We start from the raw sequence: 55,470 nt of genomic DNA, 5'->3' as shown, positions 1-55,470 counted from the left end.
CAGACTAGTGCAAGCTAGTTAGCAAGCGGCTCCCGGAATCACTCAGGGATCTCGCGAAAACGCCCTGGTCAACGCCAGGAAAAGCAAGGAGCGGCCTCCACCGCCAAGCAGATAGCCGCTCCCTGACCCTCGAAGGGGTACATCCATGATGCCTGCATCTCTCCTGTCCGGTCTTCCGGCTCTGCCCGGCCGTCGTGTGAACGTCTTCGGTGAGCCGGACGAAGAGGAGTTCGTTCGGGTCGCGGTCCCGGTCGTGGCGCACCTGTCGTTCGCCGACATGCTCGGACTGCTGATGGAGTCGGGCGGTCTCGTGTACGAGGAGCTGGACGACGACCAGGCCGTTCGGGACGCGCTGAACTTCGCGATCCTGGCCACCGACGTGGTCATGTTCGAGGAGCACGCGGCCAACGCCCTGGCGGCCCTGCACGGCCGTGGGGACCGGGCCACCGTGAAGTGGGCCCGCGCTCTGGCCGCCGCGATCACCCGCGTGTACGGGGTCGCGGCGTGACGAACACGACGGACGCGCTGTACGCGCAGGTCGCTCCAAGTGCGGCGCCGGTCTTCTCCCTCACGGAGATGGACCGGCGCCCCGCCGGGGAAGACTTCCCCACCATCCCGATCATGGGGCTGGAACTGACGGTCACGGAGGCTGCCGCCGCGCTGTTCGAGACGAGCGCCGACGAACTGGCCGTGCCGGTACCCGACACCGACACCCTCTACGACGCGCTCAATGGCGCCGTGCGCACGCTCGGTCCGGCCGGGATCGCGGGCATCACGCCCACGTTCGAAGACCTGCCTGCCGGGGAGTTCTCCGAGGTAGCCGACTGCCGCCGGTTCGCCTACCGGCTCGCCCTGTCGTTCTGGTACGAGGGGGCCCGCTCCCGCCCGATGACGGCCGGGGAAGTCGGTGTGGCCATCTACCTGTCGAGCCTGGACCGGTACCGCATGGCGCAGTTCCGGGAGCTCCCGCGCCGCAAGCTGCTGGTGGCCCGTGCCATCCACGAGGGTGTGACGGCCGTGCCAACCGAGACCCTGATCCGTCTCGGTGCCGTCATGTCCGGCGAGTTCGGCCGGACCGCCGACCGCGACCGGGACCGGGAGTGGCTGTACAAGCAAGCTCTGCCGGACTATCACCGCCGCCGGTTCGCGTTCGACCTGGTGCGATGGGACCGCAGCCAGCCCGCGCCCCTGATCGTGCGTCCGGACGCTGGGGGCTACCTGGTCGGCCTGACCCCGCCCGCCGCGCCGGATGGCCTGTGGCTGCGGTCGGCCCGGACGGAGTGGTGAGCATGGGCGTTCACCCGATCAACTCCGCCAAGCGGCGCGTGCGCAAGGAACAGCTCGCGCGCCGCCACGGGCAGCACTGCGCCTACTGCCGCCGTCCGTTCCCGGACCTGAGTCTAGCCACCCTCGATCACATCGCGCCCAAGTCGCTGTGGTGGACGTGGTCGGTCACCTCGCTGATGCTGGCGTGCCGCGACTGCAACCGGGCCAAGGCTGACCGGTTCCCGCTCTCGCTCGCGCTGTGCCTGCTGCGGTGGGCCGACCCGACTCAGCCGACCGTCGACCCGGCCGTCTGGCTCCTGCTGGCCCGACTCGCCCACGCCAACCGGTCGACCTTTGAGGCGGTGTGGGCGCCCGACTCGATCGACCGTCGATCGACCCCTGACCTGCGTGACGAGTCGGGTCACGCCCTGCGTCACGGCCCGCTGCGGTCGGCCCGACCGGTCTGCCGTGCGGTCGTGCGCCGTGCGTCGATCCGACCCGACTGCCTGCGCGCACCCCGACCTGTGCGGACGTGCGCGCCCCCGACTGGAGAGGCGGTGTTCGCGTGAACGCTGTGAATGGCAGCGTGAACGGATCGGCCCCGCGCGTGAACGGGTCGACCCGACCCGTGAGCCCGATGAACGGCCCTCTGAACGAGACAAGCAACCCCGTGAACGCCCCGGGCAAGGCCGTGAACACCCGGCGCGGGTCGGCCGCGGGCGTGGGGGACGACGGGAAGCCGCCGCCGGCCGCCGCGCGAATCGTGGCCATGGCGCGTGCGGACTACCGGTTCGTCATGTCCACCGACGGCCGCCCCTACGCGGTCGCTCTCAACGGCCCCAACATCGGGCTCCCGCTACGGGGCAAGGCAGGGCTACGGCAGCGTCTCGCCCGCCAGTTCGCCGACGCCCACCCCGGGGAAGTCGCCTCACAGTCCGCGCTCGCCGACGCCATGACGGTCCTGGAAGGCATCGCCGAAGACGACGACCCAGTGACCGTGAACCTGCGGGTGGGCCGCGATCCGTCCGGCGCGATCGTGGTCGACCTCGGCAGTGCCGACGGCCGCGCGGTCGTGGTCTCCGGGATCGGCTGGCAGGTGGTCGACCGGGCCCCGGTGCTCTTCCGCCGCTCCGGCGCGATGGCCCCCATGCCCGAACCCGTGTTGGACGGTGACGGCCTGGCCAAGCTGCACGCGCTGCTGAACATGGATGAGTCCGCGTTCCATCAGCTCGTTGCCTGGCTCATCGCAGCGTGGATCCCGGATATCCCGCACCCGGCGCTGGTCTGCAAGGGCGAGCAGGGCACGGGCAAGTCCAAGGCCGCGCAAATGTTCATCAACCTGATCGACCCGTCCCCGGCCGCCAAGCGCAGTCAGCCACGGGACGAAAAGGCGTGGTCGCGGCAGGCGTTCAGCTCATGGGCGCTGTGCCTGGACAACATCTCCACCATCCCGCCATGGCTGTCGGACACCCTGTGCAAGGCCGTGACCGGTGACGGCGTGGTCGACCGTGCCCTGTACACCGACGACGACGTGGTGGTGCTCACCTTCAAGCGGGTGCTCGCCATGACCACGATCGACGCCGGGGCGCTCGCGGGGGACCTGGCCGAACGCGTCCTCATGCTCGACTTGCAGCTCATCGACGCGACCCGGCGCCGGTCCGAAGAGGAGTTGGACGCCACGTTCGATCTGGTGCGCCCTGCCGTGCTGGGGGCCCTGTTCGACGTGCTGGCGTGCGCGCTCGCCGTGCTGCCCTCGGTTCGGCTGGAGTCGATGCCGCGCATGGCTGACTTCGCCCGCGTGCTGGCGGCCGTCGATCAGACGCAGGGCTGGAACACCTTGGGCGACTACCTGGCCACGTCGGCGAATGTCGCCATTGACGCGATGGAGGGTGACCCGTTCGCCCTGGCCATCGCCCACCTGGTCGACCAGGTGGGTACCTGGCAGGGCACGGCTGGACAGTTGCTCGAAGTGCTGGCCGTGCCGTTGGTGAGGCCGAAGAACTGGCCCGTGGACGCCACCCGCGCGAGCGGGCGCGTCAAGAGGCTCGCCCCGCTGCTGCGGTCCATCGGGATCACCGTGGACGACACGCAGCGTAGCCGGGACCGGGAGCGACACCGACTCCTCACGCTCTCCCGCGCACCCACCGAAGAGGAGTCAGCGTCCGCACCCGAACAGGCCTCTCTCTGGCGAGAGATCGGCCCACCACGGGAGCGTGATACCTGGCCTGAACAGGGATGACGTAGCCGGAAGACCATCCGGGCCGGGCCGCGCACAAGCGGCCCGGACACGTCGAACCTGCGGACGCTACAGCCGTCCAGCGTCCGCAGTGTCCGCACTAGCGTCCGCAACCCTCACCCCGACTGACCTGCGCCAATCCGCCGTTGCGGACGCTAGGACGCTGCGGACGCTGAAATACACCAACTCTCTAGAACGGCGACCGGCACCACTCCCCCGCACCGCCCCCACGGACACGAGGAGTCATCAACCGCATGGCCACCGAAGAGCCGACCGACCCGCGCGCCCTCCTGCGCGGCGGTCTCCCGGACCGCTACCTGACCCCCGAAGACCTGGTCACCATGTTCAGCCTTCCGAGCGTCGAAACCGTCTACGCCTGGCGCCGCAAACGCATCGGCCCGCCTGGCTTCCGCGTCGGCCGATACCTCCGCTTCAACCCGGCCGCCGTACAGGCATGGGAGACAGACCGGACTGCCCTCGAAGACGCCGCGTGAACTGCTGCTAGACCTAGCACTCGCCCCTGCTAGGTCTAGCAGCCCCACTAGCGGCCTATTCCGCCCCTGGCCTGCGATCTAACGTCTAGCGGCCCGTCCGCCGACACCCCCGAAACCGGCCCGGACGGACGGGGGAGGCAGCACCGGCCCCGCTGGGGAGGCGGGGAGAACTCCCCAACTGCCTCCCCGGCCCGCATCCCCCGCACTGATCAGCGCAAAGACCCGTTCGGGGAGGCGGGGAGGCACCGCCGCAGCCGCCCCGAACACCCCCTCACAGAGCCTCGCGCGGCCCCTGCCTCCACCTCCCCGCCGCGCCCCGGCGGACACGACGCGAGACAGGGAGGCACGGCCCGCCGGCCAAGGGAGGGAGGGAGAACTCCCTGACCCCCTCCCTAACCCAACTCCCTCCACCTGATCAGCGCAGATGGCCTCTCAGGGAGGCAGGGAGGCGCACCCCCGGCACCCCGAAAACCCCCTCAGGAAGGCACCCGAGACCCCCTGTCTCAGCCTCCCTGAACCCCGGCCCAGCCCTGCTACCGGTAGCACCCGCACCCGCTACCGGTAGCAACCCCGCTAGCACCCCAAACCCCAAGTGATCAGGCCTGTAGCGAGTAGCAGGCCTGGCCCAGCACACCCCGAAACCGGCCCGACGGGACCCGACCAGCCCGCGGCGCCCTGCTACCGAGAGAGGAGTCAGCCGCATGGCTGGCTACGTTCAAGACCGTTGGTTCAAGGAAGAGAAGACCCCGGAAGGCAAGACCGTCCGCGTCAAGACCGACCGGCACGGCATCGGTTTGCGCTACCGGGCCCGCTACTTCGGCCCCGACGGCACCGAGAAGTCCGAGAGCTTCCCGGACCGGCAGAAGGGCCGGGCCGACAAGTGGCTAACCCGCATTGAAGCCGACATGGACGCGGGGAACTACGTCGACCCGAAGGCCGGTCAGATCACCTTCGGGGAGTACGCCGAAAAATACCTTGGCGGGCTGACTGGAGACCAAGTCAGCCAAGAGGTCGTGTGCCGACGAATTCGGCTCCATGCGATCCCCTACCTGCGTACGCGTCCGATGGGTTCGTTCAAGCCCGAGCACGTACGTACGTGGCTGAACAAGCTGCAACTGGCCGTACCGAACGGCACGTACCGGCGCGCCATCTACGACTCGGTTTCGGCGTTGTTCAACGCTGCGGTGGACGACAAGGTGCTGAAAGCGAACCCTTGTCACGCGCAGTCGGTCAAGGCACCGGTGCCGGAAGACCGGCTGATCGTGCCGTGGCCCGAAGGGCGCGTTGTGGCCGTTCGCGCGGGACTGCCCCCGCGTTACGCGGCCACTGTGGATGCCGGCGGGGGCTGCGGGCTGCGTCAGGGGGAGGTGTTCGGGCTTGCTGAGGACAACGTCGACTTCGCCACGGGGTGGCTGCATGTCCGCCAACAGATCAAGCGCGTAGGCGGGGCCCTGGTGTTCGCCCCGCCTAAACGCGGCAAGCTCCGGGATGCGCCCCTCAGTCCCGTTGTGGGGGCAGGCTTGCGGGAACACATGGCGCTGTTCCCGCCGGTGCCTGTCACGCTGCCTTGGAAGACACCGGACGGGCCGTCGATGACGTTGAAGTTGGTGTTCACCAGCGGTGTAGGCAAGGCAATTTGGCGGAGCCACTTTGACGACTTCGTATGGAAGCCCGCTCTCGCCCACGCGGGTGTCATCCCTCCCAGGGTGCCGGGCCAACGGCGCTATGCCGCCGCCCCGGATGACGGGATGCACGCGCTACGGCACTTCTACGCCTCGGTGGTCCTGGAGGCCGGGAGTAGCATCAAGGCTCTGAGCGTCTACCTGGGGCATTCCGACCCAGGTTTCACGCTCAAGATCTATACCCATCTCCTGCCAAGCAGCGAGGAGAAGGCGCGCGCGGCTGTGTCGTCGGTGTTCCAGCGCATCCACCCGTCGGAGCTCCCAGAAGCAGCCTGACAGACCGCTACCGGCCCCCAACCGGCCCACGGCCCCAAACCGGCCCCTGTCTTGCGGCTCCGCCGCTGGTCAGGGGCCCTTTATGCTCTCGGGCCGCCAGACACACCCCATCTTGCCTGACGTCCAGCCTCGGGTGTTAACCCGTTTGGTGCGGGGGCTGTGACCTGGGGTTTCGGTGCTGGTCACGGTGGCCTGTCTGTCACTGCCGGTGGTTGTTGAATGACCTCGGGGAGCCTCGGACGGCTCAGGGACGGCCCAGGAGTGATCACTCGACAGAGCGCCTGGCGGTCGGCACGCAGGAAGCCATCTCCGCGATCGGGCGCGTGTTGGTGTGATTCACGCCCCTGCAGCACGGTGATTCGGCCCCACTCCGATCGGGTGCCGCACGCGAGTACCTGGTCCAGGCCATGGCACCGGACGGCCCTGGTGCGAGGCGTCGCCGATCGCGCGGCGTGCCTCAACGGAGGGTGGCCACAGCTTCGTGCCGCCCGGAAGGCAGAAGGTCGACGGCGAGGTGGAAGCACAGCTCGGCGCTCAGCGCGAACAGTGCCATCAGCAGTGAGTAGAGGGTCTTGTCGTTGGCGAGAAAGCTCCCACCGAAAGCGGCGGCACCGATGACCAGGAGCGCCCCGAGCACGGTCCAGAACGCGACCGCGCGCTGACGGAGCAGCACGGCGCGCGTCGCCGCGACGATCGACAGCAGGACGAGCGTGAGGCCGAGCACTGTGTGTACGGCGAGGGCGAGGGTGCCGTGTCCGACCGCCCAGGCGAAGCTCTCGTAGGCCCTGATGCGATCGGCCCCCGCCCGAGAGTCCCGAGGGCGAATCGGAAAGAGGCCGTAGAGGTTGATGACCAGGCCGACCCCCGCCTGCACAAGCACCAGAAAGCCGGTGGCGAGCAGGAGGCGGCGGACGGCACTGGGAGCGGCCATGAGAAGACCATACACAGAGTAATCTCGGAATGCGGAGAGTGACCATGCTGGTGGGGTGCGGTGCCTGCCGTGCCTTCGGCCCGGACGTTCGACCGCGCGGAGGACGACTCGGGGAGCAGCCCCGGCCGTGGGTCGCGTGAACGGTGTCAGGTGGTGCCGTGGCCCGCATCCCATGGGGTGGGGTCAGTTAAGGCCGGTGGAAGGCTTCTGGAGTGTTCGGTGGAGCAGGAGGGTGGTCACTGCCGCCGCGCCCACGACTCCGGCCGCGCGCAGGGCGTGGGAGGAGCGCCAGGAGAGGACCGACCAGCGGGACTGGGCCGACAGGAGGGATCCTGTGCTCAGCCATGAGCCTGCTGAGACCAGGGACAGCGCCGAGCCGATCGAGCCGACCGAGAGGGCGCTGCCGATCGAGCCGACGGACAGGGCCGAGCCGACCGATCCGATGGACAGTACGGATCCCACCGAGCCGATCGACAGGACCGAGTCCTGCGACCACAGGGACAGGACCGAGTCGGACGGGGTGCTGCGGGGCGACTTGGTCATGGAGCCATACTGCCCCGCGGGGCCTTTCGGCGGGGGTCAGTCGCCCGTCGGGTTCTCGCGACGACGGAGGACCACCAGGACCGCACCGCCGATCACCACCAGGCCGATGGCGACGCCCGTGATCACGCCGGTCGCCGAGTCGCCGCCGGTGGCGGCGAGGTTGACGTCGGAGGCGGTGCCGCCGACCGACGCGGGGCTGGGCTCGCTGAGGGTCTGGGTGGTGAGCCCGCTCTCGACGGCCTGGGTCCTGCAGTCGAAGACGCCGGTGAAGCGCCGTTCGAGGCTGTTGGCGCCGGTGATCGTGAAGTCGTAGACCTGGTCCTCCTGGAGCGGGATGGTCACCGTCCGCGAGGTGTTCGCGGGGATGGTGTGCTCGGTGCCCATCAGCTCGAAGGTGAACGGCTGGTCGCCGGTGTTGGCCGCGGTGATGTCCACGCCGCCCGCGGCGCAGTTCTTCTCGGCCGACAGTGCCGGTATCGCGCCCTGCTCGGCCCAGGTCGCGTTCGCCGTCGCGGTGACCGTGGACTCGCTGGAGCCGGCCAGGATCTGCGTCTGGCTGCGGCTCTCGGAGGTGAAGGCGCGGCCGACCGGGACGGTGGTCGACGTCTGGACGGTGAGTTCGGCGGACGCGTCCGTGGCGTCGTCGGGGACCTTGAAGTACAGCTCGCTGCCGTTCCGCGCCGCGGTGACCGGCTTTCCGGTCCTGTCGGTGATCCGTACGCCGGTCAGGGCCGCGTCGGCGGGCGGGATCACGGTGACGGTGCGCGCGTTGGTGTGGACCTTGACCGGGCCCAGCAGGCCGCCCGGACGGCCGGAGACCGCGGGCGGGTCCAGGGTCAGCGAGGCCTGCGGCTCCGACTGGCCGCGGGCGCTCTTCTCCAGGTAGTCGGCGAGCTTCTCGGCCTGCGGGTCGACGGCGTCGACGTCCGCACCGTCGGAGTAGCGCCAGATCGCCACCTGGGTACCGGCCGCCGCGTCCTGCTCGGTGAGGGTGCCGGCGCCGGCCTTGCGGGCGAGCGCGGCGAGATCGTTGACCTGCGGGTAGGAGTTCTGCAGGATCCAGCGGATCCTGCCGGCGTTCTTGTTGGCGCCCAGCGAGGTGCCGCTCCAGGCCGTCTCGTGGTACTTGGCGTCCCGCTGGGTGGGGTTGTGGAGGTCGACGCAGTACGTCTGGAGCATGCCGCCGCCGTCCACCGACATCTCGAACAGGCCCGCGGCCACCTGCTCGTCGCCGCTGTCGCCGTGCACGACGGCCTCGCCGTAGGTCTTCAGGCCGCTTATGGTCGCGGTCGCCCCGCTCTGGCTCTGGCCGGTCCCGTCGTCGGCCGCGGCCCGGCCGGCGCCGGTCAGCGCGGCGGCGGCCACCAGCCCGGACACCAGTGCCGCGGCGGCGAGGCGGGCCACGCCTCTCGCGGACACGGGCGTACCGGAGTGCCTGGCGGACGCGCCGGGCGCCGAGGGACCAGAGAACGCAGCGAGCACAGAATTCCCCTTCGAGCAGGACCCCTTGGAACGCGGGGGGTGGTCCCACCAGCAGAATCAGCGACCCCAAGGGCCACGCCCGGCATCCTATGGATCAGCCGGACCGCCCATTCCCGGTGAGATGGTCGGATGAGCGATCCGATCCGTAATCGTTATCGCGGAGCCCCGAATGGGCGGCGCTTATCGATAAATCCACCTGGCCGTCGTGGCGGGCACTTCGCAGCGCATTCACCGATAAGCCGTCAAGGGGCGCCGAACGGGCCGCAGTTCGGGCAGCCCGTGGCGAACGACGCGGCTCTCGGGGCGACTTCACGTCACCGCGACCGGTTCCGGTTCACGTCACCGCGACCGGTTCCGGTTCACGTCACCGCCACCGGTTCCGGTTCACGTCACCGCCACCGGTTCCGGTTCACGTCACCGCCACCGGTTCCTGCTGCTGTCGCGCGGGGATGTCGGGGGACTCCTCCGGTGTCTCCCAGTTCGGCTCCGGGCGAGGCGGTGCCGGTGCCGCCGTCTCCGGCTTCCCGGCCCGCCGGAAGGCCGCCGTACCGCGGGCGAGGTCGTGGCCGATCGCCACCGCGTCGATGTCGGCGGAGGTCCACTGCTGGCCCTCCCGGGTCTCGGTGCGCACCTTCAACCGTCCCTGCACGACGACCGGGTCGCCGACGGACAGCGAGGCCGCCGCGTTGGTGGCGAGTTGCCGGTTGGCCCACACCGTGAAGAAGTTGGTGTGGCCGTCCGTCCAGGTGCTCTTCTCGCGGTCCCAGTAGCGCGAGGTCACCGCCAGCCGGAACCGCGCCGACGGCCCCGCCGCCAGCTCCCGGTAGACCGGCTGCGTCGCCACGTTGCCGACCGCGCAGACCAACGTCTCGTTCATCACGAACCCCTCCCTCACCCGGCCGCCGGGGCCGGGGCGGATCCGCGTACGGGCCCGTCCCGTACGGCTGTGTCCATCGCGGCGGCCGCCCTCGTGGCGATCGCCGCGGGACCAGACTGCCGCCGCCGGGCCGGACCCGCCGAGCGCTGTGGACCACCGCCGGCCTGTGGAAAAACCCACCACCCGGACGAGTGACCCGCATCCCCGCGACGGGCCTCACCCCGCCCCGCCGGCGTCACGTCACCCCACCCGGCCCCGCCGGCGTCACGTCACCCCACGCCCGCCCCCGTCCGCGTCACCCGGCCGTACTGCTCCCGTACCTCCCGGTAGCGCAGCAGTTCCGCTGCCACCGGGTCCAGTACCCGGGCCCGGCCGCATCCGGCCGCCGCCTCCCGCAGTCGGCGTTCCGCCTCCAGGCCGTACCGCCGGGCCGGTCCCCGGGCCGCCATCCGGCAGCCCCATTCGACCAGCGGCCCGCCGACGATCCCGGCGACCATCAGAAGCACCGGCACGCCCAGGTTGGGCGCCACCACCCCGGCGATCTGCCCGACCAGCCACAGTCCGCCGACCACCTGGAGGAGCGTCATGGCGGCCTGGGCGAGCACCGCCACCGGCCACCAGCCCGGCCGGGGCGGCCGCCCCGGTGGCAGCCCGGCCTGTGCGGCCAGGTCGTCGAGAGCCTCCGACAGGCCCTGCGAGCCGCGTACGGCCGCCTCCCGCACCGCCTGCGCCCAGGGCGCGGGCAGTCCGGCCGAGGCCCGGTCGGAGACCGTGCGCACCGCCTGCTCGACGCGCTGCCGCGCGGTGGCCTCCTCCTCCGGCTGAGCCTGCTGCAGGCGCCCCGTGGGCGGCTCGCCGCGCCCCTGGCGCCAGCGCCACAGCCGCAGCCAGGGGGTGCCGCAGGCCCGGTTGGCATTGCGCAGCCAGGCGCGTTCGGCGGCCTCGCCGGCGGCGGTGGCACCCACCGCGTCGGCCAGCCGCGCGGCGAAGTCGTCGCGCGCCTCCTCGCTGAGACCGGCGCGGCGCCCGGTGGCGTACACGGGCCGCAGCCGGGCCGCGGCGGCGTCCACGTCGGCGGCGACCCGGCGGGCCGCCGCGCCCCGCTCGGAGACGAACTGGCCGAGGCTCTCGCGCAGTTCGCCGACGCCGTCCCCGGTGAGGGCGGACAGCGCGAGCACCGTGGCGCCCGGTTCGCCGTACTCGCCGAGCGCGACGCCGTCCTCGTCGAGCACCCGGCGCAGATCGTCGAGGACCAGGTCGGCGGCCTCGCCGGGGAGCCGGTCGGTCTGGTTCAGGACGATGAACATGACCTCCGCGTGACCGGACAGCGGCCGCAGATAACGCTCGTGGAGCACCGCGTCGGCGTACTTCTCGGGGTCGACGACCCAGATCACCGCGTCCACCAGCTTCAGGATCCGGTCGACGTGTTCGCGGTGCTGGACCACGGCCGAGTCGTGGTCGGGCAGGTCGATCAGGACCAGCCCGCGCAGCTGCGCGTCCGCCTCCGGGTTGTGCACGGGGCGGCGGCGCAGCCGGCCCGGGATGCCGAGCCGGTCGATGAGGGCCGCGCTGCCGTCGCTCCAGCTGCACGCGATGGGCGCGGCGGTGGTGGGGCGCCGTACGCCGGTCTCCGAGATGGCGACTCCGGCGAGCGCGTTGAACAGCTGTGACTTGCCGCTTCCGGTGGCGCCGGCGATGGCGATGACGGTGTGCTGGCCGGAGAGCCGGCGCCGGGCGGCGGCCTCGTCCAGGACCCGGCCGGCCTCGGAGAGGGTCTGGCTGTCGAGGCGGGTGCGGGACAGGCCGACGAGTTCGCGCAGCGCGTCGAGGCGGGAGCGCAGCTGGCCGTCGTAGGCCAGCGGGGCGGGGGGCGGGGCGCCCGGGCCCCGGGCCTCCACGACGGGGGCGGCCGGTTTGGCGGTCTCGGTGACCCGGCGGGCGATGAGGCCGTCGTCCCAGACGTCGTCGTCGGCGGCCGGGTCGTCGTCGCCCGGCTCACGCCGCTCGCCCGGCTCACGCCGCTCGCCCGGCTCACGCCGCTCGCCCGGCTCACGCTGCTCGCCCGGTTCACGCTGCTGGCGCTGCTCGCGCTGCTCCCGTACGCGCGCGTGCGGCACGGTCTCGGTGTCGGCGGCGCCCTCGGCCGGGTGCGCGGGCTCCGCTCCGGTCCCGTCCCGCCGGTCCTCGGACCCGTCCGGCACGGAGTCCTTCGCGGCGGCGTCCTTCGCGGCAGCGCCCTTCGGGGCCGGCCCGGAGTCCTTCCCCGAGCCCTCCACCGAGTCCCTCCCCAGGCCCTTCCTCGGGCCCGTCTCCACGCCGGTCCCCGGGCCCTTCCCCGAGTCCCTCCCCGAATCCCTGACCGACTCCATCACGGTGCCCTTCGCGGTGTCCTTCACAGAGGCCTTCACCGAGGCCTTCACCGGGTCCGGACCGGAGTCGTGGACGAGGTCCGGACCGGACTCCCGTCCAGGGACCCGCCCGGCTTCCCGTCCGGGCTCCCGTGCGGATTCCCGACCCGAGTCCTGGCCCGAATCCCGGCCGGACTCCCGGCCGGACTCCTGACCCGCCTCTCGTCCCAGCACCCGTCCCAGCTGCCGTCCAGGCTCTCCTCCCGGCGCCCGTCCCGGCTCTCCTCCCGGCGCCCGTCCAGGCTGTCGAGCCGCCTCTCCTCCCGGCTCCCGCCCCGCGTCCGGTGCGGGGTCCGTCGCGGTCAGGCCGCTCTCGAAGTCACCGGTGTACTCACCGACGGGGTCACTCGGGCGGTCACCTGTGTAGTCACCGGTGTGATCCATGCGTTCCATGTGATCCGTGTGGTCGTGGTCAGTGACGGCGGTCACCGGTCACCTCTCCTTCTGGAGGACGGACAGGGCGGCGATGAGTTCGGCCTGGGGTTCGGGGTGGACGTCCAGGGCGTCCAACGGGGCGAGCCGGCGTTCACGTTCGGCGTGCATGACGCGGTCCAGGTGCTCCCCGAGCAGCCGTCCCGCCCGGTCACGCAGCCGCAGCGCGCCGTGGGCGCCGATGCGTTCGGCGAGCCGCTCCCCCGCCACCCGGGTGCGGCGCCCGCCGAGCAGCGCGGTGGCCACCAGGGCGGCGACCGACTCGGAGTCCGGTGCGACGCTGCGGTCGAGCTCGCGCACCTCGTCGTCCGCGTACTCCTCCAGCTCGCGCCGCCAGCGCCGGACGGCGATGCCGATGCGGTGCTCGGCGCTCTCCAGGGAGGGGTCGCGGCCGGTGAGCCCGGAGGCGGCGGAGGCGGGTTCGCGGCGCCAGGAGTCGTCGACGCGTTCGTCGGCGGCGGTGACGGCGCACAGCAGCAGCGCGGCGAGGCTCTCCACCAGGGCGTCCAGGAGTTCGCCGGCGGCGCAGTCGACGGGGAAGGCGCGCCAGCGCTTGAGGGCGTCGCCGGCGAGGACGGCGCCGTTCTGCAGCCGACCGCGCACGCGCGCGTGCTCGCTGTCGTAGGCGGTCTCGACGGCGGAGGTCAGCCGCAGGCCCGCGGCGTACTGGGCGGCGGCGGCAGCGGCCAGCTCGGGCAGCCGGGCCTTGAGGGAGTCGAGGACGCCGTGGGCGGTGCGGGCCAGGGTGTGCCGGCGGGCGCCGGGGTCCTGGGCCTGCTGCAGGAGCCAGGCGCGCAGCGGGGCGACGGCGGTGGCCGGGAGCAGCCCGCCGCCCCAGGCGGACTCGGGCAGCTCGGGCACCGTGAACCGGGGTACCTCGCCGAGCCCGGCCTTGGTGAGGAGGGCGCCGTACTGCCGGGAGACCTCGGAGACGACCGTGTGCGGGACCCGGTCGAGGACGGTCACCAGGGTGGCGTCGTACTCCTTGGCGGTGCGCAGCAGATGCCAGGGGACGGCGTCGGCGTAGCGCGCGGCCGTGGTGACCATCACCCAGATGTCGGCGGCGCAGATGAGTTCGGCGGCGAGGACACGGTTGTCCACGACCAGGGAGTCGATGTCGGGGGCGTCGAGGAGGGCGAGTCCGCGCGGGAGACTGTCGATGGTCTCGACGCGCAGCACGCGCCCGGGGTTCTCGCCGGGGAGGAGGGGGTCGTCGCCGGGCTCCTGGTGCGGTACCCACACGCGTGCGAGGTCGGGCAGCACCCGCATACCGCTGAACCAGTGATGGTCCTCCGGATGACAGACCAGGACCGGTGTGCGGGTGGTCGGCCGCAGCACACCCGCCTCACTGACCCGGCGGCCCACCAGAGAGTTGACGAGTGTCGACTTGCCGGCACCGGTCGATCCGCCCACGACGGCCAGAAGCGGCGCTTCGGGCTCTTTGAGCCGGGGCACCAGATAGTCGTCGAGCTGGGCGAGCAGTTCGTCGCGATTGGCACGCGCGCGTGCGGCCCCCGCCAGGGGCAACGGAAAGCGTGCGGCGGCGACACGGTCGCGCAGAGCGGAGAGTGTGTCGAGCAGCTGGGGCCGTACGTCCAAGGTCACCACATGCGAAGAATGCCCAATTTTAGGGGAATTCTGAAGCATATAGACATGTCTGCGCGCCGACAGAACACAACGGGCGGAAGGGACGACTGGGACGGAGGCACAGTCCAGGCATAACGAGTGCACAACACCCGGTGCGTCAGGCGCCAAAAGCGATGCACGATTCGTACCTGCCTGCGATTATCAGGACCGCTTCACCGAACCTCCACATTGAGCCACGGAGGCGAAGCAACCGGGACGAGGACCGGGGAGTTCTATCCTTGTCCCCGGCAACGTCACGGACCGGCCCGACCGGGGCAGTACGTACGAGGCCAGCACAGCCGGCCCCCGTAGCTCAGTGGATAGAGCAGGCGCCTTCTAAGCGCTTGGCCGCAGGTTCGAGTCCTGCCGGGGGCGCCCACTCCACGGCCATCCGTTTACACGGGAAACCACAGGTCAGGCCCGCTTCCGGGGCCATGTGGGCGAAGGTTCGCCGATCACGGGCGCGGGCGCCACAGGCAGCCGATAAAGGGCTTGTTGTCGACGCCGTGGACGGCCGCTCACCGACCACCCCCGGCCGACCGGGGCGTTCAGGACAGCGGGCCCTGTTCGCAGACCCGGCGGGCGACCTCGCGGAGCTTGATGTTGTTCTCCTGCGAGTAGCGGCGCAGCACGTCGAAGGCCTGTTCCTCGGTGAGGTGGTGGCAGCCCATCAGGATGCCCATGGCCTCGCCGATCAGGTGACGGGTGGCGACGGCCTGTTCCAGCTGGGCCTGGGTGCGGGCACTGGAGAAGGCGACCGCCGCGTGGGAGGCCAGCAGCCAGCCGGCCAGTTCACTCGCCTCGGTGAAGGCGCCGGGCCGACGGGAGTAGATGTTCAGCGCGCCGAGTTCCTCGTCCTCGGTGTACAGCAGGAAGCCCATCATGCTGCCCACGCCCAGCCGGTGGGCCCTGGGGGCGAATTCCGGCCAGCTGGGCTGCTCCTGGGTGAAGTCCCGGATGCGGTACACCCGCTCCCCGTTCTCGGCGTGGGCGACGTCGAAGCACGGGCCCTCGCCGAGCCGCTCCTGGAGCCGGTCGCTGTCGATGACCAGCTGCTCCGTGGGGGCGAGCGTCCGCACCTCCTTGCCGTGCAGCACCAGGATGCCGGCCGCGTCGCAGCCCTCCACCAGCTCCGTGGCCGAATCGGTGATCCGGGCCAGGGTGTCGTCGACCGACTCCTGCGCCAGCAGGTCCCGCGCCAACGACGCCAGACGCTGTGCGAACCCAGCCCAGTCCATCCCGTCCGCCGCCTCCCGCCGCCTCTCGGTCCGTCCCGCTCTCAGCATGGCACGCGACGGACGCCGGGCTCGGAGGAGCCGACGGGAGACAAGCAGTGACATCGTTGTCAGAGGTCGCCGGAAGCCACCAGAAGCCATCAGAAGCCGCCGGGAGCCACAGGGAGCCACAGGGAGCTACTGGGAGCTGTCAGAAGCTGCCGGCGGCTACCGGCAGCTCCCGGCGGCCGCTCCTGTGCCGTGGAGCACGAGATGTCCGGCATCTCGCGCTCCACGGCACAGGAGCGCCCAGGAACCTCCTCGGCTGCCACCGGGGAGGCTCAGGTCCGGTCGACCAAGTCGCTCAGAGTCGCGGCCAGTTCGCCCACCGACTGCTCGCGCAGGAGGTGGTGGGCGGGCACCGGGATGTTCAGGGCCGACTCCAGGGTGCGCTGGAGGGTCAGGGCCGTGAGGGAGTCGATGCCCTGGGTGTAGAGGGGGCGGTTGCGGGCGATGCGGTGGGCCGGCGGGATATCCAGGTGCTGGGCCAGATTCCGGCAGAGGAAGGTCTCGAACGCGCGCCGGCGGTCGTCGCCGGGAGTCTCGCGCAGGGCGCCCAGGTCGAGCGCGGTGGTCGGTGTGACTGACACGGTCTCATCGTCCTTTCGTCTGGCGTGGGCGTGGCTGGGAACTGCGCAGTGCACGGGGGTCGGGGCCGGGGCGCGGGCCGGCCCCGTCGGACCACATCAGGTGGAAGCGCCAGCGGCTGAGCCGCCAGCCGTCCGGGGTGCGGACCGCCTCGCCCTCGCTGTGGCCGCCGATGTCGAAGCGGCCCTCCGGGTCCGGACCGTCGTCGTGGTGCACGTGGGACGCGATGAGGTGGACACGGATCCGGGCGGTGTCCCCGTCGACCCGGATGCCGTAGTTGGCGGCCAGGTGGTGGGTGCGGGCGAAGCGGGACTTGCGGTCGTAGTGGAAGGCGGCGGCCTGGTCGCGGCCCTCGACCGTGCCGACCGGGAACTCCAGCCGGCAGTCCGGGGTGAAGACCGCGGCCGGCCAGGCGGGGTCGAAGCCGTGTTCGTCCTGGATGTCGAGGAGGGTGATGTAGCGGTCGATCAGTTCGGCGACGGCGGCGCGGTCCGCGAGTACGGCGAACTCGGCGCGCAGGGCGTCGAGTTCGGCACGCAGTTCGAGGACCGTGCCGGCGCGGTCGAGGGACGGGGACGTCATGGGGTCCGTGGCTCCAATTCGGGTGAGGGGGCCGGTCAGGCCGCGGGGCTGCCCGCGAGGCGCCAGCCGCGGGGGTCTCGGTGTGCCGCGAGGCGTTCCGGGCGGCGCCAGCCGGCCACCGGACGGGACTCCAGCGGGCGCGGGTCGACCGTGGCCAGGGCGGCCGCGCGGGCCAGCAGGACGGTGGTCAGCGCGGCCAGCTCGGCAGGGCTCGCCGCGCCCCTGACGACCCTGATGACCAGGGCGCCGTCCGTGCCGCCCGTGCCGCCCGTGCCGTCTCCGCTGTCCGTGCCGCCTGAACCGCCCGTACCGCCCGTACCGCCTGGACCGCCTGGACCGCCTGGACCGTTCATGCCCGCCGCCGCGCTCACTGCGGCGGGTTGCCGTGCTTGCGGCACGGCAGGTCGGCCTGCTTGCTGCGGAGCATCGCAAGGGCGCGGATCAGGGTGCTACGGGTCTGCCGCGGGTCGATGACGTCGTCGATCAGACCGCGTTCGGCCGCGTAGTAGGGATGCATCAGCTCCGCCTGGTACTCCTTGATCTTCTGCGCGCGGGTGGACTCGGGGTCGTCCGCGGCCGCGATCTCCCGGCGGAAGATGACGTTGGCCGCGCCCTCGGCGCCCATCACGGCGATCTCGTTGGACGGCCAGGCCAGCGCCAGGTCGGTGCCGATGGAGCGGGAGTCCATGACGATGTACGCGCCGCCGTACGCCTTGCGCAGCACCAGGGAGATGCGCGGCACGGTGGCGTTGCAGTACGCGTAGAGCAGCTTCGCGCCGCGCCGGATGATGCCGTTGTGCTCCTGGTCCACGCCCGGCAGGAACCCCGGTACGTCGATCAGGGTGACCAGCGGGATGTTGAAGGCGTCGCAGAACTGCACGAACCGCGCCGCCTTCTCGCTGGCGTCGATGTCCAGGACGCCGGCGAAGGAGGCGGGCTGGCTGGCGACGATGCCGACGACCTCGCCGTCCAGCCGGGACAGCGCGCACACCACGTTGGTCGCCCAGCCGGGCTGGATCTCGAAGTAGTCGCCGTGGTCGACGATCTCCTCGATGACGGACCGGATGTCGTAGACCCGGCCGGGGTCCTCCGGGACCAGCTCCAGCAGGTGGTCGGTGCGCCGGTCGGCGGGGTCCTCGGTCGGCACCCGGGGCGGCAGGTCGCGGTTGTTGGACGGCAGCAGCGACAGCAGGTGCCGGACGTCCTCCATGCAGCTGCGTACGTCGTCGTAGGCGAAGTGGGCCACGCCGGAGGCGGTGGCGTGGACGTCGGCGCCGCCGAGGTCGTTCTGGGTGATCTCCTCGCCCGTCACCGCCTTGACCACGTCCGGTCCGGTGATGAACATCTGGGAGATGTCCCGGACCATGAAGACGAAGTCGGTCAGGGCCGGCGAGTAGGCGGCGCCGCCCGCGCACGGGCCGAGCATCACGCTGATCTGCGGGATCACCCCGGAGGCGCGGGTGTTGCGCTGGAAGATGCCGCCGTAGCCGGCGAGGGCCGAGACGCCCTCCTGGATCCGGGCGCCGGCACCGTCGTTGAGGGACACCAGCGGGGCGCCCGCCGAGACGGCCATGTCCATGATCTTGTGGATCTTCTGGGCATGGGCCTCGCCGAGGGCGCCGCCGAAGATGCGGAAGTCGTGCGCGTAGACGAAGACGGTACGGCCGTGGACCGTGCCCCAGCCGGTGATCACACCGTCGGTGTACGGCCGCTTCTTCTCCAGGCCGAAGCCGGTCGCGCGGTGCCGGCGGAGCATCTCCACCTCGTTGAACGACCCCTCGTCGAGCAGGAGTTCGATACGTTCGTACGCGGTGAGCTTGCCCTTGGCGTGCTGGCGCTCGGTGGCCAGCGGATCGCCGTGCCGGGCGGCCTCCTTCATGAGGCCGAGCTCCTCGATCCGCTCGGCGGCGCTCCACTGACCGCGGTGCTCACGATCGTGCAGGCTCGGACGGTCGGCTTTCTGTTCGAGTGACATTGGTGGGTCACGCTCCCCAGTCGGATACTGCGGTGGTCGTGCCTTCGGCGCCCCGGTGCACGGGCACGCCCACGGTGCCGTCGGCGTCCAGGTCGACCGTCTGTCCCGCGTACAGCGCGAGGGGCGGCACCCAGCGCACGGTGACCTGCTCCGGCGCCCCGCCGCGCACCGCGACGGCCGCGTTGTGCCGGGGCCCCGACGGCAGGTCGAGCAGCGTCCACCCGGCCGGCCTGCGGTAGGGGTCGGCGCCCAGGTAGTCGTGGCCGGGGTCGCGGGACAGACCGGTGCCCAGCGCCTTGAGGTAGGCCTCCTTGCGGGTCCACAGCCGCCCGAAGGCCGCGCGCCGTGCCCCGGCGTCGTCGAGCGCCGCCAGCTCCTGCTGCTCCCCCGGGTGCAGCGCCGGGGTGCACACCTCGACGGTCTCGGCCCGCGGCAGCCGCTCCACGTCGGCGCCGACGACGGCACGGGAGACGGCGACCACGGCCATGCCGTGGCTGTGCGCCAGCGAGAAGTGCAGCGGCGGGTCGGGATGGGCGACGGCGGGGCGGCCGTGCGGCTCGGCGCAGCCCGGGCAGGGCTCCCGCACGAACGGCACGTTCTGCGGGGCCAGCCCCAGGTAGGCCCCGAGCAGCCGGCGCAGGGCGATATGCGCGGAGGCGTACGTCACCCCGTCCGTGGGCCGGACGAAGGACGCGGTCCGCCTGCGCTCCGCCTCGCTCAGCTCGGTCAGGTCGAGCAGCTCGGCCGCGGTCTCCAGCTGCGCCCGGCGGATCAGCCAGACGTCCAGCTGCCCGGTCGCCGGCAGCCTGGGCTCGGCCGCGAGGGTGGCCGCGCCGAACTCCAGGACCGGCATCCGCCCGATCACCTCGGGCTCGGCACGTCGTGCGCGACCAGGTGGTGCTCGCCCTTACCGGCGTGCTTGTGCGGGCTGTCCTCCGGGCCGAGCTGTCCGGCCAGGCACTCGACCAGCTCGGCGGCGCTGTTGGCGCGCAGCAGCCGGTTGAGGTTGACGTCGACGCGCAGCGCGGCCTCCATGCGGCGCTGCAGCTCCAGGCCGTTGATGGACCCGATGCCCAGGCTGTTCATCGGGCGGCCCACGGTGTCGATGCTCTCGGGTGACACCCGCAGCACCCGGGCGAGTTCGCCGCGCACGTACGCGTCGATGATCCGGGTGCGCTCGGCCAGGCCGACGGAGGCGAGGTGCACGAGGCTGGGCGGCACCACCTCGACGATCTGGTCGTGCTCGAACTCGTAGTCCAGGTCGTCCAGTTCGTCCTCCAGGTCGTCGAAGACCCAGGTCTGCGTTGTCTGGTCCATGGTCATTCCCCGTCGTGGAGTGAGGAGGGTGGGGTTCGGATCAGGCCGGTGAGGCCGACGAGCAGGCCCAGGAAACCGAGGACGGCGACCAGGGTCAGCGCGGGCCGGCAGGCGGCGGCCGCGGCGGCCGGTCCGCCCCCGGCCCCGGGCGCCTGGGCGGCGAGCAGGGCGGCGACGAGGGCGACCGTGACGACCGCGGCGAGCTGTACGGCCGTCTGGTACAGGCCGCTGCCGGTGAGCCGGTCGGCGGGCGCGAGGCGGGACATCGCCTGCATGTTCAGCGCGGCGAAGGACAGCACGAAGCCGGCGCCGACCAGCAGGAGCGTGGGAAGCATCCGGCCCGGGTAGTCCAACGGCCATGGGTCCGGGCGTAGTTGGAGCAGGTAGCCCGCGAAGGCGCAGGCGGCGCCGGCCACGATGAGACGAGGGGCGCCGAACCTGGCGACCAGGCGGCCGGAGGCGAGCGCGGTCAGCGCCGGGGGTGCGGCGGCCGGGGTGAGGGCGACGGCGGCGCGGAGGGGGGACCAGCCGGCCAGGGTCTGGGTCTGGTACGTCAGCACGAACAGGAGGCCCAGGTAGGAGCCGTTGAGACAGGCGGCGCCGGCGGCGGAGCGGAGCAGGGCGGGGTTGCCGCGCAGCGAGGGGCCGACGTTGAGCAGGGGGTCGGCCGATCTGCGCTCGATCTGCCAGAACGCCCCCAGCAGCAGTGCGGCTGCGCAGAGCGGCCCGACGGCTCTCGGGTCGCTCCAGCGGTGAGAGGGGAGTTGCGTGATGCCTTGAACGAGGGCCAGCAGGGCGGCCAGGAGGGTAAGGGCGCCCGGGATGTCGTAGCGCTGCAACGTCGTCGTTCGGGTGCGGCTGGGTGGGGGCTGGTCGCGCCCACGCGGCGGTAGCCGCATATCCGATACGGCCCCGCGCCCCTTCGGGCCGCTTGGAATCAGCCTCAGCCCGAAGGCGAACAGCACCAGCACCACCGGCGCCGGAAAGGCGAACGCCCAGCGCCAGGACGTCTCGGTCAGCCAGCCGGAGAGGAGCAGGCCCGCTGTGAAGCCGCCCGCGCCGAACAGGGTGTAGACGGAGACGGCCCGGGACCGGGGGCGGCCCTCCGGGAACGTGCTGGTGATGATCGCGAGGCCGGTGGGGGCGGTGAGGGCCGCGCAGAAGCCCTTGATCAGGCGGGTGGTGAGGAGCAGCCACGGGTCATGGGCGAGGGCGCTGAGTGCGGAGGCGGCGGCGAAGGCGAGGAGGGCCGCCAGGTAGACACGGCGGCGGCCGAGGAGGGTCACCACGCGGGCGCCGAACAGGAGGAGGCCGCCGAAGCCGGCGGCGAAGCCGGTCATCGCCCACTGGGTGACGGTCGGCGCCGCTCCCAGGTCCGTGCCGATGGCGGGCAGCGCCACCACCGCCACGGACACCTCCAGCGCGTCGATGAGCATGTTGCCGGCGAGGACGAGCAGCAGGCCCCACAGCCGGGGGCCGAACCGCTCGTCCGGGCCGGCGGCGACCGGCGACGGAAGGGTCCTGGTCACCGCGTCACCCGAGGAGTGTGCCGCCGCTCGCGTCGACGAAGGAGCCGGTGACCCAGCGGGCGTCGTCGGAGACGAGGAAGGCGATGACGTCGGCGACGTCCTGCGGTTCGCCGACCCGGTTGAAGGTGGACAGCGCCGACATGGCCTCGACGGCCTCGGGGATGCCGAACACCGGGTTGCCGTTGCGGGTGATGCCGGGGGCGACACTGTTCACGGTGATACCGCGCGGGCCGAGCAACTTGGCGTAGTGCAGGGCGAGTTGCTCCACCGCGCCCTTGCTCATGGCGTACGCGATCTCGTCCGGGTTGGCGAACCGGGTCAGCCCCGAGGAGATGTTCACGATCCGGCCGCCGTCGGGCATGTTCACCAGCGCCCGCTGGATGACGAAGAACGGCGCGCGGGCGTTGACCGCGAAGATCCGGTCGAACTGCTCCGGGGTGGTGTCCTCGGCCTTGACCCCGCCCATCACACCGGCGTTGTTGACCAGGATGTTCAGCTCGGTCTCGCCGGTGCGCTCCTTCAGCCCCGCCTCCAGGGCGAGGAACAGCTCGTGGACGTCGCCGGGTGTGCCCAGCTCCGCCTTGACCGCGAACGCCCGGCCGCCGTCCCTCTCGATCCCGGCGACCACCTCGGCGGCGGCCTCCTCGCTGGTGCCGTAGTGCACGGCGACCAGCGCGCCGTCGGCGGCGAGCCGCTCGGCGGTGGCCCGGCCCATGCCCCGGCTGGCGCCGGTGACAAGGGCGGTCTTTCCGGTCAGGTTGCCCATCTTCCTTCTCCTGCCAGTCAGTTGTGGTGATCGGGCGGCGGCACGCGCGGGGGGCGCGAACCAGCGGCCCAGGGCCTCGCGCAGCCCGTCCGCCGAGCCGCCGGCCCAGGCGACGTAACCGTCGGGTCGTACGAGCACGGCCCCGAAGGAGAGCGGGCCGGTGCCCAGGGGCCGTGCGGTGACCGTGTCGACGGAGGCCGACCAGTCGCCGGCCGCCCCGGCCAGCGACTCGTCCGTCACGAGCAGCAACCCACGTGCCGAGTGCAGCAGTTCGGCGGTGGTCGCCCCCGAGTCGAGCCGCAGTTCGGGCAGCCGCGCGCCGACGGGCCCGGCCTCCTGGTCGCCGGACGGCGCGCCGCCGTACCGCACGTCGAGACCGCTGATCATCCCGGCGAGGTGCGCGCGGACCCGCTCGTACGAGGTGAGTTCGCCGACGACCGAGCGCACCGGGTCCACCTCGGGCCCGCCGAGCAGCAGCCGGGCCTGGGCGCGGATGTTGGACAGGACGCGACGCCCGACCGCGTGCCGTTCGTCGTGATAGGTGTCCAGCAGCCCGGCCGGGGCCCGGCCGAGGACGGTGGCCGCGAGCTTCCAGCCCAGGTTGACGGCGTCCTGGAGGCCGAGGTTGAGGGCCTGGCCGCCGATCGGCATCTGCTGGTGGGCCGCGTCGCCGGCGAGCAGCACCCGGCCCGCGCGGTACCGCTCGGCCTGCCGGGAGGCGTCGCCGAAGGAGTTGACCCACAGCGGGGTGCCGTGCCCGATGTCCTCGCCGGTGACGTCCCGCCAGGCGGTCACGATGTCGGCGAACTCCGCCTCGCCCGAGCCGCGCGGCGGGGTGCCGAACCGGTGGACCATCACCCGGGTGACGCCGTCGCCGCGGCGGGCGGCGATGGCGAGCCCGTTCGGCAGCCGCTGGAACCGCCGGTTCGGGATGTCGATGCCGTCGACGTCGGCGCGGATCAGCTCCCGTTCGGCGTCGTTGCCGGGGAAGGGGATGCCGGCGAGCCGTCGTACGACGGAGTGCTCGCCGTCGCAGCCGACGACGTACTGGGCGGTGAACTCCGCTCTGCGGCCCTGGTGTTCAGCCACCACGGTGACGCGATCCGCGTCCTCCCGCAGGGCGACGACCTGGTGGCCGCGCAGTACCCGCGCCCCGAGCCGCCGCGCCCAGGCGCCGAGGAGTTCCTCGGTGCGGGTCTGCGGGACCTTCCACTGCCCGGGGTGGCTGCTGGGCAGGGTGAGGTCCAGCGGGAGGCCGCCGAAGTGGCCGCGGGGTTCGTGGGGCGGCGGCTCGGGGTCGCCGAAGCCGCCGGGCCCGTCGAGCAGGCCGCGCTGCCGCAGCAGTTCCATGGTGCGGGCGTGCAGGGTGGACGCCCGTGACTCCGTCGTCGGGGCGTCCAGCCGTTCCAGTACGGTCACTTCGGCGCCGCCGAGCCGCAGTTCCCCGGCGAGCATCAGCCCGACGGGTCCGGCGCCGACCACCACGACGTGCGTCTCGACAGCGTCGGCACCGGCCATGGGTCAGCGCCTCGCTTCGGCGTACGCCTTGGCGTGGTTCAGGGTGGCGCGGCTGTTGGTGCTGAGCGCGCCCTGGACGTACTCGCGGGCTTCGGCGACCCCCGCGTCCGGACCGAGGATCTTCTCGATGTTCTCGGGGCGCAGCACGACGGTGTGCTGCGAGGAGGCGAAGGTGCCCGCGTCGGTCTCGCGGAACGTCCAGTAGCCGGTGTGCAGGTTCATCAGGGCCGGCAGGGTGGTCTGCTTGTAGGCGATCTTCCGGCCGTCCAGGCAGACCCGGTACGACTTGCTGGTGTGCGTCGAGCCGTCCTTGGCGCGGGTGTCCATCTCCAGGGTCTGCAGCCCCGGGGTGTCCTCGGTGAGGCGGACGGTCGCCACGTGCGGCAGCCGCTCGGACCAGCGGTCGGCCTCGTTGACGAAGTCGTAGAGGTCCTTGGCGGAGCCCTCGACCTCGACGGTGTCCTCGAAGGAGAAGGTCAGCTCCGCGGAGGCGGTGGCGAGTTCGACGTTGGTCTTCAGCGCCGCCAGCTCGGAACGGGAGTTGCGGTCGACGGCCTCGTCGATCCAGGCGAGCCCGGCCGGGTCGTCGTCGACGGCGGTGTAGTCGTGCAGCAGCCGGATCCGGGCGGTGGCGTCGTCGAGCGGCTCGATGATCCAGGTGCCGCCCATGCTCGCGACGGGCGGCGTGGAGACCGTCTGCCGGAAGGTGATCCGCAGACCGTCGGGGTCCAGCACCCGGCGCGAAGTCCAGTTCTTGGCCTCGCCGTTGGCGGTGGCCCAGATCCCGATGAGCTCCTCGTGGCCGGAGCGCTCCAGGTGGTCGACGTAGATGGTCGGCGGGAAGATCCGCGGCCAGTTGGCCACGTCGGCGATCAGCCGGTAGACCTCGGCGGCCGGCGCCGAGACGGTGATCTCGTGCTCGACTTCCTTGGGCTCGGACATGGGTGAACTCCTAGAGGGTGCCGGGGTTTTCAGAAGTTGCCGAGGCCGCCGCAGACGTTGAGGGCCTGGGCGGTGATGGAGGCGGCGGTGTCGGAGGCGAGGTAGCCGACGAGCCCGGCGACCTCTTCGGGGGTGGAGTAACGGCCGAGCGGGATCTTCGCCGTGAACTTGTCGAGGATGACGTCCTCGGAGGTGGCGTAGGCGGCCGCGTAGCCGGCGCGGACGCGCTGGGCCATGGGGGTCTCGACGTATCCCGGGCAGACGGCGTTGACGGTGATGCCGGTGGGGGCCAGCTCGTTGCCCAGGGCCTTGGTGAAGCCGACGACCCCGTGCTTGGAGGCGGAGTACGGCGCCCCCAGCACCACGCCCTGCTTGCCCGCCGTCGAGGCGATGTTGATGATCCGCCCCCGGTTCTTGTCCCGCATGCCGCCGGTGGTGAGGGCGGCGCGGGTGAGGCGGAAGACGCTGTTGAGGTTGGTCTCGACGACGTCGTACCAGAGCTCGTCGTCGATGTCGGCGGTCACCCCGCCGCCGGACCGGCCGGCGTTGTTGACCAGGACGTCGACGGTGCCGTACCGGTCGACGGCCGCCTGGACGAAGTTCGCGATGGACAGCGCGGACCGGACGTCGAGGGTGGTCCCGTCGACCTCCAGTCCCTCCGCGCGCAGTTCCTTGACGGTCCGCTCCACGTTCGCGACGTCGCGGGAGCCGATGAAGACGCGGTGGCCCTGCTGGGCCAGCAGCCGCGCCGAGGCGAGGCCGATTCCGCTGGTGGCCCCGGAGACCAGGGCGACCCTCTGCTGCTGTTCGGACATGTCTGCCGCTCCCTTTCAGGGCGTTCAGGTCTTTCAGGGCATGGGGATGCCGCCGGCGCCCGGAACGAACGGGGGGGCGGGCGCCGGCGGCCGGAGGGGAAGGAAAGAGGTCAGGCCGCGGAGGCGGCGACGTCGCCGAGCTGCGTGTTGACGAGGGCGAGCAGCTCGCGGGGGGTCTTCGCCTCGGTCACGACGGTGTCGTCGAGCGTGATGTCGTACTCCCGCTCGATGCGTCCGCAGGTCTCCAGGATGGCGAGCGACTCGTAGCTGAGCTCCTCGAAGTCGGTGTCGAGGATGTCCCCGTCGAGGTCGACGCTCTCGTCGGCACCGGCGGCCTCCAGCAGGATCCGCTTGAGGTCGTCGAGGGTGAAGGACTGGGTGGCCACGGTGATCTTCCTTTCGGTTCTACGCATCGGTTCCACGAATCGGTTCCACGAACGGGAACACCCGCCCTTCCGGCCCGGCGTGGGAGAGAGTGGTGGGCCGGAAGGGCGGGTGTGTCTAGGGGGGCGGGGTGCCCCGCAAGGGGCGCGGGGAACGGCGCGAGCAACCACGGCGGGCCCGCAGCCGCGCCACGGCGCGTACCCCTACGGCGGCCTACGCCCGCACGACCATCGCCGAGTTGAACCCGGCGTAGCCCCGCGCCAGCACCAGCGCCGTCCGTACCTCGGTCAGCCGCGGCTCCCCCACCACCAGGTCGAGGTCGTAACCCGACTCCGGCGAGACATGCACCGTCGCCGGCACCACCCCGTCCCTGATGGCGAGCAGCGCCGTCGCCACGTCCAGCGGCGCCGCCCCGGAGTACAGCCGCCCGGTCATCGTCTTCGGCGCGGTCACCGGCACCCCGTGCGGCCCGAACACGTCGCTCAACGCGTCCGCCTCCACCCGGTCCAGCTCCGGCACGGCCGCCGCGTCGGCGAACACGACGTCCACGTCGGCCGCGTCCACGCCCGCGTCGGCGAGGGCCAGTTCGATGGCCTTGCGCAGCCCCGGCGGCCGCTCGCTGCCCGGCGCCGGATCGAACGTCGCGCCGTACCCGGCGATCTCCCCGTACACCCGGGCGTCCCGTCGTACGGCCGTCTCCTCGGCCTCCAGGATCAGGATCGCTCCGCCCTCGCCGGCCACGTGCCCGGCCGCGGCCGAATCGAACGGCAGGTACGACCGCTCGGGCTCCTCCGACGTGGACAGCCGGTCGCTGGCCAGTTGCGCCACCCATCCCCACGGGCAGATGGACGCGTCGATCGCCCCGGAGACGATGAGCCGCGTCCCCTTCCGGATCTGCCGGCGTGCGTGGGCCAGCGCCTCAAGCCCGCCCGCCTGGTCCGACACGACGACCCCGCTCGGCCCCTTCATCCCGTTGCGGATGGAGATCTGGCCGCTGTTGACGGCGTAGAACCAGGCGAACGACTGGTATGCCGAGACGAACTGACTGCCCTGGCTCCACAGCTTCTTCAGCTCGCCCTGCCCGAACTCGAAGCCGCCGGAGGAGCTGGCGGTGACCACGCCCATGTCGTACGCGGGCAGGTCGGCCGGGGCGACGTCCGCGTCGGCCAGCGCCCAGTCCGTCGCGACGAGCGCGAGCCGGGTCATGTGGTCGGTCTGGGCGAGCAGCCGGTTCGGCAGGTGCTCCACGGCGTTGAACCCGGGGACCTCCCCGGCCAGTTTCGCCGGGTACCCGGACGGGTCGAACCGGGTGATACGGGCGATCCCGCTCTTGCCGGCGCGGGCCGCCGCCCAGTAGTCGGCGGTGCCGAGGCCGTTGGGCGCGGCGATGCCGAGCCCGGTCACAACCGTGCGCGTGCTCATGCTGCCGCGCTCCTCTCCGGTCGGGCGAGCACCATCGCGCTCTGGAAGCCGCCGAACCCGCTGCCCACGGTGAGCACCGCGTCGGTGCGGTGCTCACGGGCGGTGAGCGGCACGTAGTCCAGGTCGCACTCGGGGTCGGGGGCGTGCAGGTTCGCCGTCGGGGGCACGACGTTGTGCTCCATGGCGAGGACGGACGCGGCGATCTCGATCGAGCCGATCGCGCCGAGCGAGTGCCCGACCATCGACTTGATGGAGGACACCGGGGTCCGGTAGGCGTGGTCGCCGAGGCTCTTCTTGAACGCGGCGGTCTCGTGCCGGTCGTTCTGCTTGGTGCCGGAGCCGTGCGCGTTGATGTAGTCGATGGCCTCGGGGTTGAGCCGGGCCTCGCCCAGCGCGACCGAGATCGCCTCGGCCATCTCGGCGCCGTCCGGACGCAGTCCGGTCATGTGGAAGGCGTTGCAGCGGGAGGCGTACCCGGCGATCTCGGCGTAGATGTGCGCCCCCCGGCTCCGCGCCGCCTCCAGCTCCTCCAGGACGAAGACGGCCGACCCCTCGCCCAGCACGAACCCGTTGCGGGTGCCGTCGAAGGGGCGGGAGGCGTGCTCGGGGTCGTCGTTACGCGGGGTGGTGGCCTTGATGGCGTCGAAGCAGGCGAGGGTGATCGGGGAGATCGGGGCGTCGGTGGCGCCGGCGATCATCGCGCAGGCGGAGCCCTCCCGGATCAGCTCGACGGCGTGCCCGACGGAGTCAAGACCCGAGGTGCAGCCGGTGGACACGACGGTGGCCGCGCCCTCGGCACCCACCGACCAGGCCACCTCGGCGGCGAAGGAGCTGGGCACCAGGTAGTTGTAGAGGTGCGGGACGGCGTAGGTGTGGTCGACCAGGTCGAGCCGGCCGCCGTCGCTGACCACCCGGTACTCCTGGTCGAGGCCCATGGTCGCGCCGACCGCGCTGCCGATGGTGACCCCGATCCGGTGCGGGTCGGCGCCGGACAGGTCGAGCCCGCTGTCGGCGAGCGCCTCGCGGGCGCTGACGACCGCCAGCTGGGCCGCGCGGTCCATCCGGCGTATCTCCTGAGGGCTGAGGCCGTGGTCCTCCGGGTCGAAGTCGACCTCGGCGGCGACCCGGGACCGGAAGGAGGAGGGGTCGAAGAAGGTGATGCCGCGGGTCGCGGTACGGCCCTCGCTGAGCAGGTTCCAGAAGTTCTTCGTGCCGACACCACCGGGGGCGATGACCCCGACCCCGGTGATGACCACTCGCCTGGCGTTCACGCCCGGCCCTCCCAGTCGTAGAAGCGCGTGGCGACCGCGTCGGCGGGAGACCGCCAGGTTGCGGGGTCGTACGCCTGGATGAACGGCTTGAGGTCCTCGCTGATCCGCACGAACCGCGGGTCGGTCTTGGCCGACTCGATCAGCTCACCGCCGTTGTCGGTGTCGAAGTGCTGGAGGTGGAAGTACAGCCCGCGGTAGGCGAACAGCTCACGCCGCCGGGTGCCCATGAGATGCGGCATCTCGGTCTCGTCGAACTCCTTGAACAACCGAGCGACGTCCTGACTGTGAGCCGGCTCCATACGAGCGACGATCAGGGTGCTGTGCATGAAAACTCCTCAAGGAAAGCGCCCCGTAAGGGGGCGCGGGGCTGCATTGATTTGCGGCTGCCGCCGCGTGGGCGCGACCAGCCACGACGGCGGGGCGGCCGTTCGACGACACGACGCGGCACTCTCGGCAGCGCACGAAGCAGCGCACTCCGCGGCACACTCACCGCACAGGCCCGAACCACCGCTCAAGAGCCATCGGCAGATCCGCGTGACTGCCCGGCGCCGCCCAGGCCACATAACCGTCGGGCCGGACCAGCACGGCCGTGGTCCCCGCGAGCGGGCTGTCGGCCGGTACCTCCGCCACCGCCGTCACCACGTCGACCCGGTCCCGCCAGCCCCAGGCGCGTTCCCGCAGCCGCGCGTTGTCGGCGAGGTCGAGCAGCACACCCCGCCCGGCGCGCAGCGCCTCCGTGCTGGAGGCCAGCCTCTTGTGACCGACGAGCGGCACGTTCGGCAACCGCCGGCCGAGCAGCGCGCCCGCGCCCCCGTCGAGGTCGTAGTGGATCTCAAGGCCGGAGACCATCGCCGCCAGGTGCTTGCTGACCTCGGGATAGCGGATCAGCTCGTTCAGCACGTCGCGCAGCGGCTGCACCTCGGGCCCGGACAGGAACAGCAGGCCCTGCGCCCGGGTGTTCATCATCAGCCGCTGCCCGACCGGGTGCCGTTCGTCGTGGTAGGTGTCGAGCAGCGCCTCGGGCGCCCGCCCGCGCACCACCGCGCCCAGTTTCCAGCCGAGGTTCACGGCGTCCTGGATGCTCGTGTTCATGCCCTGGCCGCCGGCCGGCAGATGGATGTGCGCGGAGTCCCCGGCGAGCAGGATCCGGCCGCGCCGGTACTCGGTGACCAGGCGCGTCCCGTCGCCGAAGGACGAGATCCACACCGCTTCGGCGTGCGAGATGTCGTCGCCGGTCAGCCGCTGCCAGGCCGCCGCGGCCTCCGCCCAGGTGGGCGGCTTCTCGCGGCGCTGCGGCGGGGTGCCGCGCTCGCAGATGATCAGCCGGGTGATGCCGCCGGGCAGCGGGCCGACCATGACCATGCCGCCGGGCAGGGTCTCGCCGATCATCCGGGGCTCCAGCTGGATGCCCTTGACGTCGGCGAGGTACATCTCCAGCGTCGACGGAGTGCCGGGGAAGTCGAAGCCGGCGGCCTTGCGGATGGTGGAGCGGCCGCCGTCGCAGCCCACCAGGTACTCGGCGCGCAGCCGGTGCACGCCCTCGGGGCCGCGCACCTCGACCTCGACGCTGTCCTCCTTCTCCTTGACGGACAGCACCTCGTGCCGGCGCCGGATGTCCGCGCCGAGCCGGCCGGCCCACTCCTCCAGGACGGTCTCGGTGACCGACTGAGGGATCGTTTTGGCGGCCTGGTGGGCGCCGTCGAGGACACCGAAGTCGACCGGCAGGCCGCCGAAGTGGCCCACGTTGCTGACCTCGATGTCCCCGAACCGGGGCAGCAGTCCGCGCTGGTCGAAGACCTCCATGGTGCGGGCGGTGAAGCCGAGGCCGCGCGACTCTCCGGTGCGCGCGGGCAGCTTCTCCAGAACGATGACGTCGGCGCCCGCGAGCCGTAGCTCGCCCGCGAGCATCATGCCGGCCGGCCCGGCGCCCACGACGATGACTTGTGCGTCCATGACACTCCTCGGGAACGGGTAACGGGTCCCCACGGTCCGGTCTGCGGGACCGTCGAAGACGATCTGTCAGCGGTGCAGGAGGCGCCCGATGGCCCGGTTCGCCACGTGCGCGGCCGCCGCGTGCCGCGGATCGGGCGCCCACGCCTCGTGCCGTACGGCCACCTCGGCGAGTTTGATGGCGTGCTCGTCGCCGATCTGCACGGCCTCGGCGAAGAGACCGGCCACGTCGGGGGCGTCCGGCAGCGGGGCCGCGGGCCGGGGCACGGCGTGGAGCCAGTCGAGCATCGTGCGGCTGACAGCCCGCGCGACCTGGTACGACGGCCACCGCTGAGCCTCCGGAAGGTGCTCCACCACCAGGCGTACGGCGGCGGGCCCGGTGACCGAGTGGATCAGCGGGACGGGGTGGTTCAGGGAGAGCGTGGCGTAGATCCCGGAGAACTCGGCGACGAGCTCGTCCAGGGCCGCCGCGACATCACCGCCGCCGTCCTCGCCCGGGTGCTCCTCGACGACGACCCCGTCCTCCGAGTAGCGGGCCGCCCAGTAGCCCAGCCCCTGGGCGAGTTCGGCCAGTTGCATCCGGTGGTCGGGGCCCGCGGTCACCACGGCACGGACCGCGTGCGCGGTGCGGATGACCCCGTGCGTGAGCACCCCGGACATGCCGGGCAGCAGCCGGGGCCACCAGCGGGCCAGTACGTCGGTCCACTGACTCTCGGCCAGCTCCCGTTCGAACAGGGCCGTCCAGTCGGCGACCCGGCCGAAGTCGCCGAGCGCCTGCCGCCAGTCGGCCTCGTCCGCCGGGTCGATGGTGAACCGCCGCTCGGGCACGTCGTGGAAGGAGTGGCTGCGCAGATGCCCCTCCACCCAGCCGGGCACCTCGTCGGCGTATCCCATGTGCGCCAGGGCCTCGGCGGCCATCGGGGCGTGGTTGACGAAGCTGCGCCCGTGCTCGTACCCCACGGAACTCAGCCGCTCCAGTGCTCCGTTCATGGCGTCGGTGTAGGTGAGGTGTGCCACGTCGACCAGTCCTCGATCCGTCGGCTGCTTCAGTCCTTGATGTCGCACACGGCCGCACCCGCGGCGAGGGCCTGTCCCACCTCGGCGGCGATCCCGGTCACGGTGCCGGAGCGGTGCGCGGTGAGCGGCTGCTCCATCTTCATGGCCTCGATGACGACGACCAGGTCGCCCTTCTCGACGGTCTGTCCGTCGGCGACGGCGACCTTGACGACGGTGCCCTGCATCGGCGAGGTGAGCGTGTCCCCGGACGCGGCCGGCGCGGAGCCGCCCGCGGTACGGCGGCGGGCCCGGGGCGCGGCCGCCCCGGTCAGGCTCGGCACCCGGTCCGGGACCCGTCCGAACACCGCCGGCAGCGAGACCTCCAGCCGGTGTCCGCCGACCTCGACGACCACGGTCTCGCGACCGCTCTCCGCCGTCCCGGTGTCGGGGGCGGGCGCGGTGAAGGGCTCGATCCGGTTGTCGAACTCGGTCTCGATCCACCGGGTGTGGACGGTGAACGGGCCGTCCTGCGGGGCGAACGCCGGGTCCCTGACCACGGCCCGGTGGAAGGGGATGGCCGTGGCCATGCCCTCGACCTGGAACTCGTCCAGGGCGCGGGCGGCCCGCTGAAGGGCCTCCTCGCGGGTCCGGCCGGTGACGATGAGCTTGGCCAGCAGGGAGTCCCAGGCCGGGCCGATCACGCTGCCCGACTCCACGCCCGCGTCCAGACGTACGCCCGGACCCGTCGGCGCGTCGAAGGTGGTGACCGTGCCCGGGGCGGGCAGGAACCCGCGGCCCGGGTCCTCGCCGTTGATCCGGAACTCGAACGAATGACCGCGCAGCTCGGGGTCGTCGTAGCCGAGTTCCTCGCCGTCGGCGATCCGGAACATCTCGCGGACCAGGTCGATGCCGGCGACCTCCTCGGTCACCGGGTGCTCGACCTGGAGGCGGGTGTTGACCTCCAGGAAGGAGACCGTGCCGTCCTGCCCGACCAGGAACTCACAGGTCCCCGCGCCGACATACCCGGCCTCCCGCAGGATCGCCTTGGAGGCGCGGTACAGCTCGGCGGTCTGCTCCGCCGTCAGGAACGGCGCCGGAGCCTCCTCCACCAGCTTCTGGTGCCGACGCTGCAACGAGCAGTCACGCGTCGACAGGACGACCACGTGGCCGTACCGGTCCGCGAGGCACTGGGTCTCCACGTGCCGCGGCCGGTCCAGGTAGCGCTCCACGAAGCACTCCCCACGTCCGAAGGCGGCCACCGCCTCACGCACCGCCGACTCATAGAGCTCCGGCACCTCCTCCAGCGTCCGGGCGACCTTCAGCCCGCGTCCGCCACCGCCGAACGCGGCCTTGATCGCGATCGGCAGGCCGTGTTCCGCCGCGAAGGCCACGACCTCGTCGGCGCCCGAGACCGGGTCCGGCGTGCCGGCGACCAGGGGGGCGCCGGCCCGCTGGGCGATGTGCCGGGCGGCCACCTTGTCACCGAGGTCACGGATGGCCTGCGGCGGCGGACCGATCCAGGTCAGGCCGGCGTCCAGGACCGCCTGGGCGAACTCCGCGTTCTCGGAGAGGAAGCCGTAGCCCGGGTGGACGGCGTCCGCGCCGGTCTCGCGGGCGGCCCGCAGGACCTTGTCGATGTCCAGGTAGCTGGTGGCCGGAGTGTCACCGCCCAGGGCGTAGGCCGCGTCGGCGACCCGGACGTGCAGGGCGTCCCGGTCCGGGTCCGCGTAGACGGCCACGCTCGCGATCCCGGCGTCCCGGCAGGCCCGGGCGACACGCACGGCTATCTCGCCACGGTTGGCGATGAGCACCCGGCGCATGTCAGGACGCCTGCTCGGTGTGGTGGAAGCGGTCCGTGCCCGACTGCAGCGGGCCGAGCGAACCGTCGAAGAAGACCAGCGGCTCCTGGCCGTGCTCGGGCACACCCAGGTCCACCACCTCGCCGATGACGATGTCGTGGTCGCCGGCCGTGTGGATGTCGACCGTGGTGCAGGTCAGATAGGCGAGGGCCTCGCTGAGCACGGGCAGCCCGTCCTCGGTGAAGTGGTGCGGGACGCCCTCGAAGGCGGTGGACCGGCGCCCGGCGAAGTGCCGGGCCAGCGGCTGCTGGCGCCCGGACAGGAAGTTGACGGTGAACCCGCCGCTCTGTTCCAGGAGCGTGTGCAGCCGGGACTGCTGGTGCAGACAGAACAGCACCAGCGGGGGTTCCAGCGAGACCGAGGTGAACGAGTTGACGGTGGTGCCGTCCGCGTCGCCGTCGGGGCCGGTGGTGATGACCGTGACGCCGGTCGTGAACAGGCCGCACACACGACGCAGACTCGTCGGCTCGACCGGCCGGGTCTGCTCGGCGGTCCGGGTCTGCTCGACGGTCCGGGTCTCCTGGGCGCGGGTCAGCGACCGCGCTGCTGCGGACATGCGCATCCCTTTCTGGGGTGTGGGTCGGGGGGTGCCGCGCGGGTCAGAGAAGCTTGCGGACCTTCGCCCCGGCCTTGACGATGCCGAGCAGGAACTCGCGGCCGACGCTGTTCATCTCGGGCGGGGCCTGGACCGAGGCCCAGTACAGGAAGCGGGCCATCGTCACCACGGACGGGTAGATGAACCGCTGCTCCTCGTCCTTCCAGCCGAAGACCGGGTTGACGACCGGCGACTCCTTGAGCAGCCCGAAGACGATGTCGGCGGCCTCGTCGCCGCTGAGCGCGCCCGCCTCGTACTTCTCGCAGGCCTCGGCGGTGGCCTCCAGGATCCTCTTGAACGAGTCGCTCTGCGGCCACCACAGGCCCGGGTACGGCACCTGCTCCAGCTCGTCGAAGTGCCGGGCGTCGCGGTCCTTGAAGTGCTTGAGGCGGGCCCGGGTCAGCCGCATGGTGCCGGGGGTGATGAAGGAGCCCCAGACCCGGAAGACCGCGTTCCACAGCCGGAAGTGGGAGAAGGCGATGAAGGAGCTGTTGACCAGGTCGTCGTTGTACTGGAGCAGGCCCTGCTCGACCTGCTCGACGTACGCGAAGCGCTCGGCGGAGAAGTCGCCGTCTTTGAGGGCGGGGATCAGCCGGGAGGTCAGGGCGTCGACGACCTCCATGGTGTTGGACAGGCCCCGGGAGAACAGCGGGTCCAGGAAGCCGGCCGCGTGGGACATCAGGCACCAGCGGTCGCCGATGGTCTGCTTCGAGGAGTACTGCAGCCGGTCGGTGGAGATCCACTCGCGGACCCGGGTGGCGCCGACGAACTGGCGCTTGACCGCCGGGTACTTGTCGAGGAAGAGCTGGAACTCCTGCTCCGGGGTGAGGTCCTTGGGCTTGGGGTAGGTGCGCTCGTCCATGGTCAGGCCGATGCTGCACAGCGGGTTGCGGGAGTCGGGGTGGTTGTCGAACGGGATGATCCAGAACCAGCCGCGCTCGATGAGGTGGTGCATGGTGCCGGTGTGCCAGTCGGCCGGCGGGCGCAGGTCCTGCGGGTGGCCACTGACGTCGTCGAACCGCTTGATGCCGACGTAGTGCGTGAACATCGAGCGGGAGTGGTGCTTGAAGCGGGCGGTGGGCTTGTCGCGCAGGTCGAACTTGTCGGCGAGCGGCGAGCGGAAGCCGGAGGCGTCCACCAGGTACCTGGCCCGGTACAGCTCGGGCGCGGCGCCCGGGGCGGCGCTCTTTCCGGTGACGGTGACGCCGTCGTCGTCGAAATCGACTTCGTTGGCGCGCCAGTTCTGCCGGGGGGTGCAGCCGTATTTGATCGCCACGTGGAACATGAAGGCGTCGCTGTCCTGCCGGAACATGTGGCTGTTCTGGTGGAATATCTTCGGCAGGGCGAGCTGGGTGGCCTCACGCGGGTCGGGCTCTTTTCCGACCTCGTGCTTCATGAAGCCGAAGTGCGCCTTGGTCCCGAAGGTGGGCCCGATGTCTCGGGTGGAGGCCTGGACACTGGACAGGCTCTTCAGCTCGGGGATGTCGTGGCGCTCGGCGAGGATGTGGATCCATTCCACGAGCTGCGGGGTCATGGACTCGCCGATGGCGAAGCGCGGGTGTGCGGCCGCGTCGACCAGCAGCACCTTGGCGCCGTGCTTGGCGAGGATGGTGCCGGTGACGGAGCCGGCGAGGCCCGAGCCGAGGATGATGACGTCGTAGGTCATGTCCTCGGGTATGCGCGCCGGTTCGGGCGAGCCGTCGGTCTTCTGCGCGGCCATGACTGTCTCCTTCGTCGAGGGGCGGTGCGCAACGGGAATTCCGCAGGGGGCGGGAAATCCGCATGAAAAAAGGCCCCTCGTGGCCCTTCCGGAAAGATTCGGAAGGGCGCTTCGAAGAGCCTGGAAACGTTACGAAGAGCCTGGAAAAAGGCGCGGGGCAGCCGCTGGATAAAGCGTGACAGCCTTTGGCCAGAGGGTCAACCCCTGGCGGAAACAGATGACTTGGTGTTCTCGGAGAATGCGGGTCCGGAATGGGTCGGGGCGAGGAGTTTCAGCAGCAGCTCGCGCAGGTCCTGCTCGCCGCCGGGGCCGAGCATGTCGGAGACGTCCCCGGCGAGTTCCGCGACGGCCCGGGCCACCACGGCGAGCTGCTCGCGGCCGAGTTCGGTCACCTCCAGGGCGTACCGGCGCCGGTCGTGCGGATCGCGGCCGCGGCGCACCAGGCCCAGCTTGACGAGTTCGTCGACCAGTTGGGAGGCGGCCGGCCCGGTGATGGCGAGCAGCTCGGCGAGCCGCTGCTGGGAGATGGGCCCGAGAATGTCGAGAGCGGACAGCGGGCCGTAGTGGCGCACCCTGAGCCCGGTGCCGGCCAGCTTGTCGTCGCCGTGCTTGCGCAGCCGGTGATGGGCCTGCGCGACCAGGTACTCGGTGCCCTGCACGAGCGGCTGCGCGGACTCGGGCAGCAGCCGGGCGAGCAGTTCGTCGAGCCGGGCGGTCTCCTCGGGGGTCAGGACGGCGGTGAGCCGGGCGTCCCGCTCGGCGACGGCCTGCCGCCTGGCCTCCACGGCCTCCCGTCCCCGGTCGGTCAGGGAGAGCACGTACTGGCGCCGGTTGTCGGGGTTGCGGGTGCGGCGCACCTCGTCGCGGTCCTCCAGCCGGTCGATGACGCCGACCATGATGGTGCGGTTGATGCCGAGCCGCTCCGCGAGGTCGAGCTGGGACTCCCAGTCGTGGCCGGTGAGCGCGTCGAGGACCAGGAAGTCGCGGGAGTCGCTGTCGCCGCCGTCGCCGCTGGCGGCGAACTGCGCGTAGACCCGGCGCAGGAGGTAGCCGATGAAGTCGGTGAGAGGATCCGGGAGGACTCCGGGGATCTCCGCGGCCTCCTCGGTCCGGGTCACCGGACCTCGCTCCGTATCGTCTGAACGCCGCAAGACAGCACCTCCTGCCCGAGTATATGCACCGGCTCGCACCCTGTTCGGCCCGCTGCACCGCCCCGGGAACGCCCGGGGCCGCCCGGCGCCACGGATGGGTCAGAGCGCTCGATCGTCGCGCACCAGTTCGATCAAGGAGCGGACGGCGGCCGGCTCCCGGAGGGCGAGGGAACGCCGCTGTCCCTGGACTTCGCTCCGGTCGGTCATGTCGGCCTCCTGGCGGTCGTGCGGGTGGGACGGCATGGGGGTGCCGGCGGCCCCGCCCGGGTGGACAGGGCGGGGCCGCCGGGGCCGGGTCACAGGGCAGCGGGAGCGGGCTCGCCGTCCTGCTGGGGCTGGGGGGCCGTGCCCGGCAGGGTGATCAGGGCCACGATCAGGGCCAGCAGGTACAGGCCGCCACCGAACAGGAACCCGTACGAGTAGCCGGTGGTCAGGGCGTGCGGGACACTGCCCGGCAGCTCGTGGTCGGTGATGGCGGTGGCCGCCGCGGCCAGCGCGGCCAGACCGATGGCGCCGCCGATCTGCTGGGCGGTGTTGACCAGGCCGGAGGCCGCACCGGTGGCCTGCGGGGCGACCCCGCGGACGCTGACGATGGTGACGGCCACGAAGACCATGCCGAGGCCGAGACCGGCGACCAGCTGGGCCGGCAGCAGGGCCGCCCACGGGTTCTGGCCGGGCTCGATGAAGCTGAACCAGACCATGCCCGCGACGCCGATCAGCAGACCGAGGGCGACGACGTTGCGCTCGGGCATCTTGGCGAGCAGCTGCGGGCCGAGACCGCCGGCCGCGATGCCCATGCCGAGGGCGAAGGGCAGGTAGGCGACGCCGGTGACCATCGGGGCGTAGCCCTTGACGATCTGCATGTAGAGGGTGAGGAAGTAGAAGGTGGCGAGCATGCCCGCGCCGACCAGGAACATGATCAGGTTGGCGCCGACCCGGCCCTTGTCGGCCAGCACACCGCTCGGGATCATCGGCGCCCGGCTGGAGCGCTGGATGGCGACGAAGGCGATGATCAGGACGAGTGCGACAGCCAGGCCGATCAGGGTGACGCCGTCACCGAAGCCCTTGTCGCCGGCGCGGTTGATGGCATAGACGAGCGAGCCGAAGCCGAGGGTCGCGGTGAGCGCGCCGGGCACGTCGACCTTGCCGCGCTCGCGCTCGCCCTCGACGAGGACGCTGGTGCCGAACAGGACGGCCAGGGCGATCGGGACGTTCACGAACATCACCCAGCGCCAGCTGAGGTACTCGGTGAGCGCGCCGCCGAGCAGCAGGCCGACGACCGAGCCGAGGCCGCCCATCGCGCCGTAGACGCCGAGCGCCTTGTTGCGGGCGGGACCCGCCGGGAAGGTGGTGGCGAGCAGGGACAGGGCGGTGGGCGCGGCGATCGCGGCGCCCGCGCCCTGGATCACCCGGGCCGCGATCAGGAGTTCGCCGCTCTGGGCCAGGCCGCCGAGCAGCGAGGCGGCGGTGAACAGGATCAGGCCGGTGCGGAAGACCCGGCGGCGGCCGAAGAGGTCACCGGCGCGGCCGCCGGCCAGCAGCAGACCGCCGAAGGCGAGCGCGTAGGCGGTGACGATCCAGCCGAGGCTGGACTCGCTCAGCCCCAGGGCGTTCTGCATGCTCGGCAGGGCGACGGCGACGATCGTGTTGTCGAGGACGAGCATGAGCTGAGCCGTGGCGATCACGAGTAACGCGAGTCCGAGCTTGCCGTCCTGCTGCGGCGGAGCCGCGGCCTTGGGGACGGCCTGAGTGCGGTCTTGCAGCGACATGGGATGTCTCCGTGTCTGTCTCAGGGTTGGGGGGTGTCGAGCGGAACCCTCGGGATCCGGTCAGCGGGTGGTGGAGGCGGTCTTGGGGGTCCAGATGTCGAGGTCCTCGTAGGCCTTGCGCCAGTCGTTCTCGTAGGCGTTGCGGAGCGGTGCGGGCATCTTGCCGATGATGTTCGCGACCTTGGCGGCGCCGATGTCGTCGAGCAGCCAGGGCAGGTACCGGGAGGAGTCGTCGCCGATCCGGGTGCGCTGCTCGGCGCTGAAGGCCTGCCACTGCTCCTGGGAGAGCGTGATGTCCATCAGCGCCAGGGCGTCCCGCTCCTCGTGGTCGAGGTGGCCGCCGAGCCGGGTGTAGAGGGTGTCGGTCAGGCCGGTCAGGCGCTCCGGGCCCGAGTCGCGGTCGGCGAGGGCCGCGTCTATGTCGGCGAGCAGCGGGTCGATGACCCCGTGCTCGGCCTCCATGTCGGCGAGCAGGGCCAGTTCGGCGTCCTTGCCGACCAGGGCCGCCTCCATGACCGGCCAGACCATGTCGTCCTCGGAGGTGTGGTGGACGGTCAGGAACTTCTTGAACAGCTCCCAGCCGACCGCGGTGCTCAGCACGTGCCGGGGGTCCTCGTCGACCCGCACGGTGATCCGGGCGATCCGCTCCAGCTCGCGTCGCAGGGCGTCGTGGATCGCGAACATCATCGTCATGTCGAGGTTCTTGAATTCCTGGCTCATCACTCTCTCCCTCACTGCCGCTTCGTCGTACTGCGAGAGTATCGTCAACCTGCTTATCTATCAAGCTTCCAACTAGCAATATTCCAACCATCAGGGCTTGAACTATGCGCCGGATCCGGGCTGACGCCGCTGCCGCTCCCGAAGGCGCAGGTCAGCGGGTACTCGCGGGTTGCAGAGCGGGTTCGTCCTGGCCGATTCCGGCCGGTTCCTGTCCCAGCTCCTCGTCGGCCCCCTTGCGGATGCGGGTCAGCGCGGGGGTGGTCATGGCGGTGGTGAGCAGGGCCATCAGCACCAGGACGGTGAACAGCTCGGGGCCGATGACACCGAGACCCAGCCCGATGTTGAGCACGATCAGCTCGGTCAGACCGCGGCAGTTCATCAGCGCGCCCAGCGACATCGAGTCCCGCCAGTCCCGGCCGGAGAGCCGGGCGGCGAGCGTGCCGCCGCCCCACTTGCCGACCACGGCGACGGCGAGCACCGCGCCCGCCCACAGCCACTGGGTGGCGCTGCCGCCGAGCAGCCCCACATCGGTCTTGAGCCCGGTGCTGACGAAGAACAGCGGCAGCAGCACCGGCACGGCGAAGGACCGCATCCGGGCCGCGGCGGCCTCGATCCGCCGGCTGCCGCGCGGGGCGATCACGCCGAACAGGAAGGCGCCGAACAGCGCGTGCACACCGATCCGGTCGGTGGCGTACGCGGACAGGCTCAGCCCGCCGAACAGCACGACCAGCACGACACCGTCGGCGTACCGCCGCTCGGCCCGCGCCGCCCACCGGGCGAGCAGCGGTCGTACGACCACGAACATCACGGCCGCGAAGCCGACCGCGTAGCCCGCGGTGACCAGCGCGTCCGTGGGCGAACCGCTCTTCGTCACCGCGACGACGGCGGCCAGCAGGCACCAGGCGGTGACGTCGTCCACCGCCGCGCTGGCCATCGCGAGCACGCCGACCCGGGTCCGGTACAGGCCCCGGTCGGTCAGGATCCGGGCCAGCACCGGGAACGCGGTGATGCTCATCGACACGGCGATGAACAGCACGAACGGCAGTTTCCCGATGCCGTCCGGGGCGAACCGGCTGTACATGCCGAGCGCCAGCAGCACGCCCAGCGCCAGCGGCAGCGCGATCCCGGCCTGCGAGACGGCGACGGCGGTTCTGCTGTTGCCGCGTAGCGACTTGAGGTCGAGCTCCAGCCCGACGAGGAACATGAACACGAGCAGCCCGATGTTCCCGAGCACGCCGATGTAGGGCAGCGCCGACGCGGGGAACAGCCAGCCCTGCGCGTCCGGCCAGAGCCAGCCCAGCAGCGAGGGACCGAGCAGGATGCCGACGAGGATCTCGCCGACGACCGGGGGCTGCCCGAGCCGCTTGAGAAGCTGGGCCCCGGCCCGGCAGGCGAGGATCACCACGGGCACGGCGACGAGTAGGGGGGTGAGCGGATCGGGAGCGGCGGCAGCAGCCATCGCGTTCTCCTGGTGAAGAGGGGTCGGGTGACGCGCCCCCTGGGGGCGCGGGGAACTGCGCGATCAGCCACGACGGACCCGCGGACGCTCCACGGCGGATCCGGGCACCTCCCGCCGCGGACGGCCGGTGGACGACTGCGGCGCCGTCGTGGCTGATCGCGCCCGCGCGGCGGCAGCCGCACATCGATACGGCCCCGCGCCCCTACGGGGCGTTGTACGGGCGGAGTGACTTGGCGTCGCGCAACGCCGAGGCCCACCACAGCAGCTGGTCGAGCATCAGCTTGGCCGCGGCCTCGGCCCCCTCCGGCTCCGCCGGGAAGTTGCCGTCCGCGTCGTAGTGCTCCAGCACCCGCGGGAACGTCACCACGTCCTTCATCCCCACGCAGTGGAACTCCGCGAAGATCTGCCGCAGATGCTCGATCGCCCGCACCCCGCCGGCCATGCCGAGCCCGTAGCCGACGAAGCCGACCGGCTTGGCCTCCCACTCCGACTGGAAACTGTCGATGAGGGTCTTCAGCGGTCCGGGAACACTGCGGTTGTACTCCGGTACGACCACGACGTACGCCTCCGCCCCGGCCAGCCGGGGCCGTAGCGCCGCCGCCCGGGGGTCGTCCGCGTCGAGGCTCGCCGGCAGCGGGTGCTCGACGACGTCGACGACGTCCAGGACGAGGTCGTCCCGGCGCGCGGTCACCCGCGCGAACCAGCCCGCGACGTCCGGCGCGAGCCGCCCGTCGCGGGCCGAGCCGACCAGCAGCGCCACCCGCAGCGGGCGGGTGACCTGGCCGACGGCGGTCATGTCCGGCCCGCCGGTACCTGCGCGGGCGCCGGGACCGGGGTCAGCGCGATGAACTCGGTGGCCTCGACCCGGGAGAGGATCCGCCGGGTCAGGGCGGGCATCTTGGTCGTACCGTCGTCGCTGAAGACGACCGGGTTGCCGACCTGGATACGGCGGCCCCGCGTGGTGATCTCGCAGCCGCCCGCCGCCAGTACGTTCTTGACCCAGTCGGAGCCGGGTCCGTACGGCAGCGTGATGACGATGTCCGCGCCGCGCCCCAACAGCTTGACCGGCGTGGCGAACTCCCGGCCGGACTTGCGGCCGCGGTGGTGGACCTTCCCGAACCCGGGCAGCCGGCTGAACAGCGGCCCGACGAGATGGTTGGCGAACCGCCGGTTGAAGCGGGCGACTTTCCTGTCGATCGGCATGATTCAAGTCCCTTGCTCCGTCGGGCACTTCGATTCCGTGGAAGTGCGGCCCGGCCCCCGCCGCCGTCAGCGGGGGCCGGGCGCACGGCCGGGCGCGGCTCAGGCCGCGGGCTTGCCCGCCGGGGTCAGCGGGCCGACCGGCTTGCCGCCGGACTGGAGGAACTTCTGCAGCGAGAAGTTGTCGACGATGCCCCAGCGCTCGGCGATCTTGTCGCCCTCGAAGCGGAACCAGATGATCGCCTGGTGCTGCACCTGGAGGCCGGTCGGCTGGATGCCGATGAAGGGACCGGTGTGCTTGCCGTGCATGACCCAGCGGATGGCGGCCTTGTCGCCCATCGAGATGAAGTCGAGGATCTCGTACTTGATCCCGCTGAACGCGGACTGCTGGATCCTGATGGTGTGCTTGAACGCCTCCGGGCCGCGCATGGAGTCGTCGTGGCTGCCGTTGTTGCGGAAGTCGGCGGTGAGGTAGCGGTCGGCGGCCGACAGGTCGCCCAGGTCCAGGCCCTCGTGGAAGACCTTCTCGATCAGTTCCTTCTGCTGGTCCGCGGTGAGCGTGGTGGGCATGGGCGGGTTCTCCTCTGCTGACGTGGCTGACGTTGCTGACGTGGCTGAAGTGACCGTGTTTCCCCGGGTGTCGAGGGTCTTTCGGTCGACCTGGGTCACTCCCCTGGGCACGGCGCCGGTGGTCCACACGATCCGCAGCCGCAGCCGGTCGAAGCGCCAGCCGTCGGGGGTGCGCCGGGCGGTGCCGGTGAAACGGCCGCCGAGCTGGAAGTACTGGGTGGGGTCCGGGGGAAGCGGTGAGCCGTGGTGCACATGGGAGGCGATCAGGCTCCAGCTGAGCCTGGCCGTGTCGCCGTCCACCTCCACCTGGCTCTCCGAGCCGTGGTGGTGGGTACGGCCCCAGCGCGCCATGATCTCGGTGGTGAAGCCGGCCACCCCGGCCAGGCCCTGATGGCTGCCCACCGGGAACGTCATCTCGATGTCCTCGGTGAACAGGGACCGCGCCCAGGTCTCGTCGAAGCCGCCCTCGTCGAGGCCTGCCAGATAGCGCCCGGCCAGGTCCCGCAGGCTCAGTACGTCGGTGAGCCGGGCGACCTCGGCCGTCATGACACCCGGCGCGCTTCGGTCTGGGCGTCCGTCGCGTAGATCACGACGTCGTCGGGACCGTGCACGACGGCCTTGCCCTCGCCGGTGAGCGCACCGTCCTCGTGCCGGGCGGTGATGTCGATCTGTATGTACGCGGCCCGGTGGCCGTTGGGGCTGATCTGGGTGACGTCGAGGTTGAAGTCCTCACGCAGGGAGAACTCCACGGAGTCGGCGCCGGTGACGGTCCAGGAACCGGTGCCGGTGCTCTTCTGCGTGGTGACCGAGAGCGAGCCGTCCGGGGCGAAGGCGACGGTGTACCGGTCGACCTCGCCGTCGTGCGTGACCGTACCCGTCCATTGACCGACGGGTGTCCAGGTGGAAACAGGCATCGACCACACTTCCTCAAGTCGGAGCGGGAGAGAAACAAAAAATCCGCGCCCCGAACGGGACACGGATTTCGAGAAGAAAGCCACGGGCTCGCCAGAAAGGAGCCCGGGTGAAGCGCCACCGCCGTCAGGGCATGGAGGCGCCGAAAAGAGTGTGACACCTCTGTTCGGGTGCGTCAACTTCGCTTTTAGGAAAGCAAGTTGATGGTCAGACAGCCAAAGCAGCCCCCGCGGCAGGGGGATGGGCCGCGGGGGCTGCTTCGCACCGGATCCCCGCACGGATCCGGTTTCTTGCGGGTGATGGTCGGTAAATTCCGGGTGACAGCGAAGGCTTACTCGAATTCACTGCGGTTACAGGGTCTCGCGTCGCCTATTCGGTCTCACCCCTGCGGGCCAGTGCGAACAGTTCGTCGAGGTCGTACTCGGCCCGGCGCGGACCGCCGTGCCGGGTGATCTTGCCGCGACTGGCCCATTTGCGGATGGTCGCCTGGGTGACGCCCATCGCGAGGGCCGCCAGCTCCGTCGGCACCCGGCGCGGCTTCGCCGCCCCGCCCGCCGGCCGTGTGGGCTCGGTCATACCGTCCACCTCCTTTCGTCAGGCCGTCTCCCCGTCAGGCCGCTTCCCGTATCCGGTCCGCGACCAGCAGCCACTGGCGCGGTGGCAGCGCGTGGCCGTCGTCGCAGGCGACGTGACTCGGCACCCGGTCACCGCCGTCCGCCGGCAGTACGCCGTAGAGCGTCCCGGCGCACTCCGCCCGGGTGCACGGGCCGAGTGCGAACCGGCGCACCGGGCCGGGGCCGAGCAGGGCGCGGAGGTCGCCGAGCAGTTCGGCGAGCTCCTCGTCGAAGTCCGGGCCCGCCGGGTGCCCGGCGAGCCAGGGCAGTTGCCGGCGCAGGAACCGCACCAGCGCGCCCATCTGGCGGTCGGCGGGCCGGGTGCCGGTGCGCTCGTCCACGACGAGCCGCGCCCACAACGCCATCACCTCGGTGGTCCGGCTGCGCAGCGCGAGGGCCCGTTCGTCGAGCACGATGCCGACGGTGGCACGGCTGCCGCTCACCCGCTCGCGCAGCACCGGCCCGCCGGACACCAGTGCCTGGTCGCTCTCCCCGTACAGGTCGAGGAGGGTGCGCAGGGCGCCGTCGATCCGGTCCAGGCAGCGGACGCAGATCCGTCCGCAGCGCTGTCCGCAGTCGCGGCTGCGATGGTCTTCCGTGAGTCGCTCGAACTCTTCCATTCGGATCCCCCGAATCCTTGGCCCTTGCGGAACTGCCACCAGTCTCACGGGGGTCGCCGGGCCCTTCAACGCACGGCGGTTCAGGGTTCCCACAATCCTGCGCAGCTCTGTCAGCGGAGTGTCAAACCAGTGTCAAGTGGCCGGATATGATCACTGTTACAAACAGACCTGTCTGATTGAGGATCAAGTAGGATCTTCGCCCGTCGCGCATGTTTCCGGACAACCACCCTTGCCGCCTGGGGCGTTGGGGTTCTGTGGAGATCGTGCGGAGGTAGGAGCACACCGGGGTCCTCCCATGAAACAGGCATGGTTGTATGATTCTCACCATCATTGACATCGGTGTCCGCGGACAGCGCGCTCACCGGGCACACTGTTGGCAGGGAAGGCGGGTACGACCTGATGCAGGCGCGATCCGAGCAGACGCGTCAGGCTCTCCTCCATGCCACCGCCGAGCTGATCGCGGACGGCCGGCTGTCCGACGCGGGGCTGGTCAACATCTGCCGCCGGGCCGGCGTCAGCCGGGGAGCGCTCTACCACCACTTCTCCTCCACCACGGCCCTGACGGCCGCCGTGTACGAGGAGGCCCGGCAGCGGGTCGAGGCGCTGACCGAGGAGGCGTTCTCGGGTCCGGCGGCGGACGCGCCGAAGCGCTTTCTGTTCGCGCTCGGCGAGGCCATGCGCACCGAGAAGATCGTCCGGGCGGGCATGCAGCTGGCCGCGGACGGCTCGGCCGGGCCGCCCCGGCTCCGCGACGACATGCTGGCCGCGGTCCACGAGCGGGTCACCGAGGCGCACAAGGAGGCCGAGGAGCCGGCCGAGGACCTCGCGGACCTGGCCGTGGTGATGGCCGCGGGCATCGAGACCCTGGGGCACACCGACCCGAGCTGGTGGGACGGCGAGATCACCCAGCGGCTGTGGCGGCTGCTGCGCCCGCTGTTCGACCGCGACCGGCCCAACCGGGGTGGGGAGCGCCGGATCTGACCCGCCGCCGGACCACCGGTGCGCATCCGTGCGCCCATGACCAGCGCGCCCGCCGCCGGTCCGCCCCCGAGGGGCGGCCGGGGAACCGGTTGGTAGGGCCAGTCAGTCCGTCGGCGGTGTGGTGCGCAGCCGGCCGACCAGACCGGGCGTGGCGAGGCCGGGCAGCAGGAACTTCCAGAAGACGCTGGTGCGTTCGGGCAGGTCGGCGCGGCCGGAGTAGGCCTGGGACATGATCTGCAGGCCGGTGAAGGAGCCGACGATGAGCGAGGTGACCTCGCGCACATCCACCCCGGGGAGGATCTCGTCCCCTTTCTCGGCCTCCTGCAGCAGCGCCAGGATGGTTTCCGTGGACTGTTCGTAGGTGGTCTGCGGCGGGCAGTCGAACGAGGTCTGCTCTATGGTCAGCCGCACGCTCGCGCGCAGCACCGCGTCGTGCTGGAGGCGCCGGGCGAACTCCAGGGTCAGGTCGATCACCGACTGCAGCCTGACCGGCCGTTCGGGCACTTCCAGGGCCTCGGCGTGCGCCTGCACCAGCGCCAGCGCGATGGCTTCCTTGGAGGGGAAGTGATGGTAGAGGGAACCGCGGGTGAGTCCGGTGCGGGCCAGGATCTCGTTGGTGCTGGCGGCGTCGTAGCCGCGCTCGTCGAAGACCTGGGCCGCCGCCTCCAGGATCGACCGCCGTGACCGCTTGCCGCGTTCTTGCTGAGCCATGCCAGATCCCTACGCTCTCCCACTGAATTCAACAGACTTGTCTGTATCGTAAGCCGCATCCACGGCCCACGGTCAGTACCGCGGCGGGAGTTGTCAGAAAGCGGTTCCGTCGCCGGACGCCGGAACGGGGCATGACCTCGGGGAACGCGCGGGAGCGCTAGGGGGAGCCGATCCGGAAACCGACCCCCCGGACGGTGACGATCCAGGCACTGGAGCCCAGTTTGCCGCGCAGGGTGCCGACATGGGTGTCGACCGTCCGGCCGCGCGGGGACCACGCGTCGTCCCACACCTGGGCCATGATCTGGCGGCGCGGGATCACCGTGCTGGGCTGCGAGGCCAGCAGGTGGAGGAGGTCGAACTCCTTGCGCGTCAGGTCCAGCGGCCGTCCGTCGAGGGTGGCCGTCCGGGCGCCCGGGTCGATGCACAGCGGCCCGTGGACGACGACCCGGCCGACGGCCGGCTGGGCCGTCGGCCCCACCTGCGCCCGCCGCAGCACCGCCTCCATCCGGGCCAGTAACTCCCGGAACCCGTACGGCTTGACGAGGTAGTCGTCGGAGCCGGCCTGCAGGCAGAGCACACAGTCGAGCTCCGAGCCGCGCGCGGTGACGGAGATGATCGGCAGATCGCTGACCGCCCGGATGCCGCGGCACACCTCGAGACCGTCCAGGTCGGGCAGGTCGAGGTCGAGCAGCACCAGGTCGGCCTCGCGGTGCCCGCGCAGCGCCTGGGCGCCGGTGGTCGCGCCGTGGGTGGCGTACCCGTGCCGGACCAGCCCCTGCCGGAGGGTGTCGGAGGCCCGTGGGTCGTTCTCGACGACCAGGATGTTCAGACCCCCCGCCCGGGGCACGCCCTGCGCGGGGGCCGGGCGGGCCGGGTGCCCGCCCGGAGCGAGCGGGACGAGCGGGCCGTGCGAGCGGTGGCGCCGCGCCGACGGCGCCACGAGATCCGCGTACTGGCGGTTCATCTGTTCCCCCTGAGGCACATCCACGTCATCTCGGACTGCGGGTTCACGACCAGACCGTACCAAACAGACTTGTCTGATTGTCAACTGCCGAGGTGACACGGCGCGGCGCTCCGGCCCCGCCCGACCCGCGCCGCGATGAGCTGCGATTTCATCGGATTACCGGACAAGTGGGAGGCAGGACTCCACTCAGGGGACCCCAGAAAAGACTTGACCAAGGACTATGCCGCTCCCATAAACCATACAAGGTTGTACGTTTCGCGGATGCAATTCCGGCATAACGGTCAGTCGCCCCTGACGGTCGGGCCACCGGAGTTCGGGACTCCCCCAAGAAATCGGCTCGCCTCTTGCAGAACCGGACCGACCTGTCTGTATCTTGTGGCTAGAACGTCGGCCACGGGGGGTGACAGCCGGCGTACGGCTTGTTGCCCCCTCCCCGTCACACCGACATCAGGAGCGCTGCACATGCCGCACCTCACCGAACGGACCCTCACCCAGAAGCCCCTGCTCCCCGCGCTGACCACCACCGTGCCGCGTGAGTACGTCCATCGCGCGGCGGTCTCCGAGGTCCTCCTCACCGGCTGGGAGCCCGACGGGTCCCCCGCCGCCGCCAACAGCCCCGGCGACGCGGCCGGTTTCGTCGTCCGGGCCCAATGGCCGCGCTGCCACGCCCTGTTCGCCCCCGACCGGGGCTACCAGGACCCCATGCTGCTGATCGAGTCCGTCCGTCAGATCGGCTCCCTGCTCGCCCACGCCGAGTTCGACGTGCCGTTCGGCCACCAGTTCCTCATGTCTGACATGTCCGTGACCACCGAGCCGGAGCTGCTCGTCGCGGACGCGGTCCCCACCGATGTCGAGATGCACACGGTCTGCCGCGACGTCCTCCGCCGCGCCGGCCGGCTGCGGGAGATGCGTTACGACGTCACGGTGGTCCGCGAGAACGGCGCCCGGGCCACCGCCTCGGCCGCGTTCCGCTGCATGAGCCCGGACGTGTACCGGCGGATGCGCGGGGAGCGCCCCACCACCGGCCGCACCCCGCCACCGGTCCTCGACCCGGCCGCCGTGGGCCACGCCGGCCCCCGGCACGTCGTCCTCGGCGCGCCCGCGCCGGGCACCCGCGGCCGATGGGAACTGCGGGTCGACACCGCGCACCCGACCTACTTCGACCACCCCGTGGACCACATACCGGGCATGTTCCTCCTGGAGGCCGCCCGGCAGGCCGCGCACGCCCGCACTGGGGTGCCCGGCGCCCTCCTGCTCGGCCTGCGCAGCGAGTTCGTCCGGTACGCCGAACTCGACGCGCCCTGCTGGATCACGGCCGACCCGGAGCCGTACGGCGGCGCCGGCGACCTGCTGGTACGGGTGCGCGGCAGCCAGCGGCAGGAGACGGTCTTCACCGCGGAACTCGTCCTGCGACCACGTGTCCGCTGACCCCGACCGCCTTCCGGGAGAGTCCCCGTGCCCACCATTCTCATCACCGGCGCGTCCGGGTTCGTCGGGGCGCACGTCACACACGAGGCGCGACTGCGGCGCGCCGAGCTCAGGCTCATGACCCACCGCAGGTCCCTGCCCCGGGCCTGCCCCGGGGTGCGGACCGTGTCCGCGGATCTGACCGACCCCGGCTCGCTGCGCGGGGTCTGCGACGGGGTCGACGTCCTGCTGCACTGCGCCTCGCAGATCGGCGGCAGCGCGGCGGCCAACGAGGCCGTCAACGCACGTGGTACGGCGGCGCTGGTCGCCGAGGCCCGGCGCGCGGGGGTACGCCGGATCGTCCAGCTCAGCACCGCCTCCGTCTACGGCCGCGGCACCTTCCGCGGCTCCCGCCCCGAGGAGCTCACCCGCAACCCGGGCTCCGTCACCTCCCGCACCCGTGCGGCGGCCGAGGACGCGGTCCTCGCCGCCGGCGGTGTGGTGCTCCGCCCCCATCTGGTCTTCGGCGAAGGGGACCTGTGGGTCGGGCCCAACCTGGCCCGGCTGCTGCGCGCCCTGCCGGGTGTGGTGGCCGGCTGGCCGGCGCGGGCGTCGGTGATCACCGCGCCGGACCTGGCCCGGCTGCTGGTGGCCACGGCGCTCGCGCCGGAGGCGGCACTGACCTCGCGGGTGTACCACGCGGCGCATCCCGTGCCGGTCACCGTGGACAGCGCGCTGCGGGCGGTCGCCGAGTGCGCCGGGATCGCCTGGCCGCACGACAACCTCACCGTCGCGGGGGCCAAGGCGATCCTCGCGGCGAAGGGCGTCCCGCCGGGCACGCTCGACATCCTGACCACGGACCACTTCTTCGAGGCGGACGCGCTCTGGTCCGACCTCGGCGAGTCGCCGGCCGCGGGCTTCGCGAGCTGCTTCCGCCGTGCGGAGCGGTGGTACCGGTCGACGCTGGCGGGGGTCTGACCGCCGGCCCCCGCGGGCGCCGCGGCGGGCTGAGGCGCCCACGAGAGTGCCCCGTCGGACGGTGGGCGGCCGCGGCTGTGCGGGGGCCGGCCACGCCCACGCGGCGGCGTCCGCGCGGCGGTGTTCCGCGTCCCGAAGACGGCCCCGCGCCCCTTCGGACGCGCTGCCGGCCGTGTCTCCTACGCCAACTGCACGACGTACCACGGCCGGGCGGTGCGGAACGTCCGGCCCTTCCCGGCGGGGTTTCGGGTACGGCGGCTGCCCCGACTCGGGTCCTTGGAGTGATCGTCCGCTGATCGGCGTGACCAGCCGCAGGTCGGAGCGTTGAACGGGGAGTGCGGCGGCTGGTCCTGCCGCCGCACTCCCCGAGCAACAAGAAGGAGAACGTGATGTCTCGCATCGCGAAGGCCGCCGCCGTCGCCCTGGGCACCGGCGCTGTGGTGATCGGCGGGGCCGGCCTGGCCCTGGCCGACGCGGGTGCCAACGGCGAGGCCGTCGGCTCGCCCGGCGTGCTGTCCGGCAACGCCATCCAGGTTCCGGTCAACATCCCGGTCAACGTGTGCGGCAACACCATCGACGTGATCGGTCTGCTGAACCCGGCGTTCGGTGAAACCTGCGCCAACGAGGGCCACCTCAAGGGCGGCGACAGCAAGAACGGCGGCTACGGCAACTGAGCCGCCGTCCGCGGAAGAGCCCCGGCACCCTCGGTGCCGGGGCTCTTCCCGTGTCCGGGGCGCCTCAGGCGTACCGGTAGATCCGGCTCAGGTCCTCCAGCGACCCGGGGGTGACGTTCCACGGCGGCAGCTTCTCGCCGCGGGCGACCACCCGTCGGCGCTGCGGGTCGCCGCGGCCGGGCGGTCGGGCCGGCACATAGCGCTGCCCTCGGTGCCGGGCCTTCCAGCGCTCCCACTGCAGGTCGACGAAGGCGTGGTGGAACCAGAAGACGGGGTCGTTGACGGAGGCGCCGCCGAGCATCGCCCCGCCGACCCAGCGGTGCACCCGGTTGTGGTTGCGCCAGGACGTGCTGCCGCTGCCGGCCCCCCAGCCCTCCAGCTTGTTGCGGAAGCCCCGGCTGACGGTCGAGTCCCAGGGGGCGACGTCGTACACCGGGTCGTCCAGCGCCTGGGCGAGCTGGGCCCTGGTGGGCAGGGCGATCGGGTCGCGGGCCCGGCCCAGGTCCCGGGCGAGGAACTCGCCGTCGGTGACGCCCTCCTTGATGGTCCAGTGCCCCGCCGAGTAGGCGAACGGCCCGGTCATCACCTGCTGGTCCCGGGCCCGGCCGTTCCCGCCGAGCAGGTCCCTGGTCCACGGGACGGAGGACGCCGTACGGTCTCTGGTCCAGTCCCAGTACGGCACGGTCACCGACCCGTCCACGCGGCGCAGGGCGCGCTCCAGTTCCAGCAGGAAACGGCGGTGCCAGGGCAGGAAGGAGGGAGCCATGTGGGCGGTGCGCAGCCCCTTCTCGCCGTCGGCGGTGTAGTGGTCGATGTGCGTCCGCACGAACTCGTCGTACTCGCCCCGCCGTTTGACCGCCAGGAAGGCGTCGACGAGCCGTTTGCGCTCACCGGCCGTCAGCCTGCTGACGTTCTTACGCACGTACGCCATGGCCGCCCCCCATGTGCTGATGCCCCCCGCCCATCGGTCCCGGGGCCAGGTCGCGCAGCCGCTGCCCGGGCCCGATCTCGTCGACGGCCGCCCGGGCCGCCTGCAGCGGGGTCGGGTACGAGCTGTAGTGGTCGACCATGCTCAGCCAGGTGCCGTCGGCCCGCCGCATCAGATGCAGCGGCCGGCCGGCCACGGTGACCTGCCACTCGCGCTCGTCGCCGGCCCGGCCCGCCACCGGCACCAGGACGCCCTGGATACGGCGCCCCCGGTAGGTCTCGTCGAAGGAGGTGCCCACCGGGCCGTCCGCCTGGGGTACCGGGCGGGAGGCGGCGACGACCGGGGCGAGCGCCAGGGCGGCCACGGAGGCGATCAGCCCCCGGGTCACCTCGCGCCGCGTCGGTCCGCCCGCCCCGGCTCTGTCCGGCCGCCCCGCCTCCGGTTCCGCGCCCACCGCGACACCGCCCACTCCGACGACCATGCTCACTCCTCGTACGGTTCACCGATCGCTGTCGGTACCGGTAACCGTCCGAGGGGCCGCCCGGTCACCGCCGCGCCGCCATCCGGCCGCACGGCCGGGACCGGGGAGCCGCCGATACGGCCGTCCTCAGCGGCGGGGCACCGGCCGGTTACGGCCATACCCAGCGGCGGGTCACCGGCCGGGGCCGGCGCCCAGGTCGCCGCCGACGACCGTCTGCAGGGCCGGGGCGAGCACGCCGGCGTCCGGCAGCTGCGGGGCCGGCATGCCGAGGCGCTCCGGGTCGGGCGCGGTGAGCGGGGCGACCAGCGCCAGGCCGGGAGTGAGCGCGCGCAGGCCGGAGACCGGGGTGCCGACATCGATGTGGTCGTAGCCGTCGCCGAGGACGTGCGGCAGCGGCGCCCGGAGGCCGACGCCTGGCAGCCCGCCGTTGAGCGGCACCTGCGGCAGCGTCCGGTCCGGGAGGAGCCGGCCCTCGGTGAAGCGCGGCCCCTCGGGCACCCCGGGGATCAGCAGCGGCAGCTCCATGCCGAGCTTGGGCACCTCCATGTGGAGGGACTTCTCGACACCGTCCAGCGGCACCGGGACGGGCACCGTCGGGGTCGCGGCGGCGGGCGTGGCGGCGGCGCCCACGGCGACCGCGACGCCCGTGACGACGGCGGCAAGGGTTCCTCGGGTGGTCGGCTTCATGTCGGGTACGAGCCCTTTCGGAGTCGGGAGGAGCGAGGTCCGTACCGGGTAACGAGCCGGAAAACGGCAACAGTTCACAATTCGCCCGAGTGCAGCATTAGTCGGCTGTTCACTCATCGGCTCGTCCCGAAGTCCACTGTTCAGCTCGTCCAGAAGTCCCACCAGCGGGTCAGGATCAGCATGCCGACGACCCCGATGTGCAGCAGTGGAATCACCCAGGTGAATTCGCCGAGGAAATCCCGCAGCCAGGCGGGCGCGGGCAGGAACCGATGGCGTACGGCGAAGGAGGTGACGTACCAGAACAGGAGGATGGTGGCGACCCAGGCCAGGCAGCACCACAGGCAGAGCGCGTTGATCCGGTACAGCGACTCGAACTGCAGCCAGGACACGAACCCGACGCCGAAGAGACATCCCGCGTCGAAGGTCAGCCAGTACCAGGCGGGGAAGCGGGCACCGGCCAGCAGGCTCGTGCCGACGCAGATCACGACGGCGTAGGCCACCAGGCCCAGCATCGGGTTGGGGAACCCGAACGCCGCGGCCTGGTCGCTCTTCATCACGCTGCCGCAGGACACCACCGGGTTGAGGCTGCACCCGGGGACGAAGCGCGGGTTCTCCAGCAGTTTGAACTTGTCGAGGGTGATGACCCAGGAGGCCAGCAGCCCGGCCGCCCCCGCGACCACCGTGAGCAGCGCGAACCCCCGGCCGGCGGCTGCGGTTCGCGGCATCAGCCGCGCAGGCTGCGGGCGGGCAGCACGATGTGCGCGGCGGCCGTCAGGGTCTCCTCGGCCCCGGCGAAGTCCTTGAGCGCCGCCGCCTCGACGGGCCTGCCGGGCGCGCCCTGGGGCCACGGCCGGGTGGTGAACACCAGGTAGGCGTAGCCGCGTTCGTCGACGGCGGCGAGCCACTCCTCGGGCGCGGGGCACTGGGCGTTGAGCGGGGCCAGGTTGAGGACGGCCGTACCGGACTCGACCAGCAGGGTGACGGGCAGGCTGGGCCGGGCGGTGCCGTCGACGAGGTCGCCGCCGACCGGCAGTCCGTTGTTCTCCAGCAGCGCCTCGACGGCCGCCGAGGTGGCCTCCGCGCCGCCCGCGGCGTCGCCGAGGGGGTAGGCCAGCAGATAGGCCATGTCACTGCCGTCGGGAGCCTCGCCGCTCCAGGCCAGCACGGCGACCGTGCCGAGGTCGGCGAGGCGGAAGGGGCGGGTCTCGCTTGGGGTTGAGGTCACCGCGCGACCTTATCGACGGGCCGTGGGGCGGCCGGGCGCCCGCTCACCCGACCGGCGGACAGCCGGCGGCGCGGCCACACGAACGAGGGACGCCGGTACGGCGTCCCTCGAACCGTTCCCGCCCGGCCTCAGCCCTGCAGCGGCAGACCGCCGAGCAGCGGGCTGCTCTTCTGGTTGACGGCGCCGGTCGTCCGCTTGACCTTGTTGAGCACGGAGCGCTTGTTCTCGGTGTTGAGGGCGTCCGACTGGTGCTTCAGCGGCATCGCCTGGTCCAGGGTCAGGGGGCTCTTGGTGAGCGTGTTCACCGCGCCGTTGAGGCTGGTGGGCGTCAGGTCGGCGTTGTTGTGGGCGAACGCGGGCGCGGCGAAGCCGGCGAGGGCCACGGAACCGGCGACGACAGCGGCAGCCTTCAGAGACTTCATCGTGTTCCTTTCTTCGGCGACTTGCGGCGGCGCGAGCCACGCAACGGAAGCCACCAGGGGGAATGCTGACGCCGTGCCTAACGACGCCCCGGCGGGCCGGAAACCCCATGCTCGGAAGACATATGAGATCCCGGCAGGCCGGTGGGGCCGGTCGGCCCGGTGCGCGGATGACGCCGGTCGGCCCCGGTGACGCCGGTCAGGTCGTGGGTACGGGGAGCGGTGGGGAGGCCGGCAGGCTGGGTGCGGCGGGCAGGCTCGGCAGGCTCGGCAGGCCCGGCAGGTTGGGCGCGGGCAGGCCGCCGCCGAGCAGGATCGCGGCGAGCAGGTTGACCAGGCCGGTCACGACGGCGGTGGCGGCCGGCAGCACCTGGCTGACGTCACCGGAGGTGGCGGCCTTGAGGAGGTTGTCGACCGCGGTCTGCAGGGCGGTCAGCGCGTCGCCGGCCAGGTCCTTGGCGGCGGGGGCGCCACCGAGGCCCTTGGCCTGGGCGGCGGCCGGCACGGGGAACGCGGCCGGCACGGCGGGGGTACTCGGCACGGCCGACGGCAGGGCAGGCACGGACGGCAGGGCGGGCGCCGACGGCAGGGCCGGGGTCGTGGGGACGGTCGGCGCCGGGGCCGGGGCCGCCGCGGTGACCTGGGCGATGGCCGCCTTCACGGCGTCGCCGAGCTGGGTGGCCTGATCGGGGGTCAGCTGGCCGTTGTCCGCCGCGAGCACGGTGTTGAGCAGGTCGGTGACCGGCTTGAGCACGGCCCCGAGGTTGCCCAGCGACTTGACCTGGGCGAGCAGCGCGTCGGCCCCGGGGACGGGCGCCTGGGACATCGCGTGGGTGCGCTCGTGGGCCGAGTCGGCGGCGACGGCCGCCGGGCCGGTGATCCCGGCCAGAAGAAGGGCGCAGAGCGCGGTGGACGCGAGACGCCGTGCGGGCAGAGCACGCATGGGTGTTCCTTTCGATGCGCGTGGGACTTGCTGCCCACCGTGAAATCACCCGTGCCGGCCTGCAACCGCTCGACCGCCCACCGTCACCGATCGCTTTCGGTTCTGCCGGCATCGTGCCTGATGAGGCGCCCTGCCAAGGCCGCCTCGCCAGGTCCGCCCCGACTCCGGCCGTTCGAGGGAACGCCCGGGCGGGGCACCCGCAAAAGCCGCCGCCGGACGCACGAACCGGCCGTCCGCCCGCGGGGTGCGCGGGCGGCCGCGGGCCCGCCGAGCAGCTCCGGCACGATGATCCTGGAGTACA

At 71.9% G+C, this 55,470-nt stretch carries 55 protein-coding genes and 1 tRNA gene; 11 read left to right on the top strand and 45 right to left on the bottom strand.

Annotation, left to right across the window (positions count from 1 at the left end):
* Positions 1–145: 145 nt before the first annotated feature.
* The 6 genes from ABZ642_RS16770 (at position 146) to ABZ642_RS16745 (ending at position 5,954) form a co-directional block, all read left to right on the top strand.
* A complete protein-coding gene (locus ABZ642_RS16770) occupies positions 146–508 on the top strand; it encodes a hypothetical protein (protein WP_360483668.1) in 363 nt (120 codons plus the stop codon).
* Positions 505–1,287, top strand: coding sequence for a hypothetical protein (locus tag ABZ642_RS16765; protein WP_360483665.1), 783 nt, complete (start codon positions 505–507; stop codon positions 1,285–1,287). The genes ABZ642_RS16770 and ABZ642_RS16765 overlap by 4 nt, the downstream gene beginning before the upstream one ends.
* Positions 1,288–1,289: 2 nt before the next feature.
* The gene (locus tag ABZ642_RS16760; RefSeq protein WP_360483663.1) at positions 1,290–1,835 is read left to right on the top strand and encodes an HNH endonuclease; all 546 of its coding nucleotides are present in this window, start codon (positions 1,290–1,292) and stop codon (positions 1,833–1,835) included.
* On the top strand, positions 1,799–3,505 hold the full coding sequence (locus tag ABZ642_RS16755; protein WP_360483660.1) for an ATP-binding protein: 1,707 nt from the start codon (positions 1,799–1,801) through the stop codon (positions 3,503–3,505). The genes ABZ642_RS16760 and ABZ642_RS16755 overlap by 37 nt, the downstream gene beginning before the upstream one ends.
* Before the next feature lie 251 nt (positions 3,506–3,756).
* On the top strand, positions 3,757–3,996 hold the full coding sequence (locus ABZ642_RS16750) for a helix-turn-helix domain-containing protein (protein ID WP_360483657.1): 240 nt from the start codon (positions 3,757–3,759) through the stop codon (positions 3,994–3,996).
* A gap of 701 nt (positions 3,997–4,697) precedes the next feature.
* Positions 4,698–5,954, top strand: a complete 1,257-nt coding sequence (locus tag ABZ642_RS16745) for a tyrosine-type recombinase/integrase (RefSeq protein ID WP_360483654.1) — start codon at positions 4,698–4,700, stop codon at positions 5,952–5,954.
* 457 nt (positions 5,955–6,411) lie between these two features.
* Here ABZ642_RS16745 and ABZ642_RS16740 read toward each other — a convergent pair whose 3' ends face one another.
* The 6 genes from ABZ642_RS16740 to ABZ642_RS16715 all read right to left on the bottom strand — a co-directional run bounded on the left by ABZ642_RS16740 (position 6,412) and on the right by ABZ642_RS16715 (position 14,235).
* A complete protein-coding gene (locus tag ABZ642_RS16740) occupies positions 6,412–6,885 on the bottom strand; it encodes a hypothetical protein (protein WP_360483652.1) in 474 nt (157 codons plus the stop codon).
* Positions 6,886–7,068: 183 nt separating this feature from the next.
* Positions 7,069–7,428, bottom strand: coding sequence for a hypothetical protein (locus tag ABZ642_RS16735; protein WP_360483649.1), 360 nt, complete (start codon positions 7,426–7,428; stop codon positions 7,069–7,071).
* 36 nt (positions 7,429–7,464) lie between these two features.
* Complete coding sequence (locus ABZ642_RS16730; RefSeq protein WP_360483646.1) at positions 7,465–8,847, bottom strand: Cys-Gln thioester bond-forming surface protein; 1,383 nt, start codon at positions 8,845–8,847, stop codon at positions 7,465–7,467.
* A 472-nt stretch (positions 8,848–9,319) separates the two neighbouring features.
* Positions 9,320–9,787 carry a single-stranded DNA-binding protein gene (locus ABZ642_RS16725; RefSeq protein WP_360483644.1) on the bottom strand — a complete coding sequence of 156 codons (468 nt, stop codon included), beginning with the start codon at positions 9,785–9,787 and terminating at the stop codon, positions 9,320–9,322.
* A gap of 269 nt (positions 9,788–10,056) precedes the next feature.
* Positions 10,057–12,195 (bottom strand): YfjP family GTPase, encoded by a 2,139-nt coding sequence (locus ABZ642_RS16720; protein WP_360483641.1) that lies wholly within the window; start codon positions 12,193–12,195, stop codon positions 10,057–10,059.
* A gap of 432 nt (positions 12,196–12,627) precedes the next feature.
* The gene (locus tag ABZ642_RS16715; RefSeq protein ID WP_360483638.1) at positions 12,628–14,235 is read right to left on the bottom strand and encodes a dynamin family protein; all 1,608 of its coding nucleotides are present in this window, start codon (positions 14,233–14,235) and stop codon (positions 12,628–12,630) included.
* A gap of 320 nt (positions 14,236–14,555) precedes the next feature.
* On the opposite strand from ABZ642_RS16715, the gene ABZ642_RS16710 reads away from it, so the two are divergent.
* Positions 14,556–14,628 (top strand) — tRNA-Arg (locus ABZ642_RS16710).
* Positions 14,629–14,801: 173 nt separating this feature from the next.
* Here ABZ642_RS16710 and ABZ642_RS16705 read toward each other — a convergent pair.
* The 30 genes from ABZ642_RS16705 to ABZ642_RS16560 form a co-directional block, all read right to left on the bottom strand.
* Positions 14,802–15,491: a GAF and ANTAR domain-containing protein gene (locus ABZ642_RS16705; protein ID WP_360483635.1), complete on the bottom strand. Its 690-nt coding sequence runs from the start codon at positions 15,489–15,491 to the stop codon at positions 14,802–14,804.
* Between the two features lie 317 nt (positions 15,492–15,808).
* Positions 15,809–16,117, bottom strand: coding sequence for an acyl carrier protein (locus ABZ642_RS16700; protein ID WP_360483632.1), 309 nt, complete (start codon positions 16,115–16,117; stop codon positions 15,809–15,811).
* A 4-nt stretch (positions 16,118–16,121) separates the two neighbouring features.
* Positions 16,122–16,697 (bottom strand): nuclear transport factor 2 family protein, encoded by a 576-nt coding sequence (locus ABZ642_RS16695; protein WP_360483630.1) that lies wholly within the window; start codon positions 16,695–16,697, stop codon positions 16,122–16,124.
* Between the two features lie 35 nt (positions 16,698–16,732).
* Positions 16,733–17,050, bottom strand: a complete 318-nt coding sequence (locus ABZ642_RS16690; protein ID WP_360483628.1) for an acyl-CoA carboxylase epsilon subunit — start codon at positions 17,048–17,050, stop codon at positions 16,733–16,735.
* Positions 17,051–17,064: 14 nt separating this feature from the next.
* Positions 17,065–18,576 carry an acyl-CoA carboxylase subunit beta gene (locus ABZ642_RS16685; protein ID WP_360484330.1) on the bottom strand — a complete coding sequence of 504 codons (1,512 nt, stop codon included), beginning with the start codon at positions 18,574–18,576 and terminating at the stop codon, positions 17,065–17,067.
* Positions 18,577–18,679: 103 nt separating this feature from the next.
* Positions 18,680–19,525, bottom strand: a complete 846-nt coding sequence (locus tag ABZ642_RS16680; protein ID WP_360483625.1) for a 4'-phosphopantetheinyl transferase superfamily protein — start codon at positions 19,523–19,525, stop codon at positions 18,680–18,682.
* Between the two features lie 8 nt (positions 19,526–19,533).
* Positions 19,534–19,989, bottom strand: coding sequence for an acyl carrier protein (locus tag ABZ642_RS16675; protein WP_360483622.1), 456 nt, complete (start codon positions 19,987–19,989; stop codon positions 19,534–19,536).
* 2 nt (positions 19,990–19,991) lie between these two features.
* Positions 19,992–21,518, bottom strand: a complete 1,527-nt coding sequence (locus ABZ642_RS16670; protein ID WP_360483620.1) for an MFS transporter — start codon at positions 21,516–21,518, stop codon at positions 19,992–19,994.
* A gap of 4 nt (positions 21,519–21,522) precedes the next feature.
* Positions 21,523–23,802, bottom strand: coding sequence for an SDR family oxidoreductase (locus ABZ642_RS16665; protein ID WP_360483618.1), 2,280 nt, complete (start codon positions 23,800–23,802; stop codon positions 21,523–21,525).
* A 3-nt stretch (positions 23,803–23,805) separates the two neighbouring features.
* A complete protein-coding gene (locus ABZ642_RS16660) occupies positions 23,806–24,744 on the bottom strand; it encodes an aromatase/cyclase (protein ID WP_360483615.1) in 939 nt (312 codons plus the stop codon).
* Between the two features lie 29 nt (positions 24,745–24,773).
* Positions 24,774–25,559 (bottom strand): 3-oxoacyl-ACP reductase FabG, encoded by a 786-nt coding sequence (fabG, locus tag ABZ642_RS16655; protein WP_360483612.1) that lies wholly within the window; start codon positions 25,557–25,559, stop codon positions 24,774–24,776.
* 110 nt (positions 25,560–25,669) lie between these two features.
* Positions 25,670–25,945 (bottom strand): acyl carrier protein, encoded by a 276-nt coding sequence (locus tag ABZ642_RS16650; RefSeq protein WP_360483609.1) that lies wholly within the window; start codon positions 25,943–25,945, stop codon positions 25,670–25,672.
* A 211-nt stretch (positions 25,946–26,156) separates the two neighbouring features.
* Entirely contained in the window at positions 26,157–27,365 is a 1,209-nt protein-coding gene (locus ABZ642_RS16645; RefSeq protein WP_360483606.1) for a ketosynthase chain-length factor, read from the bottom strand.
* Entirely contained in the window at positions 27,362–28,636 is a 1,275-nt protein-coding gene (locus ABZ642_RS16640) for a beta-ketoacyl-[acyl-carrier-protein] synthase family protein (protein ID WP_360483603.1), read from the bottom strand. Before ABZ642_RS16640 ends, ABZ642_RS16645 begins: the two co-directional genes overlap by 4 nt.
* Entirely contained in the window at positions 28,633–28,962 is a 330-nt protein-coding gene (locus ABZ642_RS16635) for a TcmI family type II polyketide cyclase (RefSeq protein ID WP_360483600.1), read from the bottom strand. The genes ABZ642_RS16640 and ABZ642_RS16635 overlap by 4 nt, the downstream gene beginning before the upstream one ends.
* A gap of 160 nt (positions 28,963–29,122) precedes the next feature.
* Positions 29,123–30,589: an FAD-dependent monooxygenase gene (locus ABZ642_RS16630; protein ID WP_360483597.1), complete on the bottom strand. Its 1,467-nt coding sequence runs from the start codon at positions 30,587–30,589 to the stop codon at positions 29,123–29,125.
* A gap of 66 nt (positions 30,590–30,655) precedes the next feature.
* Positions 30,656–31,603 (bottom strand): hypothetical protein, encoded by a 948-nt coding sequence (locus tag ABZ642_RS16625; protein ID WP_360483594.1) that lies wholly within the window; start codon positions 31,601–31,603, stop codon positions 30,656–30,658.
* Positions 31,604–31,632: 29 nt separating this feature from the next.
* Positions 31,633–33,402, bottom strand: coding sequence for a biotin carboxylase N-terminal domain-containing protein (locus ABZ642_RS16620; protein ID WP_360483591.1), 1,770 nt, complete (start codon positions 33,400–33,402; stop codon positions 31,633–31,635).
* A 1-nt stretch (position 33,403) separates the two neighbouring features.
* Positions 33,404–33,997 carry a flavin reductase family protein gene (locus ABZ642_RS16615; protein WP_360483588.1) on the bottom strand — a complete coding sequence of 198 codons (594 nt, stop codon included), beginning with the start codon at positions 33,995–33,997 and terminating at the stop codon, positions 33,404–33,406.
* A gap of 43 nt (positions 33,998–34,040) precedes the next feature.
* Entirely contained in the window at positions 34,041–35,756 is a 1,716-nt protein-coding gene (locus tag ABZ642_RS16610; RefSeq protein ID WP_360483585.1) for an FAD-dependent monooxygenase, read from the bottom strand.
* A gap of 197 nt (positions 35,757–35,953) precedes the next feature.
* Positions 35,954–36,874 carry a MarR family transcriptional regulator gene (locus tag ABZ642_RS16605; RefSeq protein ID WP_360483582.1) on the bottom strand — a complete coding sequence of 307 codons (921 nt, stop codon included), beginning with the start codon at positions 36,872–36,874 and terminating at the stop codon, positions 35,954–35,956.
* 329 nt (positions 36,875–37,203) lie between these two features.
* Complete coding sequence (locus ABZ642_RS16600) at positions 37,204–38,676, bottom strand: MFS transporter (protein WP_360483579.1); 1,473 nt, start codon at positions 38,674–38,676, stop codon at positions 37,204–37,206.
* Between the two features lie 60 nt (positions 38,677–38,736).
* Entirely contained in the window at positions 38,737–39,396 is a 660-nt protein-coding gene (locus tag ABZ642_RS16595) for a hemerythrin domain-containing protein (RefSeq protein WP_360483576.1), read from the bottom strand.
* 151 nt (positions 39,397–39,547) lie between these two features.
* Positions 39,548–40,855 carry a cation:proton antiporter gene (locus ABZ642_RS16590; RefSeq protein ID WP_360483573.1) on the bottom strand — a complete coding sequence of 436 codons (1,308 nt, stop codon included), beginning with the start codon at positions 40,853–40,855 and terminating at the stop codon, positions 39,548–39,550.
* A gap of 202 nt (positions 40,856–41,057) precedes the next feature.
* The gene (locus ABZ642_RS16585; protein ID WP_360483570.1) at positions 41,058–41,651 is read right to left on the bottom strand and encodes an NAD(P)H-dependent oxidoreductase; all 594 of its coding nucleotides are present in this window, start codon (positions 41,649–41,651) and stop codon (positions 41,058–41,060) included.
* Entirely contained in the window at positions 41,648–42,058 is a 411-nt protein-coding gene (locus tag ABZ642_RS16580) for a nitroreductase family deazaflavin-dependent oxidoreductase (RefSeq protein ID WP_360483567.1), read from the bottom strand. The genes ABZ642_RS16585 and ABZ642_RS16580 overlap by 4 nt, the downstream gene beginning before the upstream one ends.
* A 99-nt stretch (positions 42,059–42,157) precedes the next feature.
* A complete protein-coding gene (locus ABZ642_RS16575) occupies positions 42,158–43,171 on the bottom strand; it encodes a nuclear transport factor 2 family protein (protein ID WP_360483564.1) in 1,014 nt (337 codons plus the stop codon).
* On the bottom strand, positions 43,168–43,539 hold the full coding sequence (locus tag ABZ642_RS16570) for a dehydrogenase (RefSeq protein ID WP_360483561.1): 372 nt from the start codon (positions 43,537–43,539) through the stop codon (positions 43,168–43,170). Before ABZ642_RS16570 ends, ABZ642_RS16575 begins: the two co-directional genes overlap by 4 nt.
* 367 nt (positions 43,540–43,906) lie before the next feature.
* Positions 43,907–44,113: a hypothetical protein gene (locus tag ABZ642_RS16565; RefSeq protein ID WP_360483558.1), complete on the bottom strand. Its 207-nt coding sequence runs from the start codon at positions 44,111–44,113 to the stop codon at positions 43,907–43,909.
* 34 nt (positions 44,114–44,147) lie between these two features.
* Positions 44,148–44,771 (bottom strand): OvmZ protein, encoded by a 624-nt coding sequence (locus ABZ642_RS16560; protein ID WP_360483556.1) that lies wholly within the window; start codon positions 44,769–44,771, stop codon positions 44,148–44,150.
* 339 nt (positions 44,772–45,110) lie between these two features.
* Between ABZ642_RS16560 and ABZ642_RS16555 the strand changes: the two genes are divergently transcribed.
* Positions 45,111–45,752 (top strand): TetR/AcrR family transcriptional regulator, encoded by a 642-nt coding sequence (locus ABZ642_RS16555; RefSeq protein WP_360483553.1) that lies wholly within the window; start codon positions 45,111–45,113, stop codon positions 45,750–45,752.
* A gap of 102 nt (positions 45,753–45,854) precedes the next feature.
* Here the strand turns inward: ABZ642_RS16555 and ABZ642_RS16550 are convergent, their stop codons facing one another.
* Positions 45,855–46,463 carry a ScbR family autoregulator-binding transcription factor gene (locus tag ABZ642_RS16550; protein WP_360483550.1) on the bottom strand — a complete coding sequence of 203 codons (609 nt, stop codon included), beginning with the start codon at positions 46,461–46,463 and terminating at the stop codon, positions 45,855–45,857.
* Between the two features lie 157 nt (positions 46,464–46,620).
* Entirely contained in the window at positions 46,621–47,427 is an 807-nt protein-coding gene (locus tag ABZ642_RS16545; RefSeq protein ID WP_360483547.1) for a response regulator transcription factor, read from the bottom strand.
* A 462-nt stretch (positions 47,428–47,889) separates the two neighbouring features.
* Here ABZ642_RS16545 and ABZ642_RS16540 point away from each other — a divergent pair, with 462 nt between their 5' ends.
* The 3 genes from ABZ642_RS16540 to ABZ642_RS16530 all read left to right on the top strand — a co-directional run bounded on the left by ABZ642_RS16540 (position 47,890) and on the right by ABZ642_RS16530 (position 50,486).
* Positions 47,890–48,855, top strand: coding sequence for a ScbA/BarX family gamma-butyrolactone biosynthesis protein (locus ABZ642_RS16540; protein ID WP_360483544.1), 966 nt, complete (start codon positions 47,890–47,892; stop codon positions 48,853–48,855).
* 27 nt (positions 48,856–48,882) lie between these two features.
* Positions 48,883–49,812 (top strand): NAD-dependent epimerase/dehydratase family protein, encoded by a 930-nt coding sequence (locus ABZ642_RS16535; RefSeq protein WP_360483541.1) that lies wholly within the window; start codon positions 48,883–48,885, stop codon positions 49,810–49,812.
* A gap of 389 nt (positions 49,813–50,201) precedes the next feature.
* Positions 50,202–50,486, top strand: coding sequence for a chaplin (locus ABZ642_RS16530; RefSeq protein ID WP_360483538.1), 285 nt, complete (start codon positions 50,202–50,204; stop codon positions 50,484–50,486).
* 64 nt (positions 50,487–50,550) lie between these two features.
* On the opposite strand, the gene ABZ642_RS16525 is transcribed toward ABZ642_RS16530, so the two are convergent.
* From ABZ642_RS16525 to ABZ642_RS16495, 7 genes are all read right to left on the bottom strand, one after another.
* Entirely contained in the window at positions 50,551–51,417 is an 867-nt protein-coding gene (locus tag ABZ642_RS16525; RefSeq protein ID WP_360483535.1) for a tyrosinase family protein, read from the bottom strand.
* On the bottom strand, positions 51,401–51,895 hold the full coding sequence (locus tag ABZ642_RS16520; protein ID WP_360483533.1) for a tyrosinase family oxidase copper chaperone: 495 nt from the start codon (positions 51,893–51,895) through the stop codon (positions 51,401–51,403). The genes ABZ642_RS16525 and ABZ642_RS16520 overlap by 17 nt, the downstream gene beginning before the upstream one ends.
* Positions 51,896–52,066: 171 nt before the next feature.
* The gene (locus tag ABZ642_RS16515; RefSeq protein WP_360483530.1) at positions 52,067–52,582 is read right to left on the bottom strand and encodes a hypothetical protein; all 516 of its coding nucleotides are present in this window, start codon (positions 52,580–52,582) and stop codon (positions 52,067–52,069) included.
* A 140-nt stretch (positions 52,583–52,722) separates the two neighbouring features.
* Entirely contained in the window at positions 52,723–53,307 is a 585-nt protein-coding gene (locus ABZ642_RS16510) for a vitamin K epoxide reductase family protein (protein ID WP_360483527.1), read from the bottom strand.
* Positions 53,307–53,807 carry a DUF5949 family protein gene (locus tag ABZ642_RS16505; protein ID WP_360483524.1) on the bottom strand — a complete coding sequence of 167 codons (501 nt, stop codon included), beginning with the start codon at positions 53,805–53,807 and terminating at the stop codon, positions 53,307–53,309. Before ABZ642_RS16505 ends, ABZ642_RS16510 begins: the two co-directional genes overlap by 1 nt.
* A 128-nt stretch (positions 53,808–53,935) precedes the next feature.
* The gene (locus tag ABZ642_RS16500; RefSeq protein WP_360483522.1) at positions 53,936–54,229 is read right to left on the bottom strand and encodes a hypothetical protein; all 294 of its coding nucleotides are present in this window, start codon (positions 54,227–54,229) and stop codon (positions 53,936–53,938) included.
* A gap of 196 nt (positions 54,230–54,425) precedes the next feature.
* Positions 54,426–55,169, bottom strand: a complete 744-nt coding sequence (locus tag ABZ642_RS16495) for a hypothetical protein (protein ID WP_360483519.1) — start codon at positions 55,167–55,169, stop codon at positions 54,426–54,428.
* Positions 55,170–55,470 lie beyond the last annotated feature (301 nt).

Source organism: Streptomyces sp. NPDC007157 (genome assembly GCF_040634235.1).
In the GTDB taxonomy this organism is placed as follows: Bacteria; Actinomycetota; Actinomycetes; order Streptomycetales; family Streptomycetaceae; genus Streptomyces.
Note: the sequence above shows the minus strand (reverse complement) of the source record. Positions and strands in the feature narration are given on the sequence as shown.

Excerpts from the sequence above, each read along its gene's own strand:
- ABZ642_RS16615 (WP_360483588.1), bottom strand. The coding sequence starts at position 33,997 with ATGTCCGCAGCAGCGCGGTCGCTGACCCGCGCCCAGGAGACCCGGACC.
- ABZ642_RS16680 (WP_360483625.1), bottom strand. The coding sequence starts at position 19,525 with ATGCCGGTCCTGGAGTTCGGCGCGGCCACCCTCGCGGCCGAGCCCAGG.
- ABZ642_RS16690 (WP_360483628.1), bottom strand. The coding sequence starts at position 17,050 with ATGAACGGTCCAGGCGGTCCAGGCGGTCCAGGCGGTACGGGCGGTACG.
- ABZ642_RS16620 (WP_360483591.1), bottom strand. The coding sequence starts at position 33,402 with ATGCGCCGGGTGCTCATCGCCAACCGTGGCGAGATAGCCGTGCGTGTC.
- ABZ642_RS16530 (WP_360483538.1), top strand. The coding sequence starts at position 50,202 with ATGTCTCGCATCGCGAAGGCCGCCGCCGTCGCCCTGGGCACCGGCGCT.
- ABZ642_RS16570 (WP_360483561.1), bottom strand. The coding sequence starts at position 43,539 with ATGCCTGTTTCCACCTGGACACCCGTCGGTCAATGGACGGGTACGGTC.
- ABZ642_RS16595 (WP_360483576.1), bottom strand. The coding sequence starts at position 39,396 with ATGAGCCAGGAATTCAAGAACCTCGACATGACGATGATGTTCGCGATC.
- ABZ642_RS16735 (WP_360483649.1), bottom strand. The coding sequence starts at position 7,428 with ATGACCAAGTCGCCCCGCAGCACCCCGTCCGACTCGGTCCTGTCCCTG.
- ABZ642_RS16725 (WP_360483644.1), bottom strand. The coding sequence starts at position 9,787 with ATGAACGAGACGTTGGTCTGCGCGGTCGGCAACGTGGCGACGCAGCCG.
- ABZ642_RS16550 (WP_360483550.1), bottom strand. The coding sequence starts at position 46,463 with ATGGCTCAGCAAGAACGCGGCAAGCGGTCACGGCGGTCGATCCTGGAG.
- ABZ642_RS16565 (WP_360483558.1), bottom strand. The coding sequence starts at position 44,113 with ATGACCGAGCCCACACGGCCGGCGGGCGGGGCGGCGAAGCCGCGCCGG.
- ABZ642_RS16660 (WP_360483615.1), bottom strand. The coding sequence starts at position 24,744 with ATGTCCGAGCCCAAGGAAGTCGAGCACGAGATCACCGTCTCGGCGCCG.
- ABZ642_RS16545 (WP_360483547.1), bottom strand. The coding sequence starts at position 47,427 with ATGAACCGCCAGTACGCGGATCTCGTGGCGCCGTCGGCGCGGCGCCAC.
- ABZ642_RS16520 (WP_360483533.1), bottom strand. The coding sequence starts at position 51,895 with ATGGTCGTCGGAGTGGGCGGTGTCGCGGTGGGCGCGGAACCGGAGGCG.
- ABZ642_RS16770 (WP_360483668.1), top strand. The coding sequence starts at position 146 with ATGATGCCTGCATCTCTCCTGTCCGGTCTTCCGGCTCTGCCCGGCCGT.
- ABZ642_RS16600 (WP_360483579.1), bottom strand. The coding sequence starts at position 38,676 with ATGTCGCTGCAAGACCGCACTCAGGCCGTCCCCAAGGCCGCGGCTCCG.
- ABZ642_RS16515 (WP_360483530.1), bottom strand. The coding sequence starts at position 52,582 with ATGAAGCCGACCACCCGAGGAACCCTTGCCGCCGTCGTCACGGGCGTC.
- ABZ642_RS16740 (WP_360483652.1), bottom strand. The coding sequence starts at position 6,885 with ATGGCCGCTCCCAGTGCCGTCCGCCGCCTCCTGCTCGCCACCGGCTTT.
- ABZ642_RS16745 (WP_360483654.1), top strand. The coding sequence starts at position 4,698 with ATGGCTGGCTACGTTCAAGACCGTTGGTTCAAGGAAGAGAAGACCCCG.
- ABZ642_RS16695 (WP_360483630.1), bottom strand. The coding sequence starts at position 16,697 with ATGACGTCCCCGTCCCTCGACCGCGCCGGCACGGTCCTCGAACTGCGT.
- ABZ642_RS16610 (WP_360483585.1), bottom strand. The coding sequence starts at position 35,756 with ATGGCCGCGCAGAAGACCGACGGCTCGCCCGAACCGGCGCGCATACCC.
- fabG (WP_360483612.1), bottom strand. The coding sequence starts at position 25,559 with ATGTCCGAACAGCAGCAGAGGGTCGCCCTGGTCTCCGGGGCCACCAGC.
- ABZ642_RS16635 (WP_360483600.1), bottom strand. The coding sequence starts at position 28,962 with ATGCACAGCACCCTGATCGTCGCTCGTATGGAGCCGGCTCACAGTCAG.
- ABZ642_RS16560 (WP_360483556.1), bottom strand. The coding sequence starts at position 44,771 with ATGGAAGAGTTCGAGCGACTCACGGAAGACCATCGCAGCCGCGACTGC.
- ABZ642_RS16580 (WP_360483567.1), bottom strand. The coding sequence starts at position 42,058 with ATGCCGATCGACAGGAAAGTCGCCCGCTTCAACCGGCGGTTCGCCAAC.
- ABZ642_RS16585 (WP_360483570.1), bottom strand. The coding sequence starts at position 41,651 with ATGACCGCCGTCGGCCAGGTCACCCGCCCGCTGCGGGTGGCGCTGCTG.
- ABZ642_RS16665 (WP_360483618.1), bottom strand. The coding sequence starts at position 23,802 with ATGGCCGGTGCCGACGCTGTCGAGACGCACGTCGTGGTGGTCGGCGCC.
- ABZ642_RS16500 (WP_360483522.1), bottom strand. The coding sequence starts at position 54,229 with ATGAAGTCTCTGAAGGCTGCCGCTGTCGTCGCCGGTTCCGTGGCCCTC.
- ABZ642_RS16540 (WP_360483544.1), top strand. The coding sequence starts at position 47,890 with ATGCCGCACCTCACCGAACGGACCCTCACCCAGAAGCCCCTGCTCCCC.
- ABZ642_RS16525 (WP_360483535.1), bottom strand. The coding sequence starts at position 51,417 with ATGGCGTACGTGCGTAAGAACGTCAGCAGGCTGACGGCCGGTGAGCGC.
- ABZ642_RS16645 (WP_360483606.1), bottom strand. The coding sequence starts at position 27,365 with ATGAGCACGCGCACGGTTGTGACCGGGCTCGGCATCGCCGCGCCCAAC.
- ABZ642_RS16760 (WP_360483663.1), top strand. The coding sequence starts at position 1,290 with ATGGGCGTTCACCCGATCAACTCCGCCAAGCGGCGCGTGCGCAAGGAA.
- ABZ642_RS16510 (WP_360483527.1), bottom strand. The coding sequence starts at position 53,307 with ATGCCGCGAACCGCAGCCGCCGGCCGGGGGTTCGCGCTGCTCACGGTG.
- ABZ642_RS16705 (WP_360483635.1), bottom strand. The coding sequence starts at position 15,491 with ATGGACTGGGCTGGGTTCGCACAGCGTCTGGCGTCGTTGGCGCGGGAC.
- ABZ642_RS16575 (WP_360483564.1), bottom strand. The coding sequence starts at position 43,171 with ATGACGGCCGAGGTCGCCCGGCTCACCGACGTACTGAGCCTGCGGGAC.
- ABZ642_RS16750 (WP_360483657.1), top strand. The coding sequence starts at position 3,757 with ATGGCCACCGAAGAGCCGACCGACCCGCGCGCCCTCCTGCGCGGCGGT.
- ABZ642_RS16590 (WP_360483573.1), bottom strand. The coding sequence starts at position 40,855 with ATGGCTGCTGCCGCCGCTCCCGATCCGCTCACCCCCCTACTCGTCGCC.
- ABZ642_RS16630 (WP_360483597.1), bottom strand. The coding sequence starts at position 30,589 with ATGGACGCACAAGTCATCGTCGTGGGCGCCGGGCCGGCCGGCATGATG.
- ABZ642_RS16495 (WP_360483519.1), bottom strand. The coding sequence starts at position 55,169 with ATGCGTGCTCTGCCCGCACGGCGTCTCGCGTCCACCGCGCTCTGCGCC.
- ABZ642_RS16685 (WP_360484330.1), bottom strand. The coding sequence starts at position 18,576 with ATGAAGGAGGCCGCCCGGCACGGCGATCCGCTGGCCACCGAGCGCCAG.
- ABZ642_RS16675 (WP_360483622.1), bottom strand. The coding sequence starts at position 19,989 with ATGGACCAGACAACGCAGACCTGGGTCTTCGACGACCTGGAGGACGAA.